This is a genomic window from Kribbella polygonati (genome assembly GCF_050320105.1).
GTDB lineage: Bacteria > Actinomycetota > Actinomycetes > Propionibacteriales > Kribbellaceae > Kribbella.
Window position 1 is genome coordinate 788,167 of the sequence record NZ_CP190129.1, and the last position, 56,977, is coordinate 845,143.

Here is a 56,977-nt window from a genome sequence, read left to right on the forward strand (position 1 = left end):
ATCTCGGCGGTACGGCGGACGACCTGGTGCACCTGTCCGCGGACCTGGACACCGGGCGGGTGCCGTCGCAGCCGTTCCTGCTGATCGGGCAGACCACGAAGGCGGACCCGACCCGGTCGCCGGCGGGGACCGAGGCGGTGTGGGCGTACGCGCACCTGCCGCGCGGGATCGCCGACGACGCGTCGGCGGAGAAGCTGGCCGGGCGGATGGAGCGCGCGATCGAGCGGTTCGCTCCGGGGTTCGGCGACCTGATCGTCGGCCGGGACCTGCAGCGGCCGTCCGGGCTGGAGTCCGGGAACGCCGCGCTCGGGTTCGGGGCGCTGGGCGGCGGGACGATGCAGTTGCACCAGCAGCTGGTCTTCCGGCCGACGATCGGACTGGGCAGCGCGCGGACCTTCGTCGACGGGCTCTACCTCGGCAGCTCCGCGATCCACCCCGGCGGCGGCGTCCACGGAGCCTGCGGCCACCTGGCCGCCCGGACCGCCCTCCGCGACGCCTCCCTGCTCGGCCCGCTCACCCGCAAACTCCCCACCGCGGCCCTTCGCCACCTCCAACGGTGAAGCTCGACGAGGCAGCCTGCAGGGCACGGGTGGCCGCCGCCCGCGTCGGGCGACTGGCCACGGTCGGGGCTGATCTCCGGCCGCATCTCGTACCGGTGACGTACGCCGTCCATGGTGACTCGCTGTACGTCGCGGTCGACCAGAAGCCGAAGACGACCACCGCGCTGAAGCGCCTGCGCAACATCGCCGCCCACCCGGAAGTCGCGCTGCTCGTCGACGAGTACGACGAGGACTGGACACACCTGTGGTGGGTCCGCGTGGACGGCACGGCTCACGTGGTGCCTGAGGAACCGGCGGCGGTGGAGTTGCTGGTGGCGAAGTACCCGCAGTACGAGTCCGACCCGCCGCGAGGCCCGGTGATCGTGATCAGGGCCGACGGGTGGTCCGGGTGGTCGTTCAAGTGAGGACAGAGCGACAGGAGATGTCGGCCCGGAGCGGCGATGCGCACGCTCAGCCGATCGGCGGAGTGGTGCTGATCGACGTACATGTCCTGTCGCTGTGCACGCTAGGCTCGGCGGGGTGAGCGTGGAGGGGCTGTTGCGGGAGCTCGCGCCGCAGGTGCTGGGGTTCTTGGCGCGGCGGCACGGGCAGTTCGACCTGTGTGAGGACGCCGTACAGGAGGCGCTGCTGGCGGCGGCGACGCAGTGGCCGGTGGACGGCGTACCCGGGAATCCGCGGGGCTGGTTGATCACGGTCGCGACGCGGCGGCTGACGGATGTGTTCCGGAGCGAGAGTGCGCGGCGGCGGCGTGAGGACAACCTGGCGGCGATGGCCGGGCCGGAGGAGCTGGTTGCCCCGGGCGCCGATGCGGACTCGGTGCCGGATGCCGACGACACGTTGACGCTGCTGTTCCTGTGCTGCCATCCGGCGGTCACGCCCGCGTCCCAGGTGGCGTTGACGTTGCGGGCCGTCGGTGGTCTGACGACGGCGGAGATCGCCCGTGCGTTCATGGTGCCCGAGGCAACGATGGCGCCGCGGATCAGCCGCGCGAAGAAGAGCATCAAGGCGGCGGGCAGCCGGTTCGAGATGCCGCCGGCGGCCGAGCAGGCGGAGCGGCTCCGCGTGGTGCTGCAGGTGCTGTACCTGATCTTCAACGAGGGGTACACCGCCAGCTCGGGGGAGGAGCTGCAGCGGGTCGAGCTGACCGCGGAGGCGATCCGGCTGGCGCGGATGCTGCGTACGGCGCTCCCGGACGACGGCGAGGTCGCGGGCCTGCTCGCGTTGATGCTCCTCACCGACTCCCGCCGCGCCGCGCGGACCACCTCCGACGGCGGCCTGGTCCCGATCGACGAGCAGGACCGTTCGCGGTGGGACCGCGCACAGATCACCGAAGGCGCCGACCTGATCCTGCACACGCTCCAGCGGGGCACCGTCGGCCCGTACCAGCTGCAGGCCGCGATCGCCGCCGTACATGCCGAGGCGCCGAGCGCGGACGCGACCGACTGGCAGCAGATCCACGCGCTGTACCTGGTGCTGGAGAAGTTCGCGCCGAACCCGATGGTCACGCTCAACCGCGCGATCGCCCTCGCCCAGGTAGACGGCCCGCAGGCGGGCCTCGACCTGCTGGCGACCATCGAGGACGACAAGAACATCACCGAGACCCACCGCCTGGACGCCGCCCGAGCCCACCTCTACGAACGCCTCGGCGACCTACCCAAGGCCCACACCCACTACCTCGCCGCCGCCCGCCGCACCACCAGCCTCCCCGAACAACGCTACCTCCAGGCAAAGGCCGAGGCCATCGCCGCACCGAAGAACGGGTAGTACTCGCCGTTCACCGGAGTCGCCACGCTCAGGGCCACCTCCCCGGAGGGCGGTTTGGGGGAGTACTACCCGTTCGTCGGTACACAACTCACCGGTAGACCGTCTCGTGGGGCTCGATCGCGGCGTACCTGCGGGCGAAGGTGGACGCGATCGGTGTACCGAAGGACGGGTAGTGCCGGCCGCTCATCGGAGCCGCCACGCTCAGCACGCCTTCCCGGAGAGTGGTTTAGGGGAGTACTACCCGTTCGTCGGTACACAACTCACCCGGCGACCGGTCTCGTGGGACTCGATTGCGGTCTGGGCCAGGTGGAGGGTGCGGCGGCCGGTGCGGGCGTGGACGGGGGGTTCGGCGCCCGTGCGGAGGGCTTCGAGGACGGCGTCGACGTGGCGGTCGAAGGTGCCGGCGAAGTTGCGGGACTCGTCGTCGAAGTACGTCGACTGCCAGCGCCGTTCTACCGGGTCGCCGGGTTTGCTGAAGCTCAGCGACCGGACCGTGTCGTGGATGACGAGGCGCCCTTCCGTGCCGTTGATCTCGAGGTGGTGCGTATCCGGATACGCGTACGACGAGTCGTAGCTGCCGAGCATCGTGCCGACCGCGCGGTTCGCGAAGTCGAGCGCGAGCGCGACCGTGCTGAACGCGCCGTACGTCTTGTCGGTCATGTGCGCGGAGATCCCGGCGATCGGGCCGACCAGGTGCTCGAGCATGTCGAAGCCGTGGCACTGCGTCTCGATCAGGTTCGCGTGCGGAGACCCACCGCGGTTCGCCTCCCCACCGAAGCGCCAGGTGGCGAACACCAGATCGCCCAGCTCGCCGGCGTCGATCAGCGCCTTCGCGCGTTGCACGGGTTCGGCGTACCGGTGGTTGAAGTTGATCGCGAAGAAGTTGCCTCCGGCATCGTCGAGCAAGGTGTCGGCCTGCTGCAGATCGAACACGAGCGGCTTCTCCACAAGCAGCGGAATCCCCGTATGGACAAGCTTGAGCGTGACCTCGAAGTGCTCCTCGTTGGGCAGACACACCGTGATCAGCTCGGGGCGCTCGCGCTCCAGCATCAGGTCGAGATCGGTGTACGCCGTGGTGCCGTACCGCTCGGCCCGCGCCCGGGTGCGCTCCGCGGTCCGCCCCACGACCGCGACCAGCTCGGTGTCCTCGCGGCGGGAGAAGATCCGCGCGTGCTGCTCTCCCCAGCCGCCGGCGCCGACGACCGCGACCCTCACGACGCGCCCTCCTGGGTGATGACGACCTTGCCGGTCTCCCCGGCCATGAACAGCCGGAACGCCTCCGCGATCTCGGACACCGGGAAGCGGTGGCTGATCACCCGCGAGATCAGTTCCTGGTGCTCCGCGAGCAGCGCGAGGTTGCCTGGCATCTCGTCGTACCGGAAGTACTCGCTGCCGAGGACCGCGTGCTCGGGGCTGATCAGGTCGTCGGACACGTTGAGGCTCACGCCCTCGCCGTGGCCGACGCAGATCAGGACGCCCCGCTTGCCGATGATGTCGAGGGCTCCCCGCCGCGCGGACTCCTTGCCGGAGGCATCGAACGCGACGTCCGGGTTCCCGGCCGCCCGCAGGTCGCCGGCCAGCAGCGGGATCGCGCCGAACGTCGCCGCGAAGTCCAGCCGCCACCGTGATACGTCGGAGATGTAGACCGGTACGTCGGCGCCGTACTTGAGCTTGCTCATCACGGTCAGCCCGAGCCCGATCGGCCCGGCGCCGGCGATGTAGACGCTCTCGACGTCCTGCCGGACCAGCGCGGCCCGGCCGAGCGCGTGGCTGCTGGTTCCCATCACGTCGAGCAGCATGGTGGCGTTGCCGATCTCGACGTCGTCGGTGATCGGGAAGAAGTTGGACTCGTGGACCACCTCGTACGGTCCGTAGCCGCCGTCGTGGGTGAAGCCCATGTCGGCCCGTTTCGCGAAGCACTGGTTGGTGGCGCCGTACCGGCAGCTGCGGCACTCGCCGCAGTAGTCCATCAGGAACACCGCACCGCGGGTGCCGACGGGTGTGCTGGTTCCTTCGCCGGCCTGCAGAACTGTCCCCGCGGCCTCGTGGCCGGGTACGACGGACGAGCCATCGAAGTACTGATGGCGGTCGGTGCCGCAGAGGGCGTTGGCCTGTACGGACAAAAGCAGCTGGCCGGGGCCGGGATCGGGGTAGTCGTGAGCCGCGAACTCGATGTTTCCGGCTCCGGTGAACCTCGGGGCGAGAGCGGTGCGCGTCATGGTGCCGAAATTTACTACGTAGCAAATCCGCCCCACAAGAGGTCGCCGAGGGTTGGTTCGTCAGCGGGTGGAGCTCTCCCGGATCCGGAGCTCGTACCCGGCCATCCGGTGCTGCGGGACGTGCCCATCGTCGACCTGTTCCGCGAGCAGCTCCAGTGCGCTCGCCGCGATGTCGCCGAGCAGCGGCGCGACCGTGCTCAGCGTCGGCGTCGACAGGCTCGACTCGACGATGTCGTCGAACCCGATCACCGACACGTCCTTGGGTACGCCGACCCCGCGGCGGTACAGCGCCTGCAGTACGCCGAGCGCGGCCGAGTCGTTCATCGCGAAGATCCCATCCGGTCGGAGCGCCTCGAAGGTACGGGCGATGGCCGCGGCCGCCGCGGTGGTCGTCCAGTCGCAGGCGACGAGCAGTTCGGGATCGAGCGCCATACCGTGCTTCTTGAGCGCGGCCTGGTACCCCTGCCGGCGGAGTTGGTACGACCGCTTCGGCCCGTGGTTCGCGCCGAGCAGGAGGATCCGCCGGCGGCCCGATTCGAGCAGGTGCGTGACCGCGGCCTGCGCTGCCTCGCGGTTCCGGATGCCGACGTGGTCGATCGTGCTGCCGGGCTCGCGGTCGCCGATCAGCACGACCGGGTGCGCGCCGCGCCGGTCGTCGCGGCCGAGCGAGACCGCGCTCATGATCACGCCGTCGGTGAGGACGTCGCCGCCGCCGCGGAGCAGCTCGAGTTCGGTGTCCCGGTCGCCGCCGGTGGTCTCGACGAGGACCGTCGTACCGCGGTCCCGGGCGGCGCCGACGACCGCCTCGGCGAGGTCGGCGAAGTACCGCTCGCGGAAGCTCGGGACGGCCAGCGTCACGGTGCCGGTGCGGCCGGTGCGGAGCCGGCGGGCGGCGGTGTTCGGGCGGTACCCGAGCGCGTCGAGGCTGGCCTGGACACGGGCGCGGGTGGCGGGGGAGACGTGCACGTAGTCGTTCACCACGTTCGAGACCGTGCGCTGCGAAACGCCGGCGTGCCGCGCCACGTCGGACATGCTCACCGCCATTGCGTCAGGTTATCAACGCGAATGCGTGACCTGAGTTGTAACTTCGGTTTACAGTGGCGGCATGAGCGTTCAGGAAAGGTCCCGGCGGGACGCGATCGGGGTCGGCGTCGCGCTGCTGAACCGGTTGGCCCGCTGGCGGGCGATCGACCGGCTCGGGCTGCGGAAACCGGCCGAGCGGGCGGTCTTCGAGGCCACCAAGACCGGATTCCGGACGGCCGGCGCGCTGTCCCGCCGGTTCACCGCGGCGTCCAAGCTCGCCTCCCCGTCGCGGCTGCCCGCGGCCCGCGGGACCGGGCGGTTCGACCTCACGCCGACCGAGGACCAGCAGCTGATGGTCGAGGTGGTCCGCGAGTTCGCCGCCGACGTACTGCGGCCCGCTGCCGCCGCGGCCGACACCGCGTGTACGACGGACACGAAGATCCTCGACTCCTCGGCCGAGCTCGGGCTGAGCCTGATCGAGGTACCGGAGGAGCTCGGCGGCATCGTCACCGAGCGCTCCACGATGACCGGCGTACTCGTGGCCGAGGCGCTCGCGCACGGCGACATGGGCCAGGCCGTCGCGTGCCTGGCGCCGTCCGCGGTCAGTACGGCGATCTCGCTGTGGGGCGACGAGACCCAGCAGGCGACGTACCTGCCGTCCTTCACCGGGTCCTCGGTACCGCCGGCCGCGCTGGCGCTGCTCGAGCCGCGGGTCCTGTTCGACCCGTTCGAGCTGCGGACGCGGTACACGGGCGGACTGCTGAACGGCGTGAAGTCGCTCGTACCGCGGGCCGCCGAGGCCGAGCTGTTCGTGATCGGCGCGCAGACCGACGCCGGGCCGCGGCTGTTCGTGGTCGAGCCGGACCACCCCGGCGTGACGATCGAGGCCGAGCCGTCGATGGGGCTGCGGGCGGCGTCGCTGTCGCGGGTGATCCTCACCGACGTACCGGCGGTGCCGCTCGGGACCACGGACGACTATCGCGAGTGCGTGCGGCTGTCCCGGCTGGGGTGGTGCGCGCTGGCCCTGGGTACGGCGCGGGCCGTACTGGATTACGTGACGCCGTACGTGAACGGGCGTGAGGCGTTCGGTGAGCCGATCAGTCATCGGCAGTCGGTCGCCTTCATGGTGGCGAACATCGGGATCGAGCTCGAGGGCATGAAGCTGGTCACGTACCGGGCCGGATCGCGTGCGTCGCAAGGGCTTTCGTTCGACCGGGAGGTGGCGCTCGCGCGGCACCTGTGCGCGGAGAAGGGCATGCAGATCGGGACCGACGGCGTACAGCTGCTCGGCGGGCACGGGTTCGTCAAGGAGCATCCGGTCGAACGCTGGTACCGCGACCTGCGGGCCATCGGCATCATGGAAGGCGCGGTGCTGGTCTGATGATCAACCTCGAGACTCCTCGCAAGTTCAAGGCCTTCGTCAACCAGGCGCACCAGGTCGCGGCCGAGATGCTGCGGCCGAACTCACGGCGCTACGACCTGGCCGAGCACGAGTACCCGGTCGAGCTCGACATGCTCGCCGCGATGGTCGACGGATTAGGGGCCTCCGGCACCGGTTCCGGCGCGGGGGCGTCCGGGGTACGGCGTACCGCCGCGGCGGAGGACGGTGTCGTGAACGGGTCCAACCTGTCGTCGGTGCTGTCGATCATGGAGATGTGCTGGGGCGACGTCGGGCTGCTGCTGTCGATGCCGCGCCAGGGCCTCGGGAACTCGGCGATCGCGTCGGTCGCCTCCGACGAACAGCTGAAACGCTTCGAGGGCGTGTGGGCCGCAATGGCGATCACCGAACCCGACTGCGGGTCGGACTCCGCCAGCATCCGCACCACCGCCCGCCTGGACGGCGACTCGTACGTACTGAACGGCGAGAAGATCTTCGTCACGGCAGGCGGCCGCTGCGACGCGGTCGTCGTCTGGGCCACCCTGGACAAGTCCCTCGGCCGGGCCGCGATCAAGTCCTTCGTGGTCATGAAGGACACGCCCGGCATGACCGTCGAGCGCCTCGAACACAAGCTCGGCATCCGCGCCTCCGACACCGCCACGATCCGCTTCGACAACTGCCGCGTCCCCGCCGCGAACCTGCTCGGCACCGCCGACATCGACAAGGGTTTCGCCGGCGTCATGCAGACCTTCGACAACACCCGCCCCCTGGTCGCCGCGATGGCCGTAGGCTGCGCCCGCGCCGCCCTCGAACTCACCCGCGACCTCCTGTCCGAGGCCGGCGTACACATCGACTATGACCGCCCCGCCACCCGCCAGTCCCACGCCGCCGCGACGTACCTGGCCATGGAAGCCGACTGGGAAGCCGCCTACCTCCTCACCCTCCAGGCCGCCTGGATGGCCGACAACGCCCACCCCAACTCCCTCCAAGCCTCCATGGCCAAAGCCAAAGCCGGCCGCACCGCCAACGACATAACCCTCCGCTGCGTATCCCTCACCAACACCCTCGGCTACTCCGAACACCACCTCCTAGAAAAGTGGTCCCGAGACAGCAAAATCCTCGACATCTTCGAAGGCACCCAGCAAATCCAGCAGTTGATCGTCGCCCGCCGCCTCCTCGGCAAAACCTCCGCCGAACTCAAATAGCCTTACCCACAAGGGAATCCTGCCACGTCCAGCACACCCTCACAGGAGTCCTGGGCCAACATCACGGTCGCCGTCCACGGAGCCTTCGTACCCTCTGCTCCGTCGCCCACGGAGTAATCCGCACCAGCCGCCGAGCTCCTTGATGTTGAAACCGTCGGCCAGGGTGATGCTGGCGTAGCAGTGCCGCAGCGCATGAAGGCCGACAGTCCGATCCTTCTTGTAATGACGCCGACCGCGCGAATCCTTCACCGGTGGCGGCAGCACACCTGCCGCCCCAGGGGCAGGTTCCAAACCACGAGGTTGTAGAGATCCGCTCGCAGGTGCTTGCCATCTGACCAACTGAAGAGCAGGTCGTGGTTCTGGCCCTTCATCGTTGGTTGGCGATGCGCTGATCGCGGCGATGGTCGCGGGCTGATTGTCGGGGTTGTTGGTGGCGCTGAGAACGTGGCAGCTGCGGCAGAGGACGTCGGGGACCGAGGCAGCGACGGCCCCATCTAGCGTGTCGTTCTGAGACCGCGGCTGGAGTGGCTCGTCTCGAGCTTCTACAGATGTAGTATCTCCTACAGATGTAGTGGCTTTCGATGAATAGGATGCCCCATGGCTGTACCTCGTCGCGTGATTGGTGTCGTCGCGGCCGGACTCGCGTTGCCGTACATTGCCTCGAAGATCCACTTCGCCGTCCTCGGTGAACTCGGAGTCCCGGGCGGACCGCGGGTGACGGCGGCCGACTATGCGCGGTATGGCGGGGTCGAGGAGGTCTCTGCCGCGCAATGGGCCAACGTCGCCTCGGGGGTCCTGATCCTGGCGATCACCGTGGTTGCGCTACTGCCGTTCAGCCGGCGGTGGAATCGCTGGGTGCTTGCCGTGCCCCTCATTCTCGCCGGTACCTCTATGGCTGGGCTCGGCGTCTACATGATCGTCAATGGCGCGATCACCGGACGCGGCGGCTATCCCTTCGGCGTTTACGCCGTAGTTTGGGGCGCAGCGGAGTGGATGGTTGCGCTGAGCAACCGATGTGACCAGGGTGGCTCGCGATCGCGAATGGAAGATCCCTCTTGTGGGGGAGCGGATCCAGCCTCGCGGGGGAGGCACGCACGCGGTCGATCGCGGACGATCGTTTCATGAACAGGTCCAGAAAGCTCATCGCACTGACCCTCACCGCCGGCGCCGTTCTTTCGGGTGCTGCTGTCACCGCGGACGCGGGCCCGGCCAGGCCTAAGGTTGCTCGCGTGACCGGTGCGGCCGACTTCATGCTGCCGTTCTTCCCGGACGACGATGTCCGGCACTTCGAGTTCGACGCCACCGCGGCGCCGTATACACGTCCGGTCGATGGTGCGCCAACGGGCTTGCCGACCGATGCGCGCGGCACGGTCAAGATCTCGCACTACGTTGCCGCCTGGAAGAAGACCTTTCATGCCGAGGGGACGGTGGACTGCCTGGTCACTGCGCCGGGAATGGCAACGCTCACCGCGAAGATCACCAAGGCAGAGGAGCCGGTTGAGGACTGGGTCGGCAAGCGGCTCGGCTTCAGCATCCAGGATCACGGCAAGCATGACCGGGTCGGCCTCTCGTGGACCGTGGTGAACCTCGACCAGAACGCCAAGGGGGAGTGGGGTGACGCACGAGTCGGTACCTGCATGGCGCCGGCCCCGTTTGCCCCGGTGACGAAAGGTGACTACAAGGTCGTGCACGCCGAGCTGCCCGAGCTGCCGAGGGGGTGATCCGATCGGGTTCAGGTGAGCGGTAGGCCGAGCAGGCCGCGCACGGCGCGGGTCGTCAGCTGCACGTCGTACGGCGGCCCGCCGACGGCGGCGGTGACGCCCTCCAGGGTGCCGAGATACGCCGACGCGAGAGCGCGTGGCGGCGGTCCGGCCGGGATACTGCCGAGGCGGCGGCCCTTCGTGATGAGCTTTGTGACGGTGCCCTTCAGTGGCTCCATCAGGTCGGTGATGGCCTGCGCTACTGGGTGGTTCCGACCGGCGAACTCGACGCGCAGGCTCATCAGGACGGAGGCGATGTCGCGTCGGCAGTACTTGGCGTGCGCCTGTGCGGTCCACAGCAGGCGCTCGGCGGGGTCGCCGATCGCTTCGGCAGGCCGGCCGACCTCAGATTGCCAAGTGCGACTCACCCAGTCGATCACCGCGAGGGCGAGTTCCTCCTTGCCTGCGAACAGGTGGTACAGCGCCCCGCGGGTGTAGCCCGCCTCGCGGGCGATGTCGTCCAGCCGTACGTTGCCGTAGCCGTACGTCGAGAAGCCGCGTGCCGCGGACTCGAGCAGCCTGTTCCGGGTGAGCTCGATCCGCTCTGCCTGCGTACGGCGCTCCGCTGTCCGTTGATGTGTCATGGGTTAAGGATACATACATGCATGTAGGTAACTGTGACCTACTTCGCGTTGCCGTCGCTCCCACGACGCACGTAGCTTCCTGAGTATGAACGAAGATTCCGGAGAGTCCGCAGTGCAGAACTTCTATGACAGCCTTGCGAAGCGAGACACGTCGGCCTTGCTCGGTGCCGTCCACGAGGACTTCGTCCTCACGCTGAGTCCCGGTCTGCCATTGCCGGTAGGCCGCGAGTTCTACGGCCGGGAATCCGCCGTGATGAACGTCTGGGGTCGGATGCCGGCCGCGGTCGAGGTGCACTGCGAGCCAGACCGCAAGCTTCCGGTCGCCCGTGGCGAGTTCGTTGTCCTGGGCCATTACACGGGTCACGGCTGGAAGGCGCCGTTTGCTCACATCCTGGTTGTCAAGGACGGCAAGATCGCGGCGCTGCGGCAGATCACCGATACGCGGTGTTGGCCGGACCTGACGACGGTGAGCTCATGATGCAACTGACAGCATTTCGGGTCGGTGCGGTGGCCTGGACGTTCACCGGCGTTGCCCACGATGTCCTGGAGTTCGCGCTATCGGCTGACCCCCAACTGACTGCGGCGATGCGGGCGTCAAGCGTTGAGGTCGGACCGGTGCATCTCAACGCGGAGTCGCTGCACCGCGGTGTGAGCCTGGCGATGGGCTTGGCGATGATCGTCGTAGGGATATTGCTGTGGATGATCTCGGAGGTGCTCCGGGACAATCTTGATCGGCTGCGCAGGTTCGGACGAGTCGCGTTGCTGTCGTCGATCCTGGCCCTGGGGCTGGCCGTTGTCTGGGTGCCTGGTCCGCCGCTTGTGACCTTCACAGTGGCAACCGCGGCGTTCACGGCAGCGCTCCTCGCCAAGACTCCGGCTTCCTCATCGCGGTCCGGACGCCATGCCTGACAAGCAGGTCCACGCTCGCCCGGCCCGTCTCGACGACAGTTCACACGTTTGGCCGCTTGTGCATGAGTTCGCTACCTCGTTCGATGCCGAGCGCGAGGCGTTCGATGTCGCGTGGCCACAGTTGGTCGATGTGCCTGACACGCTCGTGCTGGTCGCCGAGACGGCCGCGGGCAAGGTCGTCGGCTACCTGCTTGCGAACAGTCATCTTGCTTTCCATGCCAACGGCCGCATCGCGTGGGTCGAGGAGATCACGGTCGATGCACGGCGGCGGCACTCCGGCGTCGGCCGCCTGCTCATGGAGCACGCGGAGCGGTGGGCCCGATCCGTCGGCGCCGCGTACATCGCCCTCGCCACCCGCCGGGCCGCCCCCTTCTACCTGGCCCTCGACTACGAGGAGTCGGCCGTCTACTTCAAGAAGCCCCTGACATGAAACCCAGGACGGAGTACTTGCAATGTTGAATCGTTCCCGCCGTATCGCAGTTGTCGCTCTGGCGATGACCGTCGGTGTTGCCGCGGCGCTGATAGCCACGGTCTCCATGGAGCCGGGCGCGGCGGCCGAAGCCGCCGTTCCGAACAGGCCGGCCGCAGCGACCCAGACGGCTGCCGTGCCCACGTCACACCTGGTCGGGACAGCGGCGATGTACTTTCCGGCGCCGGACAACGACATCCGGATCTCGGTGGACGCACACGCGACGTTCAATCCCAACGGAGACTCCAGGCCAACGAGATCGTGGGGGACGTTCCGGATCTCTCACCGGGTCAAGATGCCGGACGGGACCTGGTACACGAACTGGGGTGAGCTCACCGTCGACTGTCTGACCACCGGCGGTCCGACGGCGACCGTCACCGGCATACTGACCAAAGTCACTCCGGGCGGGCCGTGGGAGAAGATGCTGAAGCGCCGCGAGCGCATGGGGCTCAGTTTCTACGTCGCTCACAAGGGTGCCGGGCCGAGCCGGATCGGCATGAGTGGCGGCCCCGGACCTGGAGACGGTCCACTGCGCAAGTGCATGGCTCCCGCCGCTGACTCGCCCGTGCTCGAGGGCGGCTACCTGCTGATCGACAAGAGGTAGTGGCGATGAGGGTGCGCACGGAACCAAGTGCCGCGAGACCCGCCGTCGTAGGGAGACTCCGGCTCGCATGGCAGTTGGCGCACGAGCCGGCGGACGGCGTGCCGGCCTGGGCGCGCAGGGTCGCGTATGCCGTGCCAGTGGTGGTGCTTCCGTCCGGGATCTGGCGCCTGGGGGTGTTGTTTGCTGACCAGAAGCGTGGCGGGATACTCCCGGACTGGGTGATGGACGGCTATGTGATCTTCTTGACGCTCGTGTCGGAGACGCTCGCGTTCCTTGCGATCGGGCTGATTGCGCACTGGGGTGAGGTGTTCCCGCGCTGGTTGCCGAGGCTGCGAGGACGGCGGGTCCCGGTTGCGGCTGCCGTCGTACCCGGACTGGCCGGCGCGATGATCCTGACCGCCGTGTTCACTGTCGTGGGTATCGCGGGCGAGATCATGCAAACCAAGCTCAACGGGGATCCGCTGCCGGCCGACTACCCGAGCAAAGCCGGCGGCTGGCACACCGCTTACTTCTACGTCTCCTACGCACCGTTGGTGCTGTGGGGTCCAATGCTCGCGGTGCTGACGGTTGCGTACTGGCACCGTCGAACCAATCGTCAACCGGACCCGGCCAGCTCATGACCGTCGCCGGTACTGGGCCGATCGCCGCGGTCTCGAAGGCGAGACGGGTTTTGTGCGTCGCCACCGTCGCCGCGTGCGTGCCGTATCTGAGTCTCAAGGTGTTGTGGATCTTCGGCGTCGGCGTCGGTGTCCTCGGAGCAGACTTCGTCGCGCAGACCCGTGGAGACAACATCGTCACCGCGATACTCGATCTGTGCGCCGCCGGACTTGCCGTGCTGTTCGTGCACCCGGCCGGGCGGCGCGTTCCGGCCTGGCTGATCGCGGGACCGGTCTGGGCCGCCACCGGCCTGCTGGCTCCGCTCGTGGGCGGCGTGATCCTCGGCTTCCCGACGCAGATCCTGCTCGGAGCACGGAGCCCTGGGACTGACGACGGTGGGCTGGACAGCTGGGTATTCGCCGTCGTCTACAGCGGATTCATCCTGCAGGCAGCGGTCCTACTGCCCGGATTCGTGCTCTACGCCGCAGACCGCTGGCCGGCTGTGTTCGACGCCGCCCGCGGCAGAGGCGAACGTCGTACCCCGACGACCTCCGAGCAGCTCCTGGCGGGTGCATTCGTCGTGGGCGCGTTGGCGTTCGCGATGCTGACTGGGTACGGCGCGATCGCCGGCGGCGGGCTCTACCCGCACCCGACGCTGTCCCAGCGGATCAGCCAACTGGTCTTCGCCGCTCTCGCGATCGCCGGCATGTCCGCCGTCTGGAGGCTGCGCGACGGACGCCGGCCTACCCGCCGGCTCCTGATCGCGGGCTGGGTGGGAAGCGGGGTGGTGTTCACCGAATCGCTGGTTCTGACCACCGGGCTCCTGCTCGCGCGGGACAGCTACGACCGGACGTACGGTCCAGGTGGGTCACTGCTGTGCCTGTTCTGCCTGCTCGCCGCGCTCGCGGGCGCGGCGTTCGGCATGCTCCGGCTCGAACAGTTCTCCAGGACAGCTCGAGCATCGGCCGATCCGCTCCGGCAGGGGAGCGGCCCTACTCCTGCGGGGGAGGAGTGGTGATCGAGCGCCGCTTACGGTCGGACCATGGTTCGAACGCGTGGTTGGCCGGCATATGTGATGGCAGCGCTGTTCGTCGGGTACGCCGTGGGTAAAGCCGTGCGGGCCTGGGAGGGGCGGTTGGGGTTCCCGGGTGGTCCACCGGTGTCGGCTGCCGAAGCGGACCGGTACCCGTTGGCCCCGGCTGTCGCGCAGTGGCTCGCCTGCGCGAGGAGCCTGGTGACCGCAGGCAGCGTGTGCGCCCCGCTGTCCTTGGTGACGCTCCAGTCGTAGCTGGTCGCCACTCGGGGTTCCATCGTTGAGCCAGTGGGGGCTGGCGCGTGCGCGCGGCTCGCGATCCGATCTTCGTAACGAGCCACCGGCGCTCCCGTACGTTGCCGTCGTCGGCATAGCGAGGACTAGCAGGCTCGTAGACTTCGTCGGCAACGCCTCAGTGCTGATCCCCGCCGTCTTCCTCACCGTGTCCGGTCCGGCGGCGAAAGTATGCGACGGTGATGGCACCGAGCAGCGGTCCCCAGGCCACCAGGGGGAGATAGACGAAGCCGACCAGGTTCTTGCCGCGGTTGGTCATATCGGTGTGTGGGATGGCCCACCAGAAGGCCATCGGCGTCCAGAGCACAGTCAGTGCGACGGCGCCGAGGCCGGCCGGCACAGCGGCCGCGAGTGGGTGCACGCGACGTTCGCCGAGCAGTGGAATCCACCGGGGAAGCACTTCTCCCCACGGGCGGACCAGTCCGAGCGTGAGTAGCGCGAGTGCCTCGCTGAGGAGGCAGAGCCCGATCATGTACGCCGCGACCCATCCGGTCGGTCGGAGTTCCTGGTACCCGGCCTCGGTGTAGCCGGCGTGATGACCAGCGATCAGCATCAGGCGCCACCCCGCAGACGGCAAGGTGAGGAGTGCCGTGAAGTGCGCGGCGCGCACCACCCACCGAGACGGCGGTGTAGTCGTCCTGGGCAACAGCATGTCGAAGTACCTCCGTTGAACGACCTCAGGTCTGCTGCTCGTTCGCCCGCTTCCGGCGGAGGTGGACAGCCATTGCCGCGATGCCGAGAGCCGCGAGGGTGAGGAAGAGGACGGCATCGCTCGGGTGACCGCCGTCGTGCCGATCGAGATAGTGATTGAGACCATGGATGGCATTGGTGAACACGAAGCCGACAAGCGCGACGGCCACCACATCACGCCACCACAGCGCGCAGATCATGATCAGTCCGATCCCGATCTGGAAAACGCCCGCATCGTGCAGGAAATGCTCATGTTCGGGCCAGTCGGCCCAGTGTGCGAATCCTGACGGATCCAGCCGGCACCAGGCTCCGACGCCGATCATCGACAACCCGCCGAACGCGAGAACCGTTGTGACAAGCCGACTTCCGGACCGACCTGACGGTGCGACAAGCGTCATCAGCGATTCCTCTCGGTCGGGAACTCCTGTGGTTACTACAGCTGTAGAAACTCTACGGAACGGTGACCGCCACAGCGAGGCGATGTCGGATACGTCACGACGCAGTGTCCTGCTCCGGAAATCGCCGGTCTGGCAAGAACTCGAAGGGCTTGGCTAGGGAAACCGAATCAACACCAGGCTGAACAAGGATGAGGAGCTCATGGGAATCAAGGGTGCGATGTTCAGGGGTATCGCTGCGCTCGGGTCGGCGGTTGCCGTCGGCGTGCTGGTGCCGCCGGCTGTGAGTTCGGCTGCGCCGGTGGAGGTTTCTGCTGCCGGACGGGATGCAGCCGTGTGCGTCACGTACAAGGGAGCAGTGCGTGGCTGTGCGGGCTTCCAGGCGAAGGGTGAGTATCTGGTCGTGTGTGATCGCAGTGCCGATGGTCGCCGCGTGGTTGGTCAGCTGTATTGGGCCGGCAAGGTCAGGGCTTCGGTGCTGGACCGGAACGGCGCAAAGAAGCCCTGTTATGGCGTGAACCTCAACATCAAGGAGGGGACTCCGGTCTACGTACGCGTCGTGGTCGAGGGCGTCGGCTACAGCACTTGGGTGCGTGCAACTGCGTGACCCGAAAATGACAAGGTTCCCGCCTGCCGGTGCAGGCGGGAACCTTGCTGCCTCAGAGCCAGCCGCGGCGAGCGATCTCGAGACCGAGCTGGAATCGGCCGTCCACCTGAAGTACGCGGCACAGCAAAGCGACCTCGCGGCGCACGGTTCGATCGGTGACACCGAGCTCGCTGGCAATGGCCTGGTCGGTGAGCCCATCTGCGAGCAGGGCGACTATCCGCCGGGGCCGTAGGTCCAGTTGGTGGAGCGGGTCATGGTCGAGGCTGCCGATGATCTGGGACTGGTTCCAGGTTTCCTGGAACGCCGCGTCGAGCGGTCGAACGAGCTCTTCGGAGTGGATCAGCAGCCCGGCCTGCCCAGCTGGTGCCGCCGGCACTGGAACGAGGGCTGTCGACCGATCTGCGAGGATCAGTTGGGCGACCGGTAGCCGTTCGGCGGCTCGCAGTTCCTGACCGAGGTCGACGGCGGACCGCAGATATCGTCGCGTCGTCGCGCAGCCTGACCTCAGCAGCCAGTGGCGCAAACCGATCGTCTGCATCCTGATCCCGCGGCTGGTCAACCGCGCTGTTTCCCAGGCCCAGGGTGTGGGATCTCCGTGTGGCACCTGGCTGCGCAGCGAACGCAACGACGTCCGGCACCCTCTGATCATCTGAAGCTGTATGGAGTCGATTGCGGTGTGCCCATCCACGCGGACGATCCGCTCGTCCGCGCCCGTCTCTGCAGTCGACCAAAGACGCCACAACAGTCGACGTACCCTCGCCTCGAGGCTTGGCAGGGCGCCGTTCCCGTGGTTGGCCCCGTGCGAGGCCACAACCTGCCTGTTCACAGGCGCGTCATGAGGTCTCGGACCGCCTTCAGGAATTCCTTCGGGCGTTCGCCGTGAACGTTGTGGCCGCTGTTCACCCGGACCAGGGCGGCGCCGTCGATCAGCGCTGTGACACGAGCTGCATCGTCACCATCCATGGCTCCCTGCAGCACGCCGTCATCGCCGTACCGCCAGTTCGCGTGGATGAGGGTGGTCGGTGCCGTGATCGATTCCAGGGTCTTCTGCTGGTCGAAGCCCGTGTCCCAATCGCCGGTGTAGAACGCGTCGCCGAACCGCGGGTCGTAGCTGCGGAGCGTACGCTGCATGTCGTTCCAGCCGGGCGGCATGAAGAACAGGGTGATCGGCCGGTCCGGAGCCTTCGCATGTGTGGCCAGTCCGCGGCGGATGATCCGCTTGGCGGACTTGCCGAAGAACTTCCAGAGCCGTTGGTGCGCGAAGTAGTACGCCGGCCAGTCGAGTTCAGGCCCTGGCAGCGCGAGGAATTCGTGGCACGCGGTGGCGAGATCGACCCAGTTCCAGGTCTTCTCGGCGCGGGGCAGTTGCGTGGTGAGCAGCGGCGGGTCTTCCAGTACCACGCCGCGCACCAGATCAGGTCGATGCCCGGCGATCCAGGCGGCCAGTTGCCCTCCGGACGAATGGCCGGCGACCACGACCGGTTCACCGATTTCCTGCTCGATGAACGCTGCCAGGTCGGCTCCGATCGCCGTCGCGCAGTACTTCGACGGCACGCGATCCGATCCGCCGTGTCCGTACACGTCGACGGCGAACACACGGAAGTCCTCGGCGAGTTGCGGGAGGACACGGTAGTACTGCTTCCAGTCCACGGCCTGCCCGTGGATCAGCAACAAGACAGGGCCGCTGCGGTCCGGTCCGCGGCCGTAGTTGATGACGGAGCCGTCGATCAACGCTTGCTGCTCGGTATAGCCAGCACGTTCGACCTTGTGAAGTCCGCGGATCGACGACCGAAGATTGCGCTCCACCCAGGCTCCGAACGCTGCGCCGACCGACGCAAGCACTGTCGCGCCGCCGACAAAGGTGATCACTCGCCAGTCACTCACACCATCTCCCGTCATCCGATGCACCGATGGGCAACACTCTACAGATGTAGAAGGTCGCGGAGAGATGGCGTTTCACACGGACGGGCGAGGGTGTTGACCTTGCGCCCACATGGCCGGGGACCTGGCCGACGGCCGGCCTCCGGGCGAACTGCGACCGGGCTGCACTGTCCCGAGCGCGCGGACGTTGTTCGCGGTGGCGGCTACGCCCAGGACGAGCTCGAGTACACCTTCCTCACCGAACACCTTCCACTGAAGGGCACCACGAACGTGGGCAGTTGTTCCGGCCGGAAATGGATGGTCAGGGTATCCGGACGGACCGTCTGAGTCGCTTGCACCGTACGGCGGTCCTTGGTGGGACCGCCGTACGGGCGAGGTGGATCGGTCAGTAGTGGAAGGTCTGGATCTGGCCTCCGTCTGGTGCGTAGGTCCAGCCTGTTCGGGTTGTCGGGTCGAGTTGGATGCCTTCCCCGGCCAGCGACGACATGGTGCCCAGCAGGTGCAGGTTGGTGAAGTCGAACCCGCCGATGGTGTTGATCGCCGCGCCGCTGGTGAGATCGACGACGACGAGTTGGCTGGTGGCGTTGTTGTCCTCCTGGATGTTTCCGCCGTAGTGCTGCCGTCCCACGGGCGAGCCGAAGGCAACGATCGCGAGGTTGTTCGGTCCGTCGACGGCCATTGCCAACGGGAACTGTTTGCGGATCGCCGTCGCCGGCTTGGCGGTCGACGTGGCGAGGTCGGTCTGCTGGATCGTGGCGTCGCCGGCGAAGTTGATGCTCACCGATCGGTATCCGAGTTGGCCGAGGGTGCCGTTGTCGTTGTCGGTCAGGGCGCTGACGCACCTGGGGGTCGATCGGACCGAGGCGGTCGCGGCGTCCAGGTCGACGGTGGACAGGTAGCCGGATCCGGTGAAGCAGATCAGGCGCCCGGAGACGGTGGAGGCGTAGGCCTTGCCGGTCGACTCGTCGACAGTGAGGAGCTGGAGCTGCCCCGCGATGGATCGTCCTGCGTCTGCGTCGATCGGTTGCCCGATCGAGCCGTCGGTGAGATCGACAGAGACGACGAGGTCGGCTCCGTTCGGGGCGTGGAGCAGGAGGGCAGCGCGGTGCCGTCGGTGATCGATCCGGCCGGCGACGAATCTGCCCGGCAGTTCGATCGTGGCGAGGTGTGTGCCGGCGCTCGGTGCGTACGTCTGGACCGTGTCCGCGTTGTCGGATCGGCCGATGACGACGGCACGATCGACGTCGGTGTCGACCCCGATGACGTCGTACTGGTGGGACGGGTCCGTGTCCGTAGCGAGGATCGGGCCATAGGTGCCGGTGTTGGTCTGGTAGGAGCGCAGGCTCATTGCCCAGTTGGCGTCGCGGGTGACGACGACGGATGGTCCGTTGCCGGTCGCGGCGAACGCGTCGACGTAGGAGTCGTCGGGTGCTGTGCCGTTCTGGTAGACGAGCATCGAGCTGGCGGATGCCTGGCCGAGCACCTTCCCGTTGGGTCCGGTTGCCAGGACGCGGAGGCTGTAGAGGTTCGATCCGACGAGCTTGAGCGTCTTGACGGACAGATCCGCCGTACCTGTTGTGCCTGAGACTGGCTGGTAGACGACCGAACCGGTGTCGACGCCGTCGGCATCGCGTTGGGTTCCGTTGTGGTTGATGAAGGTGTTGATCGAGTTGAACAGGTTCGGTGCCGGCGCGGCGATCTCGACGACTGCGCCGGTCGCGCCGGCGACCGTGCTGACGTCGTACCCGACGGTGAAGTCCGGGGCGGCGTCGGTGGCGACGAGCAGATGACCTGCGGGCGTGTCGGTGGCGCTCAGGGTCGGGGCTTGCGGACGGTCGGCGATGCCTGCTCCGTCGACCCGGACCGAGGCGAAGTCGCCGTACACGTCGGAGCTGGTCGGCGAACCGTCGGTGGACTGCTGGGCATAGCCGATGCCGTAGACACCCCCTCCGGTGAAGGCCGACGCCGGGATGGTGACGACTCCGTGGTCGGTGGTGAGTGGTACTCGGTAGGCAGGGCTGAAGAGCGGGCTGAGCACCGGGTTCCAGTGGCCGACGTGCGATACGAGAAGTGCGGGGTCCTTGAGCGCTGTGGCCCGCACACCGCGCAGGTCGTACGTCACTTCGACGTCGTGGCCCGCCTTCACGACGGGTGCGATGACCGGGGCCGGGGCTTCGGTGAAGGTGCCGTCGGTTGGGCCGAAGGTCAGGGAGCGTGTCGTCGAGACGACCGCCTTGTCACCCGACAGAACGGTGAACGTGTAGTCGAGCGTCCGGTTGTCCGTCGCGACGACCGGCAGCCCGGCGTCGGCGAGCATGACCGATGGCAGGAGCCGGATCGATGGCGTACTCGACACGTGGTCGTGCCCGTTGATGGTCAGCCGGTAGGTGACGTTCTTGCGCTTCGACATGCCGAGGACGTCGGCAGCGATGGTGACCGGGCCGATGAGTCCCATCCCGTTGCCGCCGCCGGGCAGCGCCGGGCCGGTGGGGTGGGCGCCGGAGAGATCGATCAGCTGCTGGTCGGTGTCCTCGGTGAACCTGGCGCCGAGTTTGCCGTTCGCGACCCGGTGCGCGACCGAGACGCGGACGATCTCCGGCTTGCCGGCGGGAGTCACCGATTCCACGGCTGCGGTGAGGTCGAGCTGATTGCCGACCTGCAGGGTGCGGTCGTTCTGCTCGGGGGTCGCAACTGGCCTGCCGGTGGCGATCAGCCGGTCCCGGACCTGGGCGGCCGTCATGGTCTGTCCGGCCAGCTTCACGGTCTGCAGGAGGACAGCGGCTGCTGCGGCGACCTCTGGAGCGGAGGCTGAGGTGCCGCCGCTGAGCGTCGGAACGACTGCGTGCGCGTCACCACCAAGTTGGTGCGAGTAGACGACGATGCCGTCGCTGGGTGCCGAGACGTTGATCCGTTGCCCGAACCCGGAGGAGAAGGCGCCGGATCCGTTGAACCGTGTCGTGGCGTACGTCGCGACGCCCGCCGCGGGGCCGGCCGACCGTGGGGACACGGTCAGCGTGTCGTCGAGCGTGGTGCCACCGACCGCGATCGCGCCGCTGTCCAGGACCCGCGACGGGGTCGTCGACAGTTGGTCGTCGCCGATCGAGGTGGCGTCCGCGGCCGACGACGCCAGATCGGTCGGGGTGCTGCCGCCGTCCGGTCCGATCGCGGCAGGGGTGTAGAGCCGGGTTCCGTCGTTGCTGGAGATGCAGACGACGATGTTGTACTTCGAGACGATCGTACGAACCACCGACTGGATCACCGGATCGTCTTCGAGGTAACGGCCGGGGAAGCCGAAGCTGTCCGTGCCGAATCCGAGGCTGGCGGTGATGACGGTCGGCCGCGGGGTCTGCTGAGCCGCGGCGAGCAGCGCGACGGTGACCTGGTCGATCGTCGGTGTCTGCGGAACGACGAGCCGGTAGTCGGCGCCCGGAGCGATGCCGAGCAGGTCGGTGGCGCCCGAGCCGAGTGCCTCGGGCCGCTGCTGGTCGTGCGGCAGCGGTGCCATCACGCCGAAGTCGAGCAGCACCTCGCCCAGGCCAGGGTCCTGGTTGCGCGTCGAACCCAACGGGTCGAGTGTGCCGTCGGGGCCGGAGGTGTACGTCGGGATGAGCGGCATCGCCGGGAGGTCGAGGTAGCGCTGACCGTCCTTGACGACGGTGGTCGGGCCGTACCGCTTGACGTACGGATCCGTCATCGAGGCGTCGGTGAGGTCGCCGATGGAGACGTTGGTGATCGTCTGGCCCGCACCGGGGAGTTGGCCCCAGCGGTCCTTGATCAGCCGGTAGGCGCCCATCGCGTTGACCCCGCCGGCGTTGAGGAAGCTCTGCAGCGAGCTGGTCAGGCCGAAGTTCGACGGCAGCCCGGGCGCGCTCGCGGCAGACGTGGCCGGCGTACTCGCGGTGGCCGGCAAGCCGGTACCCGCCGCCAACGGTTCTCCGCCTGTCGACATCCCGGTGACGAAAGCGTTCGGTTCGGCGTACGAAGCGCCCGCCTTCCGGAGCGCTGCGGCAGCCGTGGCACTGGTGCCCTTCGGTACGTCGATGACGACCGCGGACGCGAGCTGCGAATCGGAGGGGACTGCCGCGGCTCGACCACCCTTGAACATCGCGCGCGCCTTTCCGGCCCGAACGGCGCGCAGCGCGGCGGTCAGCTTGGGCTTGCCTGCCTGAATTCGAGCGCCACGCCCGGATACGGGGGAGCCGAGGACGGCGATGACCGAGCCGGGGTCGGAGGCCGGACTCTGTACGGAGAACAGCTCGCGCAGCGCAGTGTCGGTGAGTGCAGCTTCGGTGCCGAGCGCCGTGTGTGCGGCTGCGGGCAGGGAACGCGTCGCCAGCACCTTGCCGTTGGCGGCGAGGTGGCGCGCGATGCCGTCCGCGGACTCGGTCACGGTGCTGCCGTCGCCCAGGGGGAGGGTGCGGACGACTGCGGCGGGGGCCTGAGCGGACACGGTCGGCGTCGGCGTGGCGTCGGCCGCGGCGCTGATCGATCCGACGACCAGGATCGTCGCTGTGGTGACGGCGATGCCGGCCGCGACGGCGGTCCGCGGCCAGGCCTGGCCGGACCGGGGTGGGGTGGGGGTACGAGCCATGATGTCCCTTCCAATGGCGGTGCGAGGGATGCGGTGCGCCCGTGGCGTGTGCTGGAGAACCTGTCATCCAGGAGTCCGGTGGCGCAAGATAGCCATATGACGAATAGTCGCCAGGTGGCGTATAGACGCCACGGCTCTCCGCTGGACGCGATCGGCATCGAGGACGGCTCGGTCTACGAACTGCTCGTCGCGCATCCGCGCAGTACGAGCGGTGAGCTCGTCGAGCGCGCCGGTCTCGGAGCCGGTCATGTCGGCGCGGCGCTGTCGCGGCTGTGTTCGGCCGGACTCGCGCACCGGGTACCGGGCCAGCCGGCGCGGTACACCGCCAGTGCGCCCAACGTGGTGATCGAGCCGCTCGTCGAGGATCGCGAGCGCGACGTCCGGGCGGCGCGGTCCGAGCTGGAGCGGCTGACGACGCTGTACCGCGACGCGACCCGGGTGGCGCATCCGGCCGAGCTGATCGAGGTCGTCACCGGTACGGAGAACATCCACGCCCGAGTACGGCGGGTTCAGCACGAGGCCCGCGAAGAGATCCTGGGGTTCGACCGGGCGCCGTACCTCAAACCGCCCGGCGAGAACCTCCCGTCGGAGGAGCAACGTCTCCGGGACGGCGTTCGCTACCGGGTGATCTACGACCGGGACGCCGTCGCGATCCCCGGCCGGCTCGAGGGCGACATCCTTCCGGCGGTCACCCGTGGCGAGCAGGCCAGGGTTCGTGAGGAACTGCCGATGAAGCTGTTCCTGGGCGACCGCCGCGTGGCGGTCATCCCGATCTCCTCGGCCCACGGTACGGCCGATGCCGCGTACGTCGTCCATCCCTGCGCACTGCTGGACGCCCTCCTCGCGCTCTTCGAGGCCGAATGGGAGCGTGCCGTCCCGATCACCCGGGCCGGGCCGGAGACGATGCCGGACGGCGACCCGGTCCCGCCGTACGCCGCCGATCTGTTGCCGCTGCTCGCGGCGGGTCAGACCGACGAACGGATCGCGCGGTCGCTCGGGCTGAGCCAGCGGACCACACAACGCCGGGTGCAGCGATTGATGACCGAGCTCGGCGCGAGTACCCGCTTCCAGGCCGGCATGGCCGCCGGCGCCCGAGGGTGGCTCTGACCGCCTGCCTGGTAGACGGCCGAGTGCGGGCGGTATGACGCGAACAAGCCGCCCGTCGAGTGAGATCTACTGCTTGCGGTTGCCGCGGCGTTTCGCGGTGGAGACTGCGTCGAGTTGGCTGCGGATCAGGTTGGCGATCTGGTCGCGTGTGATCGGGGCGGCGTGCGGCGTGGTCACCTGCCGAAGGAGCAGGCCGTCCAGCAGCGGGGCGAGGGAACGGGCCAGTTCGGGAGCGGCTGCGCCTGCGACGCCGCGAAGCATCGAAGCGCCCAGTTGGTGGATCTGCTCGGCCTGCCGGGCGAGCGGTTCGCGGAGTTCGGGGCGCCGCGTCGACTCGAGGATCAGCTCGTACCGCGCGATCTCGCGCAGCCGCCCACCGGTCGACCACTGGTTCAGGGTCTCGGTGAAGTAGTCGACGAACTCGTCGAAGTCCAGGTCCTCGTCCGGTGCCTCGAGCTGGTCCAGCTCCAGCAAGCGGTCCATGACCCCCTGCAGCAGCGAGGCGCGGGTTCGGTAGTAGCTGGAGGTGGAACCTTCGGGGAGTCCCGCGGCACGATCGACGGCGCGGTGTGTCAGCCCGCGCATCCCCTCGGCCGCGAGCGTCCCGATCGCGGCATCGGCGATGTCGGTGCTCCGTGACATACCCGTGTTCTCCCGGTCATCGGCTACTGAGTCGACTCCGATCGTAGGCGACGTCCGAGGCACTCCCGGACGCCGAGGTGAAGGCCTAACAGGGGGTTCAGAAGCAGGACACTCGCGACTCATGGGGCGTACCCGGTCCGCATGCGTCCCACCGGTTCGCCGCGGCTATAGTCGACAAACTTGGCAGCTCGGACCCCGCCGATCCCGCCACACAGAACGAGCCCGCTCAGTGCCGTGCCGCGCGCCGCGGCACGAACCGGAACCGGAGCTGGCGCTGGTCAACATCGGGCACGCGTTCACCCCCTCCGGTTCGTGTGAAGCCACGGAGTTCGGCGTTCGCAAACGACAGACTGTTCATGAGCGAGTTGACCGCGCATCGGGCTGCGGCAACATGTGAAACCCAGACGGCCGCGCTCTGTCGGCAGTCGAGACGTGGTTCATAACGACCGCCTGGAACACTTGCAGGCGACGCGGCCGCTGGGTCCGATGGCTGTCGTTCACCGCCTGGAGATGGCTCAAGTCGGTGAGTCAGCCCGGGCCCTTGGTTGGTGAGCCCGGGCAGTCTCCCCTGGATGCAGCGCCTCAAAGTCGGCAGCTATGAACCGACCTTCGGGGCGGTGCAGGGTTCTTCTGGGGCTAGGAGAGGACGACCTCCGAGATTACGGCGTTGTTGTCGACTCTGGCGTTGAGGCTGGCCTCGATACCGATCATGGCGATGAAGGTGCCGTCGTCGGCGATCGCCTGTTGCAGCGCCCAGGTATGCCCGCCCCCATTGCTGAAGCAGGGTCCCGTTACCCCGTCGACGCCTTGGTTCTGGTGTTGCCAGTACACGCGGCGGCCGACTGATGCGGGGTCTATAACCCACATCGATCGCCATGCGGTGGTGTCGTGCAGTTGCAGGCAGGGCGAGGTGGTGCAGGCGTCGTACAGGTTGAAGTCGACGTATGAGGTGTGGGTGAAGGCGTAGCCGTTGTTCGAGGTTGGGCAGTTGCCACTCGAGCAGTAGTACGCCGCGATTTCGTCAAGGTTGAGCACGCGGTTCTTCAGCGCGTCTCGGCTCACGCCGGTCGAGAAGGATGCCGTTGAGCCGTAACCGTGGCCTCGGCGCAGGTCCATGTTGCTGTTGTAGAGCGACATTGCTGTGTAGGTTGAGTAATTCGTGAGCGTCCAGGTCTCGAATTGGCCGCCGGACCAGTTGATGACGAGTCGCCCGTTGATGTCGAAGTAGTAGGTGCCGCTCAGGCTGGATCCGGTGCCGCTCGGCTGAAAGCCAACCGGCGTCTTGACTGTGCAAGTAGTGGGGCATCCGGTCGTCGAATAGCCCGTGAGTACCTTGTTCACCGATGCGTCGCCGGTGAAGGTGGCCATGTCCCAGTACCAGAACTTCTCGGTGACGGTTCCAGTCGATCCAGCGCCGGCGGTGAAGGTGTACTGGGCTGTCCGGCCGAAGAACGCGTTCAGGCCGCCGCCGAAGACGCTGATGACGTAGTTGGGGCGGCCGCCGGGGAGTGCTGTGGCTGCATGCGCCGGTGTGGCGAGACTTGTCAGTGATGCGATCAAGATGCTCATCGCGAGCATCCATCGCCAGTACCTGCGTCGTGGTTTAACCTGCACGACCAACCACTTCCTTCCGCCGGATCGCGTCCCGGCCGGCAGTTGCGTCCTGCGACACCTGGCGGGCCGGTGGCCCACTCGATTAAGTGGGCTAGCCCGCAATGTAGTGAAAGGCGAATGTTGTGGCAAGAGTTGGGCCGCTGTCCATCAGATCCCACAGCCGCGGCAGTCCTGAAAGGCCAACGATGGCAGGGCCCACGGCCGCGATTCGGCCCCGCTCGCAGCCGCTAATGCACTCGATTGAGTGGGCTAGCTCGCAAGGTTGCAACGTGCGGGGAGCCGCCAGTAGCAAGAGTTCGCCGACTGTCAGCTGTACCGGGGCCTGTCGGCAGGGCAGGGCTCGGGATCAGGTACTTGTGGTGTATCGCTCGTCCGGTTGTGCCAGCTGGGTCTGGCACAACCGGACGAGCTGCTGTGAACCGGCCGCGTCCAGGAAGGATGAGGATGCTTCGTAGTGGCCGGCCGTGTGGGCGTCGGTGTCGGCGACGTACCCGCGATAATCGTCGGTGTAGCCAATGATGCGAGTGTCCGGGTGAGTGGCGGTGATGTCTGCGCCGAGGGAGGTCGTCAGTTCTACCGGTAGGTGCAGCCAGCGGATGTTGCCGACGCGGACGGTCGACACGGCCAGGTCGACCATGTCGGGCAATGTGGTCCCGAGCATCGCAGCGCGAGCGAGGCGGCCTTCCTCGAACGACGCAGCGACGCGGTCCGGGAAGGTCTTTGGTCCCGCGGACATCGGCGGCTGCGCAGCATCCGTCCGGCCGGCGATCCGGAATCGGTCCCGGGACAGCGTCAACCCCCCGGCGGTTACGTCGGAGGTGTGCTGCAGGGCGTGCAGTAGCCGGCTCGCGACGAGCCCCCCGAGCCGGCTCACCTCGGTCACATCACGGCCCTGTCGGTGGAACCTCGGGCTGACATCCCCGGCACACCCTTGGCCGAACACCACAGGGAGCCCCGGCAGGCCGAGCGCGGTCCGCAGCGCCGAGCGGGCTGCGCCGACCCAGTCTGCGGACATCGACAGGTTGCCCGGGCCAAGCACCGTGGGATGGCACGCGAAGTCGTAGAACACCGCGACAGGGCCGGAGTCGCCGATCGAGTCGAGCCGGAGAACTCTGGTGGTGTTGTCGTGTGGACCGTCCGGGCGATGCCGGTTGCTGCCGACTCCGTCGATGGTTGCCTCGCCAACCGACAGACGGACCTGGTGCTCGGTGAACTCGAGCGCCTGGAGCGCGGACTCCAACTGGCCGAGCAACTCGGGTTCGACCGCCGCGGGCAGCACCGGATGGATGGTGCCGATCCAGCCGGTCGGCGCCGAATGCGTGTGTGAAGCCAGGCAGAGCAGGCGATCCGGTGGTAGGCCGAGCCGGGGAGACAGGATGTCGAGCAGGGACTGTCGCAGCGGTTCGGTGATGGCAAGCGCGTCGATCGCGATCCAGCCGACACCGGTAGCTGGATCGGCGCCGGGTTCTCGCAGCACCATCACGTTGACCTCGAGCTGGTCGGCGACCCCCGTGCTCGGCTCCGTCCGAGCGGCGTACCCTCCGAGTGAATGGCCCGGTGGTGATGTGACGATCCCTCGCCCGACGGTCGCCCGCCAGTACTGACCAGTCATCACTGCCACGATGGCCTCCCCAAATCTGGACTATTCCTCTTCGCGCGAGGAGTGTAGCCCAGTATTGACAACTGGACCATCGCGCCGTAGACACGAACCGTGCCAATTACCGACAGAGCCGTCCTGGAATGTTTCTACGGCCCCTTGTGGAGCCCACCTGAGCGAGCCGAGGTCGTCCGCCGCGCGCACCGTCACGGCGCGACCGCCTATGTGTACGGGCCATCGGCAGACGGGCACACGGGCCCGGACTGGAGGCGGCCCTACGGAGACGACGGCGCCCATCTGTCCGAGCTGGTCGCCCTAACCCACGACCTCGGGATGAGCGCTACCTGGCGAGTTTCTCCCGGTGCACCCCTTCGTCGAGACCATGCCATGCGGCTGGCCGACCCCGATGAGCTCGTCACGCTGGTCGAGCGCGCGACCGAGATGGCCGGGATGGGGTTCGACCGCGTGATCGTGGCGTTCGACGACATCGACGCGGACCTCGATCCGGTCACAAGAATGACGTATGCCGGTGATCCACATCCTATGGCCGCAGCCCAGGCCGGCGTGATCAACGCCGTCCATGACCGACTCGCAGAACTCGGCACCGAGCTCCTCGTCTGCCCGACGCACTACTGGGGCGTCGAGCCCTCACGGTACCGTCAACGACTGGGGGAGTTGCTGCACCCGGATCTCGTCGCCTGCTGGACCGGCGTGACCGTAATCTCCCCCGCTGTCACCGCAGCTCAGGCCCGTGTGGTGTCCGAGCAACTTCAGCGGCCGATCTGGCTGTGGGACAACTATCCCGTCAATGACTGGGACGGCGCCGAGCTGGAGTTCTCGAACACCATGACGCCACGTCGCGTCCCGCTCGCGCCGCTGCGCGGCCGCGATCCCGGACTGGCCGACGTGCTCGCGGGGTACGGCACCAATGCCGCCCTCCAGCCGCTGACGGGGTTGCCGGCACTGTGCACGGCGCTGGACTGGGCGCGCGATCCGCTGACCTACGAACCCGACAGGGCGTTCGCGCGGGCCCTCGATGAGACCGGCCACGGCTCATCCCTGGCCGTGCTTACCGAGCTTGCCGGGTCGAGCATCCTCGCCGAGCGACCCGGTCGACTCGCAGAAGGCTGCGCGCGAGCGCTCGCGAATCCGGACCCAGCGGCCCTCGTGAACCTCCAAAGCACGCTCACCCAGGCAGCTACAGCGGCTGGCGCACTCGACGGACCACTCGCGGTCGAGCTCAAGCCGTGGCTCGACGCGGTGCGAACAACCCTTCCGATCGCCGCTGCGGCGGTCCGGGCGCTCGCTGCGACACGCCGCGGCGAGCTGGCGACGAACGAGGACATCAACGACCTGCGCAACGGTATGCGAGCCTGGCCGCGGATGGCCGTCGCCGACGGTGCCCTGTACACGCTCACCGAACACGCCCTCAGCCTCGCCGGCGGCGGCACCCCGACCTGGCCCGACGGACACTAACTCATCTCGAGTTGCGTGACTCGCTTGACACTGGACTAGCCCAGTTTTACTGTGCCAGAGCTGACCAACTCGGCGTCAGCCGTTTGTAAGGAGTGATGGATGAGGCGCACAGTTGTCACCCTGGCGACCGCCGCAGCGGCAGCCCTGGCGCTCGGCCTGGCGGCCTGCGCGCCGGCCGGGTCGACCGGTTCCGGCTCGGGTTCGACCGGTGGATCGGGCAACGCCGGGGACGTGAAGCCCCTGGTGGTGTGGGGCTGGATCCAAGACGACGGCTGGAAGGCCGTCACCGAGGCCTACAACAAGACCAATCCGGACGTGAAGGTCGAATACCGCGGTTTCAAGGCCGACGAGTACAACAAGGTCCTTCAGACAGGTCTGTCCGGATCGTCCGGCCCCGACGTCATGATGCTGCGCTCGTACGGCGGCCTGGAGACGCTGGTCGCCTCCGGCGTACTCGCACCAGTCGACGATGTCGCAGGCCTGAAAGACTTCGCTGAGCCGATCAAGCTCGGCGCCACCTCGCGCACGGACAAGAAGATGTACGGCGTCCCGTTCGCCATCCAGACGACGAACATCCAGTACAACAAGGCGATCTTCGCCAAGTACGGCATCGCGGAGCCGACCACCTGGGCTGAGCTGACGGCCGCCGCGGACAAGCTGCAGGCCGCCGGGATCACGCCGTTCGCCTCGACGGTGAAGGACTCCTGGATGCTGCCGATCGTCCGTGACATCTTCGGCGCCGCGAACTACGGCGGACCAGCGTTCGCGACCGAACTGCTGTCCGGCCAGGCCAAGTTCACCGACTCGCGCTACACCAAGGCGAACCAGACCCTGCTCGGCCTGAAGAAGTACATGCCCAAGGGTGTCGACGGACTGTCGTACACCGACGCGCAGACCCTGTTCGTGTCCGGCAAGGCCGCGATGTGGCCCGGTGGTATCTGGGACCTGGCGACGTTCCGCAAGCAGGCGCCGAAGATGGACATCGGCCTGTTCAACGCACCCCGGTCCGAGGGCAGCGGGACGGCGTACGCGATGGGCTACGTCGATGGGTCCTGGGGCCTGAGTGCGAAGACGACGGGCGCGAAGAAGGACGCCGCGCTGAAGTACCTCGGCTGGCTCGCCTCCAAGAACTATGGTCAGCTGCTGTCCGACCAGCAGTTGCAGCTGTCCGCGGTGCCTGGCGTCGAGCCGAAGGACCCGCTGTTGCTGAAGGCAAGCAAGCTCTACGCCGAGAATCCGACGCCGTACCTGACCTACGTGAACTTCGACTACGGCACGCCGGCCGGAAGCACGCTCGAGTACGACGCGCTGCAGAAGATGATGCTCGGCCGGGAGACCCCCGACCAGGTGGGTACGGATCTCGACAAGGGAGTCTCGCAGTGGTTCAAGCCGCAGCGGTGACCGCCACCACCGCGCGGCGGTCCGGGCGTGCGCGGCGGCGCTCGCCCGGCCGGCCATCGCCCTGGACGGTGCTGGCGTTCGTCACCCCCGGATTGGTGCTGTTCGGCGCGATCTTCGCCTATCCGGTGGTCTCTGCGCTCTCGTACGGCTTCTTCGAATGGACGGGCCTCCGACGCGGCGCGTTCGTCGGACTGCGGAACTTTCAGGCCGTACTCAGCCTGCAGCCCTACGCGGAGCGGTTCGGTGTTGCGATCGGCAACAACGTGTACTTCTTCGTCGGCACCCTGTTGCTGCAGGGCGTACTCGGCTTTCTGCTGGCGCTCGCGCTGCAGCGGTCGATCCGTGCCCGGCGACTGTTCCAGACGGTGTACTCGCTGCCGTACCTGATGAGCTCGCTGGTGGTCGGCTACATCTGGTCGCTGATCCTGGCTCCCGGCTGGGGGGTGCTGAACGCGATCTTCCAGGCGCTCGGGCTGGAGTCGCTGGACAGGGCGTGGCTCGGCGATCCCGGGCTGATCATGCCCGTCCTGCTGCTGATCAACTGCTGGCAGTGGATCGGGCTGGCGATGCTCATCTTCGGCGCGGCGCTCGGCGGGATCCCGGCCGAGCAGATCGAGGCGGCCCGGCTGGACGGCGCCGGCTACTGGCGGATCGTCCGGACCGTCCAGTTCCCGCAGGTCCTCGGGTCGGTACAGATCTTCACCGTGCTGATCTTCATCGGCGCGTTCAACGCGTTCGACCTGATCTACGCGATCGGCGGTTCCAGCGGCGGGCCGGGCGGAGCTGCCGACGTCCTCGGCACGCTGTTCTACCGGATCGCGTTCGACAACGACCTGAACGCGCTCGGCCTGTCCGGTGCGCTGGCGACCCTCATCCTCGGCATCATCCTGATCGCCAGCCTGGTGATCATCGCGGTGTTCGAGCGGATCCGGAAGCGGTACGACGTATGACGACGACTCTGACCCGCGCCGCTCGAGTGGCAGCCCCGCCGACCCGCCAGAGATCCAAAGCCCTACGGGAGCGGAACCTTCTGGTGTACGTAGCACTGATCCTCAGCGCCCTGATGAGCATCGGGCCGCTGCTGATCGTCGTGGTCAACTCGCTGCGGCCCAACATGGAGATCTTCACCGACCCGCTCGGACTGCCGAAGCACCCGGCGCTGTCGAACTACGCTCAGGCCTGGGGCGCCGGCGCGATCGGCGGCTACCTTCTGAACTCGGTCCTGGTCACCGCCGGGTCGCTCGCCCTCGGCCTGGCGGTCAGCCTACCGATCGCGTACGCGCTCGGCCGCTGGCAGTTCCTGGGCAAGCGGCTGCTGTCGGTGCTGTTCGTCGCCGGCATGATGGTGCCGATCCGGCTCGGCGTACTGCCCTTGTTCCATCTGTACGAGGCGACCGGCCTGATCGACACCCGGATCGGGCTGATGCTGATCAACGCGGCCGCGGCGATGCCGACCTCGGTGCTCATCATCACCGCGTTCTACCGCGCACTGCCGGCATCGTTGTTCGAGGCCGCACACGTCGACGGCGCCGGCGAGCTCCAGACCTTCTGGCGGATCGGTACGCCGCTGGTGCGACCGGCGGTCGTGACCGCGGCGGTGATGAACGTCGGGCCGGCCTGGAACGACTTCTTCTTCCCGCTGATCATGCTGCGCTCGCCGAGTCGGTTCACGATTCCGGTCGGGATCAGCTCGTTCTTCGGTGAACACACGGTCGACCGGGGTCTGCTGTTCGCAGGCCTGGTCATCGCGGTGGCGCCGCTGGCGATCATGTTCGCGTTCGCGATGCGGCTGGTGGTCGGCGGCCTGACCGCGGGGATGGAGCGATGAGCACGATCGTGGTCGACGTCGGCAAGTCAGGCCTGCGGCTGCGGATTCGGCCCGGCACGGCGGGGCTCGATTCCGCCCGGACCGCGACCGTGGCAGGGCTCGACCCTGCCCGGGCCGCCCTTCCCGGCGCGGGCACCGAACTGGCTGCCGCGGTCGCCGCTGCGTGGACATCGCTGAGCGCCGATGCCTGTGCCGATGCCGTCGAGACCGTCGTGATCGGCAGCACGTTCATCCCGCAGCCGTGGGCCTTGGCGGACTGCGAGGACCGGTTCCGGGAGTTGTGGCCGTCCGCGGAGATCGTGATCGTCACCGACGGAGCCCTGGCCCACGCGGCCGCCCTCGGACGCGTCGGAACGGTCGCCTCGATCGGTACGGGCACTGTCGTGCTCGGACTGGACGCCGGCGGAACGCTACGTCAGAAGGACGGCTGGGGGCCGGATCTGGGCGACCGCGGCAGTGCGCTGGATCTCGGCCGGTCGGGGTTCCAGGAGGCCTGCGCGGCCCTCGACGGCGTCGCCTGCGACACCGCCCTGGTGTCGCTGGCAGAACGTGCGCTCGGAACGCCGATCGACATCCCGGCCGCGGCGCGCCTACTCGCCGCACCCGATCGCGTGCCGCGTTTGGCGGCGTTCGCAACCGAAATCTGCCAGGCGGCACTCGATGGCGACGGCACCGCCCGGGCCCTGGTCAGGACAGCTGCGCGCTGGGTCGCGGACACCTGCGCAGCGATGGCCGCCGAGGTTGGCGACACAACTGTGGTGACCGTCGGGCGGCTCGCGGGTACACCGGGATATCGGCAGCCGTTGACCGAGGAACTGTCCGCGCGCGGACTTGTAGTTCAGCAGCCGGCCGCTTCGGTTCTGGACGTCGACTCGACGCTCCTGGCGGGGCCGGAGTACCGCCGAACCGCGGTGTTCCGGGCAGTGACCGCCACGCGACGGTAATATCCCGCTGAGATTCGCCAATCAGGACAGGAAGGGAAGACACGGTGGCGAGGCGACGAAAAGCCATCGCAAGCGACGCGCTCGGCATGCCCACGGCACTGGACGCGGACCGGGGCAAGGGCGAGCAGCTCCGCGAAGTCCTCGAGTCACTCGTCACCCAGCTCGGTCCGGGTGCGGTACTGCCGTCTGAGCGCCAGCTGACCGAGCTGTACGGCGTCGCGCGGATGACCGTCAGAGCCCAGATCCGGGCCCTGGCAGCCGACGGCGTGCTGACGATCAAGGCCGGGTCCGGCGTCTACGTCGCCGACTCGCCACACCCCACACTGGCGGTCGGGCACTCGTTCAGTCACGAGATGCGGGAGCGCGGACTGACGCCGGGATCGGTGCTGCTGGAACACAACGTCCTGCTGGTCAACCAGCGGCTGTCCGAGCTGCTCGGCGCACAGGTAGGTAGCCGGGCCCTTCGCCTGGTCCGGCTACGAACCGCCGACGAGGTGCCAGTCGGCATCGAGCGCACCACGGTGTCGCTGGAAAGGTTCCCCGACATCGACAAGATCGACTTCCAGACTGCCTCGCTTTACGACACGCTTCGCAGGGACTACGGCGTCGAGCCGCACTCCGTCGAAGCCCGGGCGACCGCTGTCCTGCCGAGCGAGGACGAGGCCGAACTACTCGGGATCGCAGTCACCGAACCCTGCTTGGCAGTAAAGAGCCTGCACACCGACGCCGACGGCGTCGTGATCGAGGCCGGTCGCTCCATCTACCGCGGCGACCGCTACGACGTCGACGTCGCGCGCCGGCCTTAGGCGTTCAGGCTCCGAAGCGTCTGGAGCGGTTGGCCGCGATGGCGCATCAGACCGACAACCTCCACCGTCAGTGCCTGTACCAGCATCGCGCCCACCATGGTCGATGTGGCGCCGACCGCGTGCGGTTCGTCGGGGACGACCGCATCGCCCGGTACACCGCAGTTGTCGATCACCAGATCCGCCACCTCGAACAACCGCTCGCCGGTCGGCACCCGCGACGTGACGGAACTGCTGTGAGCCGTCGACGTCAGCGCGATGACCGTGGCACCGCGCTTGCGAGCGCCGAGCGCGACCTCCACCGGCACACTGTTGCGTCCCGAGTTGGAGATCACCAGCAGACAGTCGCCAGCGGCGACCGGGTGGATGTCCAGCAACGTCGCAGCCAGGCCAGTCTGCCTTTCCAGCAAGGAGCTCTTTTGCAGACCCTCGTGCAACATCAGCGCCGGCTCCAGGATCGGCGTGACGTCGGCGAGGCCACCGGCCCGGCCCCAGATCTCCTCCACGATCAGATGCGAATGGCCGGTCCCGAACGCCCAGAAACGCTGTCCTGCCGCCAAAGCGTCCGCGATCGCTACAGCGGCCCGTTGAATCACCGGCAACTGTGTTCGGGCCGCGCGCTCGGCCAACCCCAAAGCAGCCGTCAGGTAAGCCTGGCCGGTGGGAATCTCACTGCTCATCGTTCACCTTCATCGGTCGGTCAAATCAGCGGGGCAACGGACGTGCACAGCCGGTCCGATCCAGTGCCGTGAGGAGCTACAACTGCGCACAGCGATGCAGATCCACAGCGAACTCGCGGACGCTTTCGATGTACATCGAGCGAAGTACCGTCGCGTTCACCTCGTCGGCTGCCGGCTGATGGACTACCTTCACCGTTGTGTATGACGCGACCGCAGTGAAGCTGCTGATCTGTGTGCTCACACCACTCTTGATCCCGGATCATACTGGGCTAGCCCAAATTAGCAGAGTGCGTAGCCACTAACAAGAACAGGATGTTCTGTACTCAGCCGCGCTGCTGTTCCCCGGGACACAGGATTGGAGCATGCTGGTCGATACCGGCCGGCGGCTCATGTTCCAGTCGTAGCGCCGTGAGCAATCCGAGGGTGGCGGATCCTGGATCTCGACGCCTGGGATGCCTTCGAGGATGGGCGGACCTGGTGGGCAGGCTTCGGATCCGGTTGCTGAACCCGGTGACCTCGCAGGCGAGGACGTCATCGTGGTAGCCGACGATGACTTCCAATCAGCGCGTACCACGCGGCTGTTGTCGCCGTGGCGAAGTCGTGCGCATCGATCTAGCGGCTCTTGTGGTCACCTAGGCCATGAGGTTGTTGACGCGAGCGGTCAGCGGATCTCGTTTTCAGGATGCTGCGCGTCGTAGGCGTGACGAGCATGGGCAATGCCGTCCCGGTGCTCAATCGACCAGTCGGCCAGCGCCTTGACGAGGTGAGTCAGGCTCGCGCCGGTCTCTGTAAGGCGGTAGTCGACCTGGGCAGGCACGGTCGGGTACACAGTCCGGAGTACCAACCCGTCGCGTTCCAGTCGGCGCACGGTCAGAGTCAGCATCCTCTGAGAGATCCCGTCGATCGCGCGCTGCAACTCTCGGAAGCGCCGAGCGCCGTTCGCCAGCTCGACGATCACGAGGACCGACCACTTGTCGCCGACACGGTCGAGGACGTCGCGGATCCCGCAATCGGGATGATCCGGTTGACCGCACGGGTCGAGCTCTGCAGGCACAGCGGTTACCTCGGTGTGCGTCACTGACATCAGACTGCCTCCTTGTCGGCCGGCCTTCACCGGTCAAGACTCAGTGTAGTTACTGATGAGAACCACCAAGGAGAACGAACCGCAAATGATCATGGTGACCGGCGCGAACGGACAGCTCGCATCACTCACGCTTCAGGAGTTGGCCGACCGGAGCGTGCCTGCGGTGGGAGGCAGCCGGACTCCCGGCGACGGGCAGCGCCACTTGGACTTCGATGATCCCGCCAGTCTGGACCTGACTGGCGTCACGACGCTGGTCTTGGTCTCGGCCGGGTATGCCGAGGATGACATGGTCATCACCCGGCACCGGGCGCTCCTCAAAGCCGCCGCTCGTGACGGCGTTGCGCATGTGATCTACACCAGCCTGACCGGAACCGGCGATCACCTCGGGTTCGCGCTCGCTCACCGCGCCACCGAGGACTTGGTGAAAGCCAGCGGCATTGCCTGGACGTTCCTGCGTAACGGTCTCTATGCCGAGCTATTCGGGGCACTGCTGACGTGGACACCCGAGGGCCTGGAGTCAGCCTTCGGCGATGGCGCTCTGTCCGCAGTGGCACGGGTGGACCTGGCCGCGGCTGCGGCAATCGTTGCCAGCCAGCCGAGCGCTCATGCGGGCAAGACGTACGATCTGGTCGGCGAACCGATCACCGTCGAGGACGTCGCCCAGCGCCTCAACGTCGCTCATCGAACGATCGGGCTTGGTGAGTACCGCGCTCGTCTCCTTGCGGACGACGCGCTGCTGCCGTTCCAGCCGTCGATGCTCACCTCGATTGCCAGCAGCATCCGGCATGGGTTCCTCGGCAACTCGAGCCCTGATCTCACGCAGCTGCTCGACCGACCGGTCACCGATCCACTGACCGTCGCGGCGAACACGGCTGCTGCGATGTCCCCGGACGCTCGTTGACGCCGATGGTCCATCGCAATGCGCCCCTCACTCCGGAGGGGCGCAAGCGACTGGTCGAGCGATGCCGCACTCGGCCGATCGCTCACGTCGCCGCCGAGATGGGCATCCCCCGCGCCACCGCGTCGAAGTGGGTGAACCGCTACAAGCAGTTTGGCGAACTCGGCCTTGTCGACCGCTCATCCGCTCCGGCGCGGCAGCCGACCGCGACGCCGGGCCGGCTCGTCACGCGCATCGAGTCAATGCGACGCGAGCGCAAATGGTCGTCCTCGCGGATCGCGTTCGAGCTGAATCAGGGCAGGCCTGCTCGAGGTGGTCGTGCAGGAACTCGGCAGGGTCGTTACTGGAGCCAGTGGTCATCGCGGTTTCGTTCTTCGAGCCGGTTGTGAGAGATGACTCGAAGGATCACCCGATGACCGCGTTCACGTTACCCGCGACGTGTGCCCCCGGATCTCGCCGTGCATCACTCTGCTGGACTCGTCTCCCGACCTGAACCTTGTACGCCGAGTCGTCCGCCGCCTCCCAGCGCAGCACGAGCTTGCCGACGCGCGTCGTCGTATCGACGTATGTAGCTGCGGGGAGTAGTTGACCATCTATCTCCACGACCAACGGCTGTCAAGTGGCGCGGGCGCCGTTGTAGGGCAGGAGGACGCAAACATCGCGCCGGACCGAGGTCTCCGACGATGCGAGCACATGGACGACCGCGACCGGCGTGACCAATGGCGGCGGGCAGCCGACTCGCTGTGGCTCGATACCGGCGCCCGCTACATCCGGCTGGAGCGCGTTCACCGAGCGACGATGTACGGCTACTCCCTCGACGAACTCGAGCTCCGCCGCGACCTAGGTAGCACGCACTCGCTACCTGGTGCTGATGTGGCCGGACCGGCGGCCGGACCAGGCTTGCCGTTATGAAGCGAATCCACGTGACCGTACTGGTGCTGGCCTCCGCTCTCGCCTCGATCATCAGCCTGGTGGTCGGCCCCGGAGCCGACTACGCGCGGATCTTCCCGCCGCCCTGGACGGGCCTGATCGGATCGGGCCTGGCTATCTTGTCCTTGCTGCTGCGGCGCCACTCGCGATCGGTCGGCTGGGCCGCCGTGGTGGTCCTGGTCGGTGCCTCGGGCGGGGTGATGCTCGACGGGTTCCGCGCGTTCTTCGCGGTGACCGGCATCCCCGCGGGAGATTTCTCCGTCGTCGACTGGCCCGGGGCGTTCGCCCGAGGACTCGATCTTGTGGCAGCTCTCGCAACGATAGTGTTCACCTGGCAACAGCGGCCGGCGGCTGCACGGATCGGCGTCCGGCGGGCGCTCGGATGGGGAGGAGTGGTGTTGTCCATGCCATATCCGCTCCTGAAGTTCACGTGGTGGTTGGAGGGGGACGCGAGTCCCTTCGACGTCGGCTTTCCGGCGATGGAGCTGGCCGCGTTCGCTGCCGCGGCCGTCTGGGTCGTCCTGCTCACCGCCACGTCGCCCGGAGCTCGCCTGCCTCGGTTCGTCCTCGCGGCCGGCGGTTGGTTTTCCTCGCTCGCGCTGCTCAGCATGGGCGGTCTGATGGTGTTCGGCCTGCTGGCCCAGGTCTCCCAGGTCGCCGGTACGTCGATCAGGTTCGGCACCGGTATGGCGTCTTTGACCGTGTTCGGCGTGTACGGGTCGTGGCTGGTGCTCGGCGTTGTCATGCTGGCGTCCACCTTGTTGTTCCTGGCCCCGAAGCCGTCCGAGGTCGCGGTGTGAGGTCGTCGTCGGCAGCGATCGCCGGGGCCGCGGCAGTCGTACTGCTCCCGTTCACCGCGGTGATGGCCTTCCTGTCGTTGCCGATGATCACGGGCTGGATCGTGATGGCGCTGGCTGTCGTCGTCCATGCAGCCGTCGCCTGGCGGTGCGAGCGCCCGACGCTCGCCCTGGTCATCGTGTCCCTCGGCGTCGCCGGCCAAGCGATCTGCACCGGGCTGTTCTTCCTCCTCCCGTCAACGCTCGTCGTACTGCTGGTGATCTACGCGGCAGCGGCGTACGGGAGTCGGGTGACCGCACTGGCAGTCGGTCTCGTCGGCGCAGCCGCGACCGCAGTCCGCTACGCGATCGATCCGGACGTGGTGGGGTCCGGGTTCGGGCCGGCTCCGTGGCTGTTGCTGATCCTGCTCGTGGCCGTGGCCGGCGTTGCCTGGACCATGGGCCTGCTGCGCCGGGCTCAGCTCGACGCCGCTGTCGTGGCGGCGGAGCACGCAGAGCACGAACGACGGGAGCGTGCGAGTCGCGCGGTCGTCGAAGAACGGGCCCGCATCTCCCGCGACCTGCATGACATCCTTGCGCACTCGTTGACTGTGATCGTCGGACAGTCACGGGTGGCGCGCTTCGACGCCGCGAAGGCCGATGCGGCCCTCGAGGTGATCGAGAACACCGCCCATTCCTCGCTGACCGAACTGCGGGCGACGCTGCGGACCCTGCGCGAGCCGACCCAACCGACGCTGGCGCACGTCCCGGGACTGCTGGCGCGGGTTCGCGCCGCCGGTCTCGACGTAACGCGTACCGTCGACGGCACTCAGCGGCCACTCGGCAGCGCGACTGAGCTCGCTCTGTACCGATTCGTCCAGGAAGCCCTGACCAACGCCGCGAAACATGCCGACGGTGCGCGGGTCAGCTACCGGGAGCACTGGCAGACTGACCGCGTGACGCTCACCTTCACCAACCCGCGACGGACGTCGGGTGCCGCACCTGGCGGGTCAGGTTTGGGCCTCGCGGGAATGCGCGAGCGCCTCACCGCGGCCGGTGGATCGCTGACCGTCCAGGACGCCGCGGACTTCGTTGTCACAGCCGAGTTGCCGTACGACGGGAGCGGGCCGGCATGATCCGGGTCTTCGTCGCCGACGACCAGGACCTGGTCCGGGCCGGTGCCGTCGCATCAGTGAATGCACAGCCGGACATGATGGTGGTCGGCGAGGCGGCTGACGGGGCGGAGACCCTCCGCGACGTCGCGGGCAGCCGGGCGGACGTCGTACTGATGGATCTGCGGATGCCGATCCTGGACGGGATCGAGGCGACCAAGCGGATCGTCGCGTCGGTGCGGGAGGTTCGGGTCCTGGTGCTGACCACTTTCGACGCGGACGAGTACGTCTATGCGGCGCTCCGGGCCGGCGCGTCGGGCTTCGTCGTCAAGGATGCACCGGTGGCCGAGATCGCGGCCGCGATCCGGGCCGTCCACCGCGGTGACGCCGTCCTCTCGCCGTCCGTCACCCACCGGGTGGTTGAGCAGTTGCTGGCGTTCGCACCCGATCCCGTTGCCCGGCAGGCGACCGAAGATTTGCTGAGCGAGCGCGAACTGGAGATCGTCCGGCTGGTCGCCGACGGCCGCAGCAACGCGGAGATAGCGGCCACGGTCTTCCTCTCCGAGGCCACCGTCAAGACCCACATCGGCCGGGTTCTGACCAAGCTGGAGCTCCGCGACCGGGTGCAGATCGCCATCTGGGCGCACCGTACGGGCCTCACAAAATAGCGAGCCAATACAACTGTCGGCGCTCTTGAATAGCATCCCGGCAGGTGGCCTGAGTGTGTGACTCGACGCCTCCAGGAGGTGTCGTGGACGCGCTGGACTGGACGACTGCGGCGCTTGCCGGTCATCAGCTCCGGCTTGCGGTATCAGCAAGCGGCCGTCGTCGCGACGCCGAAGAATGCTCGAGGGTCGTACATGCCGTCGAGCGACTCGCGGACCAGTACACGACGGTGCAGGTTGAGCCGCTCGGGTTCTGCCGAAGGGACTGCCCAGATCCCGACCCCACAGCCGGCGTCCACGAACAGATCGTCAGGGTGACCGACCGAGAAGACATTCCCGAGTACGCGGTGTGCGGCGTCTCGCAGGGTGGCGCAGCGGCTTCCGCGATCGGCTGTGCACGCCGTCGGGCTCGCCTACTGGTCGACGGCGGGTCAACGGCTGCAGCGTTTCGCACATCCAGCCGTGTGACCCCACCCAGGTGACTCAGCAATTCGGCACGGGACAAGCTCAGGGTTACTGCTGGTGCGGCGAGGACAAGACGGTCTACGGTTCCGGGCTCCCAGCTGGCAGCCGCGATGGGCACTGGAAGCGTTCTGGAACAGCCCTTCGAGCTGGGAGCGTCCTAATCGACACCCGGCCGTCGCCGAAGCCGCCGTCGTCCCAGCACCCGACCCCGTCCGGCTCGCCGTGCCCAAGGCGTACGTCATCCTCGCACCCGGCGACGAGCCCACCCGGGACACGGCACTCTTGATCCTGACCCGCGTGCGCTAGTGCCTGGCGCCCCATCTGCGGGTTCGCAGGCTGGAGTTCGCCGACCGCCCGAAGCTCACCGGCGTGGTCAGCCGCACGAACGGCACGATGAAGCTGTACGTGGATGGCGCTCTGCAGGGTACGACGACCTTCGCGGCGGACTCAGTCGCGCGCGATTACGGGACCCAGCCATGGACGTTCGGCGCAGCCGCGCCGGGCGCGCCGACGTACGCCTGGCCCGCGAACGGGTCGCTGGACCAAGTGAGGATCTATCGAACGGCGCTCTCGGCAACCGAAGTCCAGGCTCTGTACACAGCTGGCGGGTAACGCTGAGCACGCCGGCGATGAGGACGCGTAGAGAACCCGCTTCCTCATCGTCGGCGTCAATCCACGACCAGAAGATCAGGTTCGCCAACCTTGGGCCAGTACGCGGCCGGGCCTTGCCATTCCTTCAGGCCGTGGGGGACCAAAGGTGATGGCATCTGCTGGTCGTCTGGTTCCTGGGCGCCTGGCTCGGTGGTTTCCTGCGTGGGAGGCGTTGCACGGCGGCGCCCCCCAAACCCTTCGTGGTCAACAAGCCCCGCCCGTCCCGCTTCGCCTTCGCAATCGAGAACCTCCCGGTTACCGGCTGGCTCGTCGAAGTCGAGGTCGATGCCGCCTACCCGACCAAGTAGCCGATCTGGTCTGTCTCTTCACTCGGCGGCGACCTCTCGGCCGTTCGCCGCCGAGTGGTAGACCATGTCCAGGATCTTCAGCAGCTCCGCGCCTTGTGACGCGGGTACGGCGGACTCGGTTTCGCCTCGGCAGGCGGCGAGGAACGACTTGGCCTGGTTGGCGAAGCCGTCTGTCAGGTTGAAGCCGGTGGACGACAGTACCGGGTCGATGTTCACCATCGTGTCGGCGAGTTCGGTGGCTACCCGGAGCGGTTCGAGGTCCGCGCCGCCTTTCTCCCCGAAGACCGAGATGCCGAGCCGGTCTGAGGTCGCGTGGAGGGAGTACGACACGTCGACGGCCAGCGAGGCACCGTTGCTGAACCTGATCAGCGCGTTGGCCAGGTCCTCGACATCGTTGCCGCCGGCACCCGCGTCCGCAGCGCGGTAGCGGTCCTGGCCCCAGATGTTGTTCCGGGCGCCCAACCGGTCGTAGGTGTTGGCGCTCACGGTGACCACCTCGGGTGTCCCCATCAGGTACCACGCGAGGTCGATCATGTGTACGCCGAAGTCCATCACCGGGCCGCCGCCGGACAGCTTCTTGGAGGCGAACCAGCCGCCAGGGTTGGCCAGTCGCTGCAGGCAGCTCGCCTTCGCGTAGTAGATCGGCCCGAGCATCCCGGCGTCCAGGTAGGACTTGAGCGCGCGGCAGTTGGTCGCGTGCCGGCGGACCATTCCGACCTGCACGACGCGGTCTGACTTGTCGGCGGCCTGCTGGAGTTCGACGGCTTCGGCGTACGTCCGGCCCATCGGCTTCTCCACCAGCACATGCTTGCCGGCGGCGATCGCATCCACGGCCAGTGAGGCGTGCGTGTGGTTCGGCGTACAGATGCTGACGGCGTCGACGTCGTCGTCCGCGAACAGTTCGGCGGGATCCTGGTACGAACGTCGCACGCCCCAGTCAGCCGCGATCCGGGCGGCCCGGCCGTCGGCCGTGTCCGCGACCGCGACCACCTCGGCGCCGGCCGTCTCGTACGCCTGCCGGTGGCATACCGCGATGTTTCCGGTGCCAACGATTCCGATCTTCATCGCGCCGCCTCCGTGCCGTCGTACCACTGTCGGCCCGCTTGTCGCGACCGCTCCGCGTAATCGAGTACCCGCACCACGTCAAGCATCTCTTCATCGGGGACCGGCGAGATCCCCGTACGGGCGAACTCGACCGCGGCCCGCAGGAACCCGGCGTAGAAGCCGGCTAGGTCCCGTACCTCCACCTCGCTGGCACCGTCCCCGCGCTGCACACCGAACTGCCACAGCGCCACGTCGTGCGGCACGTTCGGCCGTACGTCGACCAGCCCGCGCACGCCCTCGACGGTCTCGATCGTTACGGTCCGGGCGTACGGCGCCCCGCCGGTGTCGATGACCCGGGCAACGGGTGCGCCGAGCAGCTTCAGCACCGGCTGGATCGTGTGTATGGCATACCCGGGCCAGGCGCCGAAACCGCGTCCGGACACCGCCCGTCCGCCGACAGACAGGGCGTCCAGTTCGGCCGCGAACCGGACCGCCGTCGAGCTGAACAGCGGCGTACCCGCCTTCCGGGCGATCGCGACCATCTGTTCCGCCTCCGCCGGGGACGGAGCCAGGAACTTGTCGACGACCAGCGGCTTCCCGGATTCCAGCGCCTCCCGGCTCAGTTTCGGGTGGCTGTCGACGTTGTCCGGTGCGAGCAGCAGGATCGCGTCGCTCGCGGCAACAACCTCGGCCGGCGACGAGGCTCGGCGGATCTGGTGTTCGGCGCACCAGTCGCCGGGCAACGGCGCTTTCTCGTACGCGGCCACCACTTCGACGTCGTGCCCGACCTGACCGTCCTTCAGCAGGTCGACGAAGGTGTTCGCATGGAAGTTCTCCAGGTGATGGTCGATGAGACCGATACGCATGATGTTCCTTGATCTCTACTTGACGGCGCCGACGTTGACCGACGCTACGATGTGTCTCTGGAAGATGAGGTAGACGGCCAGGATCGGCGCCATCGTGATCACCATCGCGGCGAACATGGCGCCGTAATCGACCGAGTAACCGGCCTGTGCGGTGAACGCGATCAGGCCCTGGCTGAGCACGTGGTTCTTCGGGTCCGACAGCAGCACCGTGGGCAGCAGGAACTGGTTCCACAGCCCGATGAAGGTGAAGATCCCGATCGCAGACAGCCCGCCGCGGACCATCGGCAGCATGATCGAGCCGAAGATCCGCCACTCGTTCGCCCCGTCCACCTCGGCCGCCTCGGCCAGTTCGCCCGGGATCGCCCGGAAGAACGAGGTCAGCAGGAACACGGTGCCTGCCAGCGAGAACGCGATGTAGGCGACGATCAGTCCACTCAGGCTGCCGAGCAGCCCGATCGCCTGCATGACGAAGAACAACGGCACGATCGCCAGGTACGCCGGGAACACCATCCCGGACAGGAACGCGTAGTGCAGGATCCGGGTGGCCACGTTGTCGAAGCGGACCACGACGTACGCGACCATCGAGCCGCAGAGCAGGATCCCGATGGTTCCGGCCGCCGAGGTGATCACGGTGTTGACGAAGAACTGACCGATCTGCGAGGTCGCCCACGCGGTGACGTAGTTCGTCCACTGCGGGTGTTCCGGCAGCGTGAACGGTGAGGCGAAGATCTCCGCGGACGTCTTGAAGGACGACAGCACGGTCCAGGCCATCGGGACGATCACGACCGCCGACCAGAAGATCAGCATCACGTGCGTAAGTCCTGAGGTGACACGTTGACGCGACACCCTAACGTCCTCTCTGCGCGGCCGGCTCGCGCCGTGCGGTCCACAGGGCGGCGCTGACCGCGAACGTGACCAGCGCGATCACGATCCCGATCGCGCACGCGGTGCCGAACGCGCCTTCCTTGAAGGCGGCCTGCATCAGGTACTGGCTGAGTACGAACGTGCTCCGGTCCGGTCCGCCGTCCGGGGTCAGCGCGGTGACGATGGCGTAGGCATCCAGCGCGCCGATCTCGACGAAGATCGCCGCACTGACGATCGACTCCCGCAGCAGCGGCAACGTGATGTGCCAGAGCGTCCGGGCCGGTCCGGCACCGTCGATGCGGGCCGAGTCGAACACCTCCGGGTCGAGTCCGCTGATCGCCGCGACGAAGTACGTCACGAAGAACCCGAGGCCGCCCCAGACGATCGTGAAGACCACGCTGGGAAAGGCGGTCGTTGTGTCTCCGAGCCAGGCGAAGTCCTTGAACCCCTCCAGCCCGATCGCGGTCAGCGCACCGTTGAGCAGGCCGGCGCTCGGGTCGTAGATCCGGCCCCACATGACACCGGCGGCGACGCCGGGAATCAGGTACGGGAAGAAGATCACGGCACGGTAGAACGACGACCCTCGCAGCCCGCGGCTCCGGCCGGTCCGGACGCCGCCGACGGTGAGCAGGCTGGCCAGTACGAGCGCGCCGCCCAGCATCACCAGCGGCAGCGTGACCAGCAGGAGGCCGTTCGTTCGCAGTGCCGCCCAGAACCTGTCGTCGTGCAGCACCCGGCCGAAGTTCGCCGGACCGACGAACTCGGCCGACGGGCTGAAGCCGGACCAGTTGGTCAGCGAGTACGCCGCCGCCTGGACCAGCGGCCAGACGACGATGCCGACGTACAAGAGGCCCGGTAGCCCGACGAAGACGGCGGCGAGGGAGATCCGGTCCCAGCGCCGCCGCCGGCCTGGACCCGTAACGGTCACAGCGGGACCTTTTTGATCGACGAGTCCTTGGCGACCCGGTCGAACTCCTTTTGCATGGCGTCGACGAACTGCGCGGCGTTCAGCTTCCCGGACAGGAAGGCGGTCATGATCGGCAGCTCGTCGATCTGGTAGTACTGCCCGTACTTCGGCATCGTCGTACCCTCGGGCGAGTCGGCAAGGATCGCGACCTGGGACTTCAGGCCCGCCGACGACTTCGCCCGGTCCGGTGTGGCGCCCTTCACCACGGACAGGCTGTTCGTGAGCGTCGCGAACTTGGCCGCCACCTCCTTGGACAGCAGTTGCCGGATGAATTCGCGGCCACCGGCACCGTTCGCGGCCTTCTCCGGCACCATGAACGACTCCGACGCCGTTGACAGCGCCGCCCGCGGGTTCACCTTCGGCGTACCGGGAAGGGTCAGGTCCGGCAGCATCGTCATCTCGAAGCCGGCCTTGGTCTGCTTCTTCTGTTCGTTCTCGATCCACGAGCCGGAGTAGTAGAACAGCGACTCCTGCTGCAGCGACCACTGCGTCTGCGCCTGAGTGAACTGGGTTCCGGCGCCGCCGGGTTTCACGTATCCGCGCTTGATGCACTCGCCGATTTGGTTGACCGCAGCAACCAGGGGCTCCTGTCGCCAGCAGTCGGGCTTCAGGTTGTCGAGGTTCTTGCGGACCTCGTCGCCGCCCATCTTGAACGCGGTGCCGTAGATCGGCCAGAGGTAGTACGAGGCCGCCTCCTTGCCGAAGACGAACAGGTACTTCCCGGACTTCTTCGCTTGCTCGCCGAGTTTGAGCATCTCGTCCCAGGTGGTCGGCGGCGTGATCCCACGCTCGGAGAACATCGACGCCGAGTACCACCAGCCGTACAACGTCAGCGAGTAGTTCAGCGCGATCAGCCGGCCGTCGTACAGCCCGGCGTCCAGCACCGCGGGCACGACGGTTTCGCGCAGCCTGGTGCCGTCCACGCCCGGGGCGTCCAGCACCGAGGTGAGATCGGCGGCCTGGGCGGCGATCGCACTCTTCGGGATCGCCTTCGCGCCGGAGTTGTCGAAGACGTCCGGCGGGCTGCCGGCCACGAACCGGCTCTGCAGATCCGCCTGCAGGTCGACGACCGGACGCAGGTTCACCTGCGCCTTGTACGCCGCGGACCGCATCTTGGCGGCCGCGTTCTCGGCGTACTCAGTGCCGAAGCCGCCGTTGAAGATCACCGCCTCGACCTTGCTGCCGTTCGCGACTCCGAACGGGTTCGCGGGGTCATTGCCGACGGCAACCGAGGCGCCGGGGGAGGACTGCGTTTTCGGGTCGTTACCGATGGTGGTGGCGCAGCCGGCCAGGGGCGCTGCGAGCGCACCGAGGCTCACGCCGAGGAGGTGCCGTCGAGAAAGACTCATGATCGTCCTTGAGGGGGAAACGTGGTTCGGGACATGACGAAGCTGCCCGGCACGAGGGCGGTGGCCCGGTCCCGCGGAGCGTGCAGAGGTCGCGGCCCGAGGATGCACCGACCGCTTTTTGGAACAATGTCGCGTAATTGTTGCCAGCTGGTGCGCCGACTGTCAAGGGCCTTCAGTTGAAGGGATCTACCGGCGCTACGAGAGTGCGGACCGGTCGACCGGACGGACGGCCACATGAGCCGCGTCGGTCAGCTCTTCCTCGATGCCGTACAGTGCCCGGCGGGCCGCCGCATTCACCACGCCGTGCTCTCCCAGCAGTGAGACGAGTACCTCGGGTACGACGTTCAGCTGCTCCGTGAGGCCGGCACGCAACTGCCATGCCAGCTCCTGCGCCTGGGAAGCGAGGGCGCCCGCGATCACAATCGCCTGCGGATCGAGCGCCCCCGACATCAGGGCGATCGCGTCCACGACGCTCGAGGTGAACGCCAGCGCCGCCTCCCGGCTGTACGCCGTCTGCCCGGTGCCGGCCGTTGCCCACCACAACTGGCCCGGCGACATCAGGCGCGTTCCGCTGACGTCACCGGCCCGGCCGTGGCCGCCGCGCACCGGCGCGCCGCCGATCTGCACGTACACCCCGGGTGGCGTACCCAGGAACAGCACGATCACGTCGTCCAGGCCGGCGGCGAGCCCGGAAGTGGTCTCTGCCCATCCGAGCAGCGCCGCGTCGTTGGCGATCAGGCAGCGTCCGCCGGTGTGCTCTGCCAGGATGCTGCCCAGCTTGACCCCGATCCAGTCCGGGATCGACTCGCTGAACTGCACCTCGCCCTCGAACACTGTCGCAGGGGTCGCCGCGACCGTGTACCAGACCTCGCTGACGGCGATCCCGACATCGGCGCACATCCCGTCGATGACGTCGAGCGCGGCGGCGACTCGTTCTCGGCGGGGCGTCTGCGGCTTGACCTGGCTCTCCCGCATCGCCAAGGTCGCGCCCGAACGGTCCCGGACCTCGCCGCGAACGACGTGCGCACCGATCTCGAGTCCGATCACGTACGCCTGGTACTCACGCAACCGGAACCTCGTCGCCGGCCGGCCGCGCCCCTCGGCGAGTGGCTCGAGCTCGTCCACCCAGCCTTTCCCGACCAGGGAATTGAGTACGTTCTGCACGGCCCGGCGGGTCAGCCCGGTCTGGGTCGCGATCTCCGCGACCCGCAACTCCTCCGCTCCGGTGAGCACGTCGAGGACCGCGCGCTCGTTGACGCCACGCACCAGCGACGGCGAGGCCCCACTCTTCCGCTGCTTGTCCATACGGGTCATGAAGTCCTTTACAGTCCCTGGCTCGCGAGCTAGCATCCCGCATTATTGAAACTTAGTATCTAAAAAGATACCGGACCACGTTTCAGCTTATCGAAGGAGCCCACGATGCCTGACGTTGCCGGTCCGATGTCCCGCCGTTCCCTGCTCAAAGGCGCTGCAGCCACCGCTGCCGTAGCGGGTCTGTCGAGCACCGGCGTACGGCCGACGTGGGCCGCCCTGCCACTCGGGCGGTGCACGGTGACGATCCCGGAGCCGTCGGCGAAGGGACGTGCGGACGCCTCGGCGTCCGGGGCGAGCGAAGCGCTCGAGCTGTGCGGCGCACGGAACAGCTTCGTCATCGGCCAGGTGCTCGTCAGCGCAGCGGCTGACCAGCCGTGCACGGTCACCGTCGAGGCTGGACCTCTGCAGTGCGGGGACGTGACGCTGGCACCTCCGCTCGTGATGGTTCAGGTGCCGGTTCCGGTCGATCGGCCCGCCGTACCGTCGATGTTCCCGGCGGGACGGTACTTCGATCCGCTGCCGCCGCTCGTCGCGGTCGGCGACTGGGTGATCGGGCAGGGCGAGACCAGCGGGCTGGCGGTGAAGTACCGGATCCCGGAGGACGCGCTGCCCGGCACCTACACCGGATCGATCGCGCTCGCCGGCGGTGGTGCGGCAGTGACCGTCCCGGTCAGCTTCGAGGTGTGGGACACGACGTTGCCGACGGCACCGACGATGGATACCGCCTTCAACATCTGGTATCAGCAGGTCGCGCTCGCCCACAGGGTCGAGTGGGGGACGCCGGAGTGGGATCGGGTGATGGGCAACTACTTCGAGTTCCAGGCCGGCAGCCGGGTCGGTGCCGACGATGCGCCGATCACCGGTAAGCCGACGCTCGTGCAGACCCCCTCCGGTATCGGTGCCGCCCCAGGCCCCGGCTCCGATCCGGAGCCCGAGTGGTACCTCGACCGGATCAAGAGGTACGTAGACGACCCGCGGATCAAGAGCTTCCGGATCCCGATGTACGCGACCGACAGGCCGAGCGGTGGCTGGGACATCGACACCGCCAAGCTCGGCAGACTGGTCGCCGGTGTGCGCGATCTCGGACTGATCGACAAGGCCTACTTCTACTACATGGACGAGCCGGTCACGGCGCAACAGTTCGCCTGGGTGCGGGAAGCTCTCGCGGTGGTGAAGTCGGTGGCTCCCGAAGTACCGAACATCGTCACGCTGCCGGGTGTCCCGTCGCAGCAGACGGTCAACGATCTCGGCGCCACCTGCACGTGGCAGAAGCGGATCTATCCGGACCAGCCCAACGTAACCTCGGCCCTCAAGGCCCGGGGGGACAGGGTCTGGAGCTACATGATGGTGTGGGACGCCTTCCCCTGGGTGGACTGCTTCATCGACGACTCCCTGGTCGGCACCCGGATCCTGCCCTGGACGCATCGCGCGGCCGGATCGGACGGGATCCTGTTCTGGTCGACCACCTGCTTCGGCAACTGGAACGGTCGTGCGTACGTGTCCGACGTGGCCGCGGACGAGGCGTTCTGGGATCGGTACGTCAACCCGTATCCGCTGACCCACAACGCCGGAGACGGGTACCTGCTGTACCCCGGCGCGAAGTACGGTCTGCCGGGGCCGGTGTCGTCCTTGCGTTACGAGGCGTTGCGCGAAGGCATGCAGGACGTCGAGTTGGTCACCTTGCACGAGACGGCGGTCGCGGACCTGCGTGCTCGTTGGGGTGTCGGGAGCGTGATCAGCGGCGACCCGCTCGCGGCCACGCGCCGGGTCGTCTTCAACTGGGTGGACGAGTACCGCAACGACGCGGAGGTGTTCGAGTCGGTACGCCGGAACCTCGGCCGGGAGGTCACCGCGCTGACCGGAGCGCTGCCGGTGCTGGTCGACGTACCCGAACCGACGGGCTACAACGTCCGCGTGGTTGTAGCGGCCGAGCGCGGCGTCACCGTCACGGTCAACGGCCGGAAGATCCAGATGCAGCCGACCGGCTCCGCGGCCGTGGGCGAGGTGAGGCTGCCCCTGGCGCCGACCGGCGATCCCGCGCGGGTTGTCGTGACGGCACGCCGCGGCACCACGGCGACGACGGTCGAGCGGATCGTCCATGTCGGGCCGGTCGGACATCCCCGCAGCGTGGTGGTGAACAGCTTCGAACGCGACGAGGACCTGGACATCCCGCACTGGGGCTGCACAGTCGCGCGTTCGCCGGAGCACGCGACTGCCGGTGCGTCGAGCATGCTGGTCACTTATCCGCCGGACAAGGACTTCGCGTCGTTCCAGCTCACGAGTACGACGATCGGTACCTACCAGCTGTCGACGTACGACACGCTGGAGATGGAGATCTTCAACCCGCAGGACCGGATCCTGGTGATGGTCGCGAAGTTCCACAGCCTGAACCGCGGTGCCGACGACCAGCATCCGCTCTACCTTTCGCCCGGACCGAACAAGGTGGTCATCCCGTTCGGCAAGGTCCGGGTCGGCCTCGACATCGGCCGGATCGAGTGCTGGCTGTGGGGACAACCGACCGAAACCAAGCTGTACGTCGACAATATCCGGCTGACCACGCGTCGCCCAGAGTCACCAACCGGTCTGGCGGTGGGCATCGACGGCGCGCTGTACGGCGTTGTGCCGCAGGCGGATCAGGTCGGCGTAATCGCGTTCGGGCCGGGCGGCTCGCGGGTGCGGGCGGTCGGGCTGCCGGACGGTGCCGGCACGGTTTCCGACGCGGCCACGACCCAGGACCCGCGCGGGGTGGTCGCGTGGTCGGTTGCTCGCGGCAAGGATTTCCTGATCGGACGGACCGACTCCCGCCAGGTGGTGGCGGCGCGTGCGAGTGCGCAACTCGGCGGCCCGAGCATCGCGTTGGACCCGGCCGGAAATCTGATGGTCGTGGCCCGCGGCGCCGACGGCGCCGTGTACGGCGCTCGGCAATCGGCGGACGGTGTGCTGAGCGACGTACACCCCGTCACGGTCGACGGTGCCCCGCTGGGTTCGGGCGGCGAACCTCAGCTGGTGCTCTCGTACAACGGCAAGGTCTCGATGATGGTGATCGCTCCGGACGGGCAGCCGTCGCTCTACGAGCAGAGCACGCCGGGATCGTTCACATTCCTGCTGTCGCGTCGGGTGCCGATCACCGGCGCCGCCGGGCGGCCGGCGCTCGGACGAACGGTGAACGGTGTGATCGCGGCGTTGTTCCGGCGGACGGACGGGACCCTGGTCGTGGCCGGGCAGAACAGCGACGCAACCTGGTTCACCGACGAGGTCGGCTTTGCCGGCCAGATCGCGGGCGATCCGGTGCTGGCGATGGACACCACCTGCCGACTGGTCTGCCTCGCTCGTACCACGGACAACAAGGTTGCCTACGGCCAGCAGCTCCGCCCCGGCTTACGCGGCGCCTGGACAACCTCCTTGCTGACGACCGCGGACGGGATCCCGGTGACCAGCACCGGCCCGATCTCGGTAGCCGTCGACGACACCGGCGTACTGCATGCCATGTCGTTCGACACCGCGGACGTCGTGCAGCACCTGCGCCGGAGCGGGCCCGCGACGAACACCTGGCTCAGCACACCCGTGAAGCTCAAGTAGAACCCACCGCCCGCAGGTCGGCCCATCGACCTGCGGGCGGTGTCAATTTACGGGATGATGATCGTTCGGGACTGCCAGTCCGGGGAACTCGGCGCGACGCGGCTGTAGTGGAGAACCGTGGTGGCGCTCTCCCTGGACATCAGGTGCAGGTTGCCGTCGTTGGCGACCGCGGCCGTTAATGGCCCCGTCGACGTCGCCGGGGTGCTGCCGACCATCAGGGTTTTCGTCTGCCAGGTCAAAGGCTCGCCCGGCGCGGGTTGCCAGGCAATCAGGATCTGGCCGGCTCCGGTCCGGGTCATGCTCTTCAGGACGCAGGTGGTGTCCAGCACCAGCGTCGGGTCGCCGACCACCGAACCGGCCGGCGCGACGGCGGTCGCGCGCCAGGTGCCGTCCGGGTTCTGCCATCCGGCGGCCAGCGAGCCGTCGGTGGACCGGATCATGCAGGTGATCACCCCGTTCGCACGCCGGGCCAGGGCGGGTCGTCCCGCCGGGATCGAGATCCCCACGGGGCGCGAGGTGAAGTTCGTGCCGCCCAGCGTGTCCTGCTCGCAGAAGACGAGCGTCCCGTTGCCGTTGATGACCATGAAGGCCACCTTCTCGCCGTACGTCAGCGTGCATTGCGGCGCGTCGTTCACGGCGCCGCGTACCCCGTCGATGGTCACCGCCACCGGCGCCGAGACCACCCCGTCCGCCGAGCACTTGGCCAGGTACAGCCCGCCGTCCGAACCGCGCGCGAAGGCCACGATGTTGCCGCCGCCGTCGAGTACGGCGGACACTCGCTCGAGTGCGGTGGTTGCCTGGGCCACCAGGACCGTCGGGTTGCCTTCGAATCCGAACAAGAACTGCGATCCGGCCGTGAGCACCCAGCACGGCACACCGTTGGCGGACAGTGCGATCGCCGGCTCCTGGGCAAGCGTTCCGGTCCCGGCGGGCATCGTTGTCTTCGAGGTGGTCCATGCGCTGCCGTCCCAGCGGAGCAACGCGACAGAGCCGGAGCCGGACACCGCGTCGACGACACCTATCGGACCGGTCGCGAGGAGGGATTTGGTGGCCTGCGGGCGGCGCGTGACCAGCCTGATGTTGTCGACGTACAAAGTCGTCTGGGTCGGCTGTGCCCACAGCCAGAACTCGATCTTGTTGAGATTCAGCCCGACGCGGACCTTGTCCAACGGGATGTACACCTTGTTCGCGCCTGGCGACAGGTAGAGCGGATGCTCATCGTCGGTCTGGTTGCTCGTGTTGAAGAACTTCGCGGCCATCACCAGGATCTGGTTCTGCGGGTTGTAGATGTCCATCTCGAGGGCACGGTAGATGCTCACATCGGTAGCGCCGAGGATCGTGCTGGTGAGCTGGAACGACGCGAACGCGGAGTTCGCCGGGTAGGTGATCTTGGCGGCGGTAAGGCCGGCGGTGGCGTGGTCGACGCCTCGGGTGACGGTGCAGCCGACCGTCGGGATCTGCAGGTCGGCGTCGGTCTCGAAGCTGTTCACGACCAGATTGCGCGTCTGTCCGACGAGGTCGACGTACACCTGCCGGTTGATCGTCGTCGTGCTGGTTCCCTGGCTCGCGACGACGGTGACCACACCCGGTGCGCCGGAACCGGTCGGTGGCAGTGCGAGCCACGCCTCGCCGATCGCGTACGACCCACGCGGGGTCATCGCGACGCTCGAGCCGTTGACGCTGACGCTCGCTCCGTACGGGGCAGCGATCCGGACCTTGACGGCGTACCCGCGAGCCTCGGGGACGTCGACGAGGACCGGGAGACCACCGGCCAGCGCCGTGAGCTCGGCGCCTAGGTCCCGGCGCAGCCGCTCGAGGACCGCGGAGTCGTTGCGGTACTGGTCGAGCCAGCGGATCATCACCCGCGTGGTCAGTGCGAGTGGGTCGGCACCGATGTGGTCGGTGACGCCCCAGCTCTGCCGGAAGTTCGCAACGGTCGCCGCGTGCAGCCGGACGAGTTCGAGGTCCTGGACACCTTCGCGCAACGACTCGAAGCGCAGCGAGGACACCGGCCCGGCGATCCCGTACATCGCACCAGGGTAGAGCAAGTAGCCGTCGCCGGCGTTGGGCGTCAGGGGGTACGGGTTGCCGTACCGGTCCCAGAAGGCCTGGGCGGCAGGCAGGTCGGAGACGTAGGCAGATCCGTTCCAGTTGCCAAAGCACGTCGTGGTCCAGTTGAGGATCCCGTCCGAACCCGCGAGGTGATGCGCCAACGGTAGGAGCCGGGTCCCGACCAGGGAGTCGTCGACGAACGAGTTCACCCACGGGAAGTTGTCCTGAACCATCATGTAGCTCCAGACCTTGTCACCGCGGGCCTTCAGGGAGGCGGTCACGTTGGGCTGGTCGGCGTAGATCCGATGCTGCCAGGTGCACGTGGACTTGAGATCGTTCACCGTGGACTGCGACGGGATGCCGGGGATCGTGACGATGTTCGGCACCCCGGGCGCCACACCGGCCACGACCGCCGAGGCCTGGTTGACATACGCGAACTGTTGCGCGGTCGACGGCTCGTCGAAGTAGTAGAAGTACCCACGGCCCAGCAGGCCCATCGTGTTGAGTCCGTCGACCACCTGCTTGAGTTTGGTGGTGTCGATGGTCCAGCCGCCGGCCGGGTTGTCGCTCGCGTACATCGGGATCCGGAATGCCCGGACCCGCGGATCGTCGACGTACTGCTGCACCCGCGCAAGGTAGGCCGCCGGGTCCGGGTCGGGGCCTGGTCCGGGGCCGACCCCGGGTCCGGACGGGGTCGAGACGATCACGGGCTTGCCCTCGATCGGCGCGTCGTCGGCCGTCAATCGGCTGGCGGCCTGGAACTCGAAGTACGCCGCGGCGACGTTGTCCCAGGCCGGCGTACCCCAGTCGACGTGATGGGCCAGTCCGACCTGGGAGTACCAGACCGCGAACGCGGTGTCGATCGTCGGAGTCGTCGGCAACGAAGCGGCCCACACCACGACGGACACCGGAACGGTGACCGTCGATCCGCCCGCGCTGAGGAGAACTGAACCCGAGTACGTCCCCGGCAGCGCCGCAGCGGGGATCGTGTACTTCACCACGATGCCGCCGACCTGTCCCGCCGCGATCGTCCACGGACCGACCGCGCTGAGCGGCGGCAGCGCGTCGAAGTACCGGCCGGCCGGGTAGACGGCCGGGTTCGCGGGTTTGCTCGCGTTGACCGAGAGTTGGACGAGTACGTCGGGTGCCACCAGCGTCGCGCCCGACGGCCCGGTGAGTACGCCCGCCGTGACGGTGACTGTGGTCACCGCGTCGGGCGGCGAGGTGACCATGATCTGGCCGATGACGGCGCTGTTGCGGGCACCAGCGAGATCGACCCGGTTGGCGCCGGCGTCGTCGTAGGCGGGGATGTCGGAGCGGCACTTGGTGCTTGGCAACGGGAACGCGACTTGGCTGCGGCCGAGTGGCAGCGCGGCCCATGCTGTGTTCTGCGGCAGGGACATCGATTCGAGCGCGGTGACAGCGACACCGGCGGCAGCGCCCTTCAACAGGGACCTGCGGGACAACGGCTCGGAGGGCATCGGAACTCTCCTTCACGATGGGCGGGAATCGGGGCGTCCAGAATAACGATACTGAGTATCGATAAGTCGGATGATGGATCGTAGACGCCCGGATCGCCAGGCGTAAAGACATCGCGCGATCTGGTTCATGTCTGCGGACGCCTGATCTGGACCTCAGCGGGCAGGCTTGAGCCCCGAGCTCGGCCGGCTCTTGTGGCGACCCATGAGTCCGGCGTCGGCGACGCTCCTCGGGATCAGCCGGTACAGGGCTGACGGGACGGCCATCGACCGGAGTGCTGCGCGGTACGAACCTCACCGCGACGGCCGCGACTACAAGCGAACGATCGCTCGGCCAGGTGGCCAAAAAGCCCATGGTCCCGGTGACGGCGAGCCTGTGGATGCCGTCGGCCGGACCGACGGCATCCACTCCTCGCTGGATGACCCGCTACGTGAGCTTGTTCCATCCGCTCCAGGGGCCGGAGTGTGGTGCTGTCTGCCAGATGTTGTAGAGCTCCCGGTCGGCTCCGATGCCAAAGGCCTCCAGTCGTCCATCGGAGTTGAGCGTGGCCGAAATCTGGGAGACCCAGCCGCCGAGACGGTTCCAGTTGCTCCATGGCCCCGCGTGCGGGACCGTCTGCCAGATGTTGTAAAGGGCGCCGTCGCCGCCGATTCCGAACACTTCAAGTCGTCCATCCGAATTCCTCGTGGGCACGACTTGGGAGACCCAGCCGCCGAGACGGTTCCAGTTGCTCCATGGTCCTGCGTGGGGGACGGTCTGCCAGATGTTGTAGAGGGCGCCGTCGCCGCCGATTCCGAACACCTCGAGTCGCCCATCCGAATTGATGGAGGCGGCAATTTGGGAGACCCAGCCGCCGAGACGGTTCCAGTTGCTCCATGGTCCTGCGTGCGGCACGGTCTGCCAGATGTTGTAGAGGGCGCCGTCGCCGCCGATCCCGAACACCTCGAGGCGTCCGTCACTGTTGTCTATCGCGCTGATCTCTTTCACCCAGCCGCCGAGGCGGTTCCACCCGCTCCACGGTCCCGCATGAGGCACCGTCTGCCACATGTTGTAGAGGGCGCCGTCGCCACCGATCCCGAACAGCTCGAGACGGCCGTCGCTGTTGAGAGCCACAGCAAGTCGTGAAACCCAGCCGCCTAGGCGGTTCCACCCGCTCCACGGTCCCGCATGGGGCGCGGTCTGCCACATGTTGTAGGCAGCGTGATCCGTACCGATACCGAAGATTTCGAGGCGGCCGTCGCTGTTGAGGGCGGCCTGTACGGGGTCGATCACGACGCCCCCGAGCCCGTTCGTCCGGCTCCACGGCCCCGAATGCGGGACAGTCTGCCAGATGTTCCACACCCCACCGTTGACGTCTCGGAGGAATGTCTCGAGCCTGCCGTCGCTGTTGATCGAAGCTGTCGACGCCGTGAACTCGGCGCGCGTCGAGTAATAGAGCTCGACCGCTCCGCCGGGGTTGGCATTGCTCACCACGTGCGCGCTCTGTCCGCAGTCTGTCACCGCGTCAACCGGGGACCAGGTAATGGCTGGATGCCCTGTGGAGGTGCTGATGTCGATGCCTGACAGGGACGTGAACATTGCCGCGGGGTAGTCCGAGCACTGCTGGACCCCGTACGCCTCCAACGTCTCGACGCTCCACGTGAGCTCTTCGACATTGCTGATCGGCAGGCTCGTATTGGCGATACCGGTGAACTCGCAGTTGTAGCTGTAGTTGTTGCCGCTCTGGCTCGTCAACGTGATGACACCAGTGATGACCTGCCCCGGGCTCACCTGGACGAGGCTGCTGTGGAACGCCGCTCCACCCTGCCCGTCGGCGTACCAACTCGCCACGGCCCAGGAGGCTCCGCCACCTGCCGCGGAGGAGCCCCACTGCAACACCGGCTGGTAGATCATCGTGGAGTTCTGGATACCGTTGAAGA

General features: G+C 67.6%; 52 protein-coding genes and 1 pseudogene (2 of these 53 running past the window's edge). 31 read left to right on the plus strand and 22 right to left on the minus strand.

From position 1 onward, the window contains the following. The 4 genes in view from ACQHIV_RS03730 to ACQHIV_RS03745 are tightly spaced (each overlapping or abutting the next) and all read left to right on the plus strand, a layout consistent with a single transcriptional unit that may run on beyond the window. A protein-coding gene (locus tag ACQHIV_RS03730) for a phytoene desaturase family protein (RefSeq protein WP_427891660.1) crosses the window boundary here: on the plus strand, positions 1 to 560 show its final stretch. The gene continues 1,033 nt to the left of window position 1, outside the view; the window shows 560 of its 1,593 coding nt (coding positions 1,034-1,593); its start codon lies off the left edge, out of view; the stop codon is at positions 558 to 560. After that, positions 557 to 964, plus strand: coding sequence for a TIGR03668 family PPOX class F420-dependent oxidoreductase (locus ACQHIV_RS03735; protein ID WP_427891662.1), 408 nt, complete (start codon positions 557 to 559; stop codon positions 962 to 964). Before ACQHIV_RS03730 ends, ACQHIV_RS03735 begins: the two co-directional genes overlap by 4 nt. Next, positions 961 to 1,083, plus strand: coding sequence for a hypothetical protein (locus tag ACQHIV_RS03740; protein ID WP_427891664.1), 123 nt, complete (start codon positions 961 to 963; stop codon positions 1,081 to 1,083). The genes ACQHIV_RS03735 and ACQHIV_RS03740 overlap by 4 nt, the downstream gene beginning before the upstream one ends. Continuing rightward, positions 1,080 to 2,324, plus strand: a complete 1,245-nt coding sequence (locus ACQHIV_RS03745; RefSeq protein ID WP_427891665.1) for an RNA polymerase sigma factor — start codon at positions 1,080 to 1,082, stop codon at positions 2,322 to 2,324. The genes ACQHIV_RS03740 and ACQHIV_RS03745 overlap by 4 nt, the downstream gene beginning before the upstream one ends. 237 nt (positions 2,325 to 2,561) lie before the next feature. On the opposite strand, the gene ACQHIV_RS03750 is transcribed toward ACQHIV_RS03745, so the two are convergent. The 3 genes from ACQHIV_RS03750 to ACQHIV_RS03760 are packed head-to-tail and all read right to left on the minus strand — an operon-like array spanning position 2,562 to position 5,587. Next, positions 2,562 to 3,539, minus strand: a complete 978-nt coding sequence (locus tag ACQHIV_RS03750; RefSeq protein ID WP_427891667.1) for a Gfo/Idh/MocA family protein — start codon at positions 3,537 to 3,539, stop codon at positions 2,562 to 2,564. Then, on the minus strand, positions 3,536 to 4,543 hold the full coding sequence (locus ACQHIV_RS03755) for an alcohol dehydrogenase catalytic domain-containing protein (protein WP_427891669.1): 1,008 nt from the start codon (positions 4,541 to 4,543) through the stop codon (positions 3,536 to 3,538). Before ACQHIV_RS03755 ends, ACQHIV_RS03750 begins: the two co-directional genes overlap by 4 nt. A gap of 60 nt (positions 4,544 to 4,603) precedes the next feature. Next, complete coding sequence (locus ACQHIV_RS03760; protein WP_427891671.1) at positions 4,604 to 5,587, minus strand: LacI family DNA-binding transcriptional regulator; 984 nt, start codon at positions 5,585 to 5,587, stop codon at positions 4,604 to 4,606. A gap of 61 nt (positions 5,588 to 5,648) precedes the next feature. On the opposite strand from ACQHIV_RS03760, the gene ACQHIV_RS03765 reads away from it, so the two are divergent. From ACQHIV_RS03765 to ACQHIV_RS03780, 4 genes are all read left to right on the plus strand, one after another. Continuing rightward, entirely contained in the window at positions 5,649 to 6,947 is a 1,299-nt protein-coding gene (locus ACQHIV_RS03765; RefSeq protein WP_427891673.1) for an acyl-CoA dehydrogenase family protein, read from the plus strand. Further along, complete coding sequence (locus tag ACQHIV_RS03770; protein ID WP_427891675.1) at positions 6,947 to 8,149, plus strand: acyl-CoA dehydrogenase family protein; 1,203 nt, start codon at positions 6,947 to 6,949, stop codon at positions 8,147 to 8,149. Before ACQHIV_RS03765 ends, ACQHIV_RS03770 begins: the two co-directional genes overlap by 1 nt. Positions 8,150 to 8,746: 597 nt before the next feature. After that, a complete protein-coding gene (locus tag ACQHIV_RS03775; protein ID WP_427891677.1) occupies positions 8,747 to 9,274 on the plus strand; it encodes a hypothetical protein in 528 nt (175 codons plus the stop codon). Further along, positions 9,271 to 9,870 (plus strand): hypothetical protein, encoded by a 600-nt coding sequence (locus tag ACQHIV_RS03780; protein ID WP_427891679.1) that lies wholly within the window; start codon positions 9,271 to 9,273, stop codon positions 9,868 to 9,870. The genes ACQHIV_RS03775 and ACQHIV_RS03780 overlap by 4 nt, the downstream gene beginning before the upstream one ends. An 11-nt stretch (positions 9,871 to 9,881) precedes the next feature. Here the strand turns inward: ACQHIV_RS03780 and ACQHIV_RS03785 are convergent, their stop codons facing one another. Then, a complete protein-coding gene (locus ACQHIV_RS03785; protein WP_427891680.1) occupies positions 9,882 to 10,493 on the minus strand; it encodes a TetR/AcrR family transcriptional regulator in 612 nt (203 codons plus the stop codon). 85 nt (positions 10,494 to 10,578) lie between these two features. Here ACQHIV_RS03785 and ACQHIV_RS03790 point away from each other — a divergent pair, with 85 nt between their 5' ends. The 6 genes from ACQHIV_RS03790 to ACQHIV_RS03815 all read left to right on the plus strand — a co-directional run bounded on the left by ACQHIV_RS03790 (position 10,579) and on the right by ACQHIV_RS03815 (position 14,090). After that, positions 10,579 to 10,971 carry a nuclear transport factor 2 family protein gene (locus ACQHIV_RS03790; RefSeq protein ID WP_427891682.1) on the plus strand — a complete coding sequence of 131 codons (393 nt, stop codon included), beginning with the start codon at positions 10,579 to 10,581 and terminating at the stop codon, positions 10,969 to 10,971. After that, entirely contained in the window at positions 10,968 to 11,402 is a 435-nt protein-coding gene (locus tag ACQHIV_RS03795; protein WP_427891683.1) for an LIC_13387 family protein, read from the plus strand. Before ACQHIV_RS03790 ends, ACQHIV_RS03795 begins: the two co-directional genes overlap by 4 nt. Continuing rightward, complete coding sequence (locus ACQHIV_RS03800; protein WP_427891685.1) at positions 11,395 to 11,832, plus strand: GNAT family N-acetyltransferase; 438 nt, start codon at positions 11,395 to 11,397, stop codon at positions 11,830 to 11,832. Before ACQHIV_RS03795 ends, ACQHIV_RS03800 begins: the two co-directional genes overlap by 8 nt. 64 nt (positions 11,833 to 11,896) lie before the next feature. Further along, positions 11,897 to 12,475, plus strand: coding sequence for a hypothetical protein (locus tag ACQHIV_RS03805; protein WP_427891687.1), 579 nt, complete (start codon positions 11,897 to 11,899; stop codon positions 12,473 to 12,475). Between the two features lie 74 nt (positions 12,476 to 12,549). Beyond that, a complete protein-coding gene (locus tag ACQHIV_RS03810) occupies positions 12,550 to 13,095 on the plus strand; it encodes a hypothetical protein (protein ID WP_427891689.1) in 546 nt (181 codons plus the stop codon). A 77-nt stretch (positions 13,096 to 13,172) separates the two neighbouring features. Then, positions 13,173 to 14,090, plus strand: coding sequence for a hypothetical protein (locus ACQHIV_RS03815; protein WP_427891691.1), 918 nt, complete (start codon positions 13,173 to 13,175; stop codon positions 14,088 to 14,090). Positions 14,091 to 14,517: 427 nt separating this feature from the next. On the opposite strand, the gene ACQHIV_RS03820 is transcribed toward ACQHIV_RS03815, so the two are convergent. Further along, positions 14,518 to 14,952 carry a hypothetical protein gene (locus tag ACQHIV_RS03820; protein WP_427891692.1) on the minus strand — a complete coding sequence of 145 codons (435 nt, stop codon included), beginning with the start codon at positions 14,950 to 14,952 and terminating at the stop codon, positions 14,518 to 14,520. Positions 14,953 to 15,076: 124 nt separating this feature from the next. Beyond that, positions 15,077 to 15,487: a hypothetical protein gene (locus ACQHIV_RS03825; protein ID WP_427891694.1), complete on the minus strand. Its 411-nt coding sequence runs from the start codon at positions 15,485 to 15,487 to the stop codon at positions 15,077 to 15,079. A gap of 199 nt (positions 15,488 to 15,686) precedes the next feature. On the opposite strand from ACQHIV_RS03825, the gene ACQHIV_RS03830 reads away from it, so the two are divergent. Next, positions 15,687 to 16,091 carry a hypothetical protein gene (locus tag ACQHIV_RS03830; protein ID WP_427891696.1) on the plus strand — a complete coding sequence of 135 codons (405 nt, stop codon included), beginning with the start codon at positions 15,687 to 15,689 and terminating at the stop codon, positions 16,089 to 16,091. A gap of 52 nt (positions 16,092 to 16,143) precedes the next feature. Here the strand turns inward: ACQHIV_RS03830 and ACQHIV_RS03835 are convergent, their stop codons facing one another. From ACQHIV_RS03835 to ACQHIV_RS03845, 3 genes are all read right to left on the minus strand, one after another. After that, complete coding sequence (locus tag ACQHIV_RS03835) at positions 16,144 to 16,650, minus strand: helix-turn-helix domain-containing protein (protein WP_427891698.1); 507 nt, start codon at positions 16,648 to 16,650, stop codon at positions 16,144 to 16,146. A gap of 263 nt (positions 16,651 to 16,913) precedes the next feature. Further along, positions 16,914 to 17,975 carry an alpha/beta fold hydrolase gene (locus ACQHIV_RS03840; protein ID WP_427891700.1) on the minus strand — a complete coding sequence of 354 codons (1,062 nt, stop codon included), beginning with the start codon at positions 17,973 to 17,975 and terminating at the stop codon, positions 16,914 to 16,916. 382 nt (positions 17,976 to 18,357) lie between these two features. Next, positions 18,358 to 22,563, minus strand: coding sequence for a S8 family serine peptidase (locus ACQHIV_RS03845; RefSeq protein ID WP_427891702.1), 4,206 nt, complete (start codon positions 22,561 to 22,563; stop codon positions 18,358 to 18,360). A gap of 114 nt (positions 22,564 to 22,677) precedes the next feature. On the opposite strand from ACQHIV_RS03845, the gene ACQHIV_RS03850 reads away from it, so the two are divergent. Beyond that, positions 22,678 to 23,670, plus strand: a complete 993-nt coding sequence (locus ACQHIV_RS03850; protein ID WP_427891704.1) for a helix-turn-helix domain-containing protein — start codon at positions 22,678 to 22,680, stop codon at positions 23,668 to 23,670. Positions 23,671 to 23,736: 66 nt separating this feature from the next. Here the strand turns inward: ACQHIV_RS03850 and ACQHIV_RS03855 are convergent, their stop codons facing one another. From ACQHIV_RS03855 to ACQHIV_RS03865, 3 genes are all read right to left on the minus strand, one after another. Further along, positions 23,737 to 24,312, minus strand: a complete 576-nt coding sequence (locus tag ACQHIV_RS03855; protein WP_427891706.1) for a TetR/AcrR family transcriptional regulator — start codon at positions 24,310 to 24,312, stop codon at positions 23,737 to 23,739. 636 nt (positions 24,313 to 24,948) lie between these two features. Then, positions 24,949 to 25,881: a hypothetical protein gene (locus ACQHIV_RS03860; protein WP_427891708.1), complete on the minus strand. Its 933-nt coding sequence runs from the start codon at positions 25,879 to 25,881 to the stop codon at positions 24,949 to 24,951. A 391-nt stretch (positions 25,882 to 26,272) separates the two neighbouring features. Next, positions 26,273 to 27,538 (minus strand): hypothetical protein, encoded by a 1,266-nt coding sequence (locus ACQHIV_RS03865; RefSeq protein ID WP_427891709.1) that lies wholly within the window; start codon positions 27,536 to 27,538, stop codon positions 26,273 to 26,275. Between the two features lie 99 nt (positions 27,539 to 27,637). Here ACQHIV_RS03865 and ACQHIV_RS03870 point away from each other — a divergent pair, with 99 nt between their 5' ends. From ACQHIV_RS03870 to ACQHIV_RS03895, 6 genes are all read left to right on the plus strand, one after another. Beyond that, the gene (locus tag ACQHIV_RS03870; protein ID WP_427891711.1) at positions 27,638 to 28,999 is read left to right on the plus strand and encodes a beta-N-acetylglucosaminidase domain-containing protein; all 1,362 of its coding nucleotides are present in this window, start codon (positions 27,638 to 27,640) and stop codon (positions 28,997 to 28,999) included. A gap of 99 nt (positions 29,000 to 29,098) precedes the next feature. Then, positions 29,099 to 30,400, plus strand: coding sequence for an extracellular solute-binding protein (locus ACQHIV_RS03875; RefSeq protein WP_427891713.1), 1,302 nt, complete (start codon positions 29,099 to 29,101; stop codon positions 30,398 to 30,400). Beyond that, complete coding sequence (locus tag ACQHIV_RS03880) at positions 30,379 to 31,350, plus strand: carbohydrate ABC transporter permease (RefSeq protein ID WP_427891715.1); 972 nt, start codon at positions 30,379 to 30,381, stop codon at positions 31,348 to 31,350. Before ACQHIV_RS03875 ends, ACQHIV_RS03880 begins: the two co-directional genes overlap by 22 nt. A gap of 83 nt (positions 31,351 to 31,433) precedes the next feature. Further along, on the plus strand, positions 31,434 to 32,228 hold the full coding sequence (locus ACQHIV_RS03885; protein WP_427891716.1) for a carbohydrate ABC transporter permease: 795 nt from the start codon (positions 31,434 to 31,436) through the stop codon (positions 32,226 to 32,228). Continuing rightward, entirely contained in the window at positions 32,225 to 33,172 is a 948-nt protein-coding gene (locus ACQHIV_RS03890) for a BadF/BadG/BcrA/BcrD ATPase family protein (RefSeq protein ID WP_427891718.1), read from the plus strand. The genes ACQHIV_RS03885 and ACQHIV_RS03890 overlap by 4 nt, the downstream gene beginning before the upstream one ends. Positions 33,173 to 33,258: 86 nt before the next feature. Then, complete coding sequence (locus ACQHIV_RS03895; RefSeq protein WP_427891719.1) at positions 33,259 to 33,978, plus strand: GntR family transcriptional regulator; 720 nt, start codon at positions 33,259 to 33,261, stop codon at positions 33,976 to 33,978. On the opposite strand, the gene ACQHIV_RS03900 is transcribed toward ACQHIV_RS03895, so the two are convergent. Beyond that, positions 33,975 to 34,655, minus strand: a complete 681-nt coding sequence (locus tag ACQHIV_RS03900; RefSeq protein WP_427891721.1) for a sugar isomerase domain-containing protein — start codon at positions 34,653 to 34,655, stop codon at positions 33,975 to 33,977. The two genes, ACQHIV_RS03895 and ACQHIV_RS03900, sit on opposite strands and share 4 nt — an antisense overlap. A gap of 661 nt (positions 34,656 to 35,316) precedes the next feature. Next, on the minus strand, positions 35,317 to 35,739 hold the full coding sequence (locus ACQHIV_RS03905; RefSeq protein ID WP_427891723.1) for a winged helix-turn-helix transcriptional regulator: 423 nt from the start codon (positions 35,737 to 35,739) through the stop codon (positions 35,317 to 35,319). 55 nt (positions 35,740 to 35,794) lie between these two features. Here ACQHIV_RS03905 and ACQHIV_RS03910 point away from each other — a divergent pair, with 55 nt between their 5' ends. The 8 genes and pseudogenes from ACQHIV_RS03910 (at position 35,795) to ACQHIV_RS03945 (ending at position 41,197) form a co-directional block, all read left to right on the plus strand. Beyond that, positions 35,795 to 36,640 carry an NAD(P)H-binding protein gene (locus tag ACQHIV_RS03910; protein WP_427891725.1) on the plus strand — a complete coding sequence of 282 codons (846 nt, stop codon included), beginning with the start codon at positions 35,795 to 35,797 and terminating at the stop codon, positions 36,638 to 36,640. Between the two features lie 5 nt (positions 36,641 to 36,645). Next, positions 36,646 to 36,927: pseudogene (locus ACQHIV_RS03915) on the plus strand (helix-turn-helix domain-containing protein); the annotation flags it as partial. A gap of 403 nt (positions 36,928 to 37,330) precedes the next feature. Continuing rightward, a complete protein-coding gene (locus tag ACQHIV_RS03920; protein ID WP_427891727.1) occupies positions 37,331 to 37,549 on the plus strand; it encodes a hypothetical protein in 219 nt (72 codons plus the stop codon). Further along, the gene (locus tag ACQHIV_RS03925; RefSeq protein WP_427891728.1) at positions 37,546 to 38,367 is read left to right on the plus strand and encodes a hypothetical protein; all 822 of its coding nucleotides are present in this window, start codon (positions 37,546 to 37,548) and stop codon (positions 38,365 to 38,367) included. The genes ACQHIV_RS03920 and ACQHIV_RS03925 overlap by 4 nt, the downstream gene beginning before the upstream one ends. Further along, complete coding sequence (locus tag ACQHIV_RS03930; protein ID WP_427891730.1) at positions 38,364 to 39,479, plus strand: sensor histidine kinase; 1,116 nt, start codon at positions 38,364 to 38,366, stop codon at positions 39,477 to 39,479. Before ACQHIV_RS03925 ends, ACQHIV_RS03930 begins: the two co-directional genes overlap by 4 nt. Next, positions 39,476 to 40,123 carry a response regulator gene (locus ACQHIV_RS03935; protein ID WP_427891732.1) on the plus strand — a complete coding sequence of 216 codons (648 nt, stop codon included), beginning with the start codon at positions 39,476 to 39,478 and terminating at the stop codon, positions 40,121 to 40,123. The genes ACQHIV_RS03930 and ACQHIV_RS03935 overlap by 4 nt, the downstream gene beginning before the upstream one ends. A gap of 519 nt (positions 40,124 to 40,642) precedes the next feature. Then, a complete protein-coding gene (locus tag ACQHIV_RS03940) occupies positions 40,643 to 40,891 on the plus strand; it encodes an AMP-binding enzyme (protein WP_427891734.1) in 249 nt (82 codons plus the stop codon). Positions 40,892 to 40,954: 63 nt separating this feature from the next. Next, positions 40,955 to 41,197, plus strand: coding sequence for a LamG-like jellyroll fold domain-containing protein (locus tag ACQHIV_RS03945; protein WP_427891736.1), 243 nt, complete (start codon positions 40,955 to 40,957; stop codon positions 41,195 to 41,197). A gap of 365 nt (positions 41,198 to 41,562) precedes the next feature. Here the strand turns inward: ACQHIV_RS03945 and ACQHIV_RS03950 are convergent, their stop codons facing one another. The 6 genes from ACQHIV_RS03950 to ACQHIV_RS03975 form a co-directional block, all read right to left on the minus strand. Next, a complete protein-coding gene (locus ACQHIV_RS03950; RefSeq protein WP_427891738.1) occupies positions 41,563 to 42,609 on the minus strand; it encodes a Gfo/Idh/MocA family protein in 1,047 nt (348 codons plus the stop codon). Next, the gene (locus tag ACQHIV_RS03955; protein WP_427891740.1) at positions 42,606 to 43,454 is read right to left on the minus strand and encodes a Gfo/Idh/MocA family protein; all 849 of its coding nucleotides are present in this window, start codon (positions 43,452 to 43,454) and stop codon (positions 42,606 to 42,608) included. Before ACQHIV_RS03955 ends, ACQHIV_RS03950 begins: the two co-directional genes overlap by 4 nt. Before the next feature lie 15 nt (positions 43,455 to 43,469). Next, entirely contained in the window at positions 43,470 to 44,300 is an 831-nt protein-coding gene (locus tag ACQHIV_RS03960) for a carbohydrate ABC transporter permease (RefSeq protein ID WP_427891741.1), read from the minus strand. Position 44,301: 1 nt separating this feature from the next. Beyond that, a complete protein-coding gene (locus tag ACQHIV_RS03965; protein ID WP_427891743.1) occupies positions 44,302 to 45,246 on the minus strand; it encodes a carbohydrate ABC transporter permease in 945 nt (314 codons plus the stop codon). Continuing rightward, positions 45,243 to 46,634 carry an N-acetylglucosamine/diacetylchitobiose ABC transporter substrate-binding protein gene (ngcE, locus tag ACQHIV_RS03970; RefSeq protein WP_427891745.1) on the minus strand — a complete coding sequence of 464 codons (1,392 nt, stop codon included), beginning with the start codon at positions 46,632 to 46,634 and terminating at the stop codon, positions 45,243 to 45,245. The genes ACQHIV_RS03965 and ngcE overlap by 4 nt, the downstream gene beginning before the upstream one ends. 195 nt (positions 46,635 to 46,829) lie before the next feature. Beyond that, the gene (locus ACQHIV_RS03975; protein WP_427891746.1) at positions 46,830 to 47,948 is read right to left on the minus strand and encodes an ROK family protein; all 1,119 of its coding nucleotides are present in this window, start codon (positions 47,946 to 47,948) and stop codon (positions 46,830 to 46,832) included. 105 nt (positions 47,949 to 48,053) lie between these two features. Between ACQHIV_RS03975 and ACQHIV_RS03980 the strand changes: the two genes are divergently transcribed. Beyond that, positions 48,054 to 51,527, plus strand: a complete 3,474-nt coding sequence (locus ACQHIV_RS03980) for a glycoside hydrolase domain-containing protein (protein WP_427891748.1) — start codon at positions 48,054 to 48,056, stop codon at positions 51,525 to 51,527. A 47-nt stretch (positions 51,528 to 51,574) separates the two neighbouring features. Here the strand turns inward: ACQHIV_RS03980 and ACQHIV_RS03985 are convergent, their stop codons facing one another. Next, entirely contained in the window at positions 51,575 to 55,060 is a 3,486-nt protein-coding gene (locus tag ACQHIV_RS03985) for a glycoside hydrolase domain-containing protein (RefSeq protein ID WP_427891750.1), read from the minus strand. Between the two features lie 424 nt (positions 55,061 to 55,484). Further along, a protein-coding gene (locus ACQHIV_RS03990; protein WP_427891751.1) for a hypothetical protein crosses the window boundary here: on the minus strand, positions 55,485 to 56,977 show its 3' portion. Its footprint extends 637 nt past the window's final position; the window shows 1,493 of its 2,130 coding nt (coding positions 638-2,130); the start codon falls outside the window, past its right edge; its stop codon occupies positions 55,485 to 55,487.

Excerpts from the sequence above, each read along its gene's own strand:
- ACQHIV_RS03755 (WP_427891669.1), bottom strand. The coding sequence starts at position 4,543 with ATGACGCGCACCGCTCTCGCCCCGAGGTTCACCGGAGCCGGAAACATC.
- ACQHIV_RS03760 (WP_427891671.1), bottom strand. The coding sequence starts at position 5,587 with ATGGCGGTGAGCATGTCCGACGTGGCGCGGCACGCCGGCGTTTCGCAG.
- ACQHIV_RS03765 (WP_427891673.1), top strand. The coding sequence starts at position 5,649 with ATGAGCGTTCAGGAAAGGTCCCGGCGGGACGCGATCGGGGTCGGCGTC.
- ACQHIV_RS03770 (WP_427891675.1), top strand. The coding sequence starts at position 6,947 with ATGATCAACCTCGAGACTCCTCGCAAGTTCAAGGCCTTCGTCAACCAG.
- ACQHIV_RS03775 (WP_427891677.1), top strand. The coding sequence starts at position 8,747 with ATGGCTGTACCTCGTCGCGTGATTGGTGTCGTCGCGGCCGGACTCGCG.
- ACQHIV_RS03780 (WP_427891679.1), top strand. The coding sequence starts at position 9,271 with ATGAACAGGTCCAGAAAGCTCATCGCACTGACCCTCACCGCCGGCGCC.
- ACQHIV_RS03785 (WP_427891680.1), bottom strand. The coding sequence starts at position 10,493 with ATGACACATCAACGGACAGCGGAGCGCCGTACGCAGGCAGAGCGGATC.
- ACQHIV_RS03790 (WP_427891682.1), top strand. The coding sequence starts at position 10,579 with ATGAACGAAGATTCCGGAGAGTCCGCAGTGCAGAACTTCTATGACAGC.
- ACQHIV_RS03795 (WP_427891683.1), top strand. The coding sequence starts at position 10,968 with ATGATGCAACTGACAGCATTTCGGGTCGGTGCGGTGGCCTGGACGTTC.
- ACQHIV_RS03800 (WP_427891685.1), top strand. The coding sequence starts at position 11,395 with ATGCCTGACAAGCAGGTCCACGCTCGCCCGGCCCGTCTCGACGACAGT.
- ACQHIV_RS03805 (WP_427891687.1), top strand. The coding sequence starts at position 11,897 with ATGACCGTCGGTGTTGCCGCGGCGCTGATAGCCACGGTCTCCATGGAG.
- ACQHIV_RS03820 (WP_427891692.1), bottom strand. The coding sequence starts at position 14,952 with ATGCTGATCGCTGGTCATCACGCCGGCTACACCGAGGCCGGGTACCAG.
- ACQHIV_RS03825 (WP_427891694.1), bottom strand. The coding sequence starts at position 15,487 with ATGACGCTTGTCGCACCGTCAGGTCGGTCCGGAAGTCGGCTTGTCACA.
- ACQHIV_RS03830 (WP_427891696.1), top strand. The coding sequence starts at position 15,687 with ATGGGAATCAAGGGTGCGATGTTCAGGGGTATCGCTGCGCTCGGGTCG.
- ACQHIV_RS03845 (WP_427891702.1), bottom strand. The coding sequence starts at position 22,563 with ATGGCTCGTACCCCCACCCCACCCCGGTCCGGCCAGGCCTGGCCGCGG.
- ACQHIV_RS03855 (WP_427891706.1), bottom strand. The coding sequence starts at position 24,312 with ATGTCACGGAGCACCGACATCGCCGATGCCGCGATCGGGACGCTCGCG.
- ACQHIV_RS03860 (WP_427891708.1), bottom strand. The coding sequence starts at position 25,881 with ATGAGCATCTTGATCGCATCACTGACAAGTCTCGCCACACCGGCGCAT.
- ACQHIV_RS03865 (WP_427891709.1), bottom strand. The coding sequence starts at position 27,538 with ATGACTGGTCAGTACTGGCGGGCGACCGTCGGGCGAGGGATCGTCACA.
- ACQHIV_RS03875 (WP_427891713.1), top strand. The coding sequence starts at position 29,099 with ATGAGGCGCACAGTTGTCACCCTGGCGACCGCCGCAGCGGCAGCCCTG.
- ACQHIV_RS03890 (WP_427891718.1), top strand. The coding sequence starts at position 32,225 with ATGAGCACGATCGTGGTCGACGTCGGCAAGTCAGGCCTGCGGCTGCGG.
- ACQHIV_RS03895 (WP_427891719.1), top strand. The coding sequence starts at position 33,259 with ATGCCCACGGCACTGGACGCGGACCGGGGCAAGGGCGAGCAGCTCCGC.
- ACQHIV_RS03900 (WP_427891721.1), bottom strand. The coding sequence starts at position 34,655 with ATGAGCAGTGAGATTCCCACCGGCCAGGCTTACCTGACGGCTGCTTTG.
- ACQHIV_RS03905 (WP_427891723.1), bottom strand. The coding sequence starts at position 35,739 with ATGTCAGTGACGCACACCGAGGTAACCGCTGTGCCTGCAGAGCTCGAC.
- ACQHIV_RS03910 (WP_427891725.1), top strand. The coding sequence starts at position 35,795 with ATGAGAACCACCAAGGAGAACGAACCGCAAATGATCATGGTGACCGGC.
- ACQHIV_RS03920 (WP_427891727.1), top strand. The coding sequence starts at position 37,331 with ATGGACGACCGCGACCGGCGTGACCAATGGCGGCGGGCAGCCGACTCG.
- ACQHIV_RS03925 (WP_427891728.1), top strand. The coding sequence starts at position 37,546 with ATGAAGCGAATCCACGTGACCGTACTGGTGCTGGCCTCCGCTCTCGCC.
- ACQHIV_RS03935 (WP_427891732.1), top strand. The coding sequence starts at position 39,476 with ATGATCCGGGTCTTCGTCGCCGACGACCAGGACCTGGTCCGGGCCGGT.
- ACQHIV_RS03950 (WP_427891738.1), bottom strand. The coding sequence starts at position 42,609 with ATGAAGATCGGAATCGTTGGCACCGGAAACATCGCGGTATGCCACCGG.
- ACQHIV_RS03955 (WP_427891740.1), bottom strand. The coding sequence starts at position 43,454 with ATGCGTATCGGTCTCATCGACCATCACCTGGAGAACTTCCATGCGAAC.
- ngcE (WP_427891745.1), bottom strand. The coding sequence starts at position 46,634 with ATGAGTCTTTCTCGACGGCACCTCCTCGGCGTGAGCCTCGGTGCGCTC.
- ACQHIV_RS03975 (WP_427891746.1), bottom strand. The coding sequence starts at position 47,948 with ATGACCCGTATGGACAAGCAGCGGAAGAGTGGGGCCTCGCCGTCGCTG.
- ACQHIV_RS03980 (WP_427891748.1), top strand. The coding sequence starts at position 48,054 with ATGCCTGACGTTGCCGGTCCGATGTCCCGCCGTTCCCTGCTCAAAGGC.
- ACQHIV_RS03985 (WP_427891750.1), bottom strand. The coding sequence starts at position 55,060 with ATGCCCTCCGAGCCGTTGTCCCGCAGGTCCCTGTTGAAGGGCGCTGCC.